Genomic DNA, 54,685 nt, shown 5'->3' on the forward strand with positions numbered 1-54,685 from the left:
TGTAGCGACACTCAAGCCGGTTAGCAGCGATAGCTTTGTGCCCAGACCTGCACGGCGAAAAAAGTTGATCATAAATTGCTCATTGCTAAAAAGGTAACGCTTTTCAACGGCAGAGCGGGGATAACATTTATTGGGTTTATGTAACAAAATGTTACAAGAATGTCTCGGGGTAGTAGCGGCAAGGATAATAGAATTGTAAATGTTAAAAAGCCACTCTTTTTTAGTGGCTTTTTATCGGCGCTTTTCAGGCGTAGAGAATGGCTTGTACCCGCCAGCGATCAACATGGCTGTCTTCCTGCATGGTTATGATGCGATACCACGACGCTCCCTGTTCATCTGCTTTAAGCGCGATCATGCGCTCTACATCCTGCGGACTCCCTGAGATATCACTCACGGAAATCAGTCCAATTTCATTCAAACCCGTCACACAATCAGCGCTGGCAAATTCGGCTGACTGAGCGGCAGTACTCACCAGACCGGCTGAGAGTAACAGTGAGGTCAAAGCAAGAGATCGTTTCATCGTCAGCTCCATTTTACGTGTCCCCGGTATCCGCCGGGCAATCCTTCGCTAATAAACTCGCTTCCATTGTCCCAGGCATGGAGTTTATTGTGGACAGGAAAACGTCTATGGACGCAAAGCAGTGTAAATGTCGTTTAAATACCGCGCGTTATTTACGGTATAAAATGGCCTGCGAGTACCATTGTCCCGTCACGATGGTTTCATCGATAAGGATAATGACGTAGTAATCTGCTTTCGCGGCGACGGCTTTTGCTTTGATGGCATCTTCCACATCTGCGGGAGAGCCTCGCTCAAGTGCGGTGACGGTACCCATCCGTTGTAATCCTTCCGTCTGATTACGACGAATTTCTTGTGGGTGGTCGGCAACCGGTGGTGCAGGCTGTGGCGTGCCTTCTAACGCGCTACATCCGCCCAACACCAGCATCAGCAATAAAGCAGCAAACCTTCGCATAACCATATCTCGTTTCCTGATAGCCATAGTGTAGAACTCTGTTGATTTAGGATTGGGGGAATGTTCCCAAATTGTTAGCTGTGGCGTAAATTTCGAATGAAAATTGTGCGAAAGCGTAATCCAGTTCTCAACATTTTAAATCACCCTTTAGCATGAGGCCCAATGATGATTGAACTTGAAATACGACAATTTGGCGACCATGAGAGTGTACATGCCGTTCCGGCGGGAAAACTGTCTCAGCCGTTGCCGGTTGTTATTTTTTATCATGGTTTTACCTCATCAAAGCTGGTCTACAGCTATTTTGCGGTTGCCCTGGCGCAGGCCGGTTTTCGGGTGGTAATGCCGGATGCACCGGATCACGGCGCACGCTTTACGGGAGATGAGCAGGCTCGTCAGGGGCAATTCTGGCCGATCCTGCATGGCAACCTCACTGAATTTGCCGCGCTACGGGATGGTTTGTATCAGGCCGGGCTGGTGGTGGATGAACGTCTTGCGGTGGCCGGGGCCTCGATGGGCGGGATGACCGCGCTGGGCATCATGGCGCGCCATCCGGAGGTGAAATGCGTGGCAAGCCTGATGGGCTCTGGCTACTTTACCTCGCTAGCCCCTACGCTGTTTCCCCCACAGCCATCTGCGTCCTTCGCGGAGATGGTTTCTCCGCTTGCCGACTGGGAGGTAACGACCAGGCTACCCCGGCTGGCCGATCGTCCGCTGCTGCTGTGGCACGGGGAAGAGGATGATGTGGTGCCCGCCGCGGAGACCTTCCGTTTGCAACAGGCATTGCGGCATGAAGAGCTGGACAAAAACCTGACCTGCCTGTGGGAGGCAGGGGTGAAACATCGCATTACGCCGGCTGCCCTCGATGCCACGGTGGCGTTTTTCCGTCAGCATCTTTAAACGCGCAGGATCTTCACCCCCTGATCTTCCAGTTTCTGGAGGATCTGTGGGTCAGCACTTTTACCGGTGATCACCAGGTCTATCTGCTCGGCGCGGCTGAATAACATCCCCGCGCGCTCCCCGACCTTGCTGCTGTCAACCAGCACCACCAGTTTGCCGACCACGTTCAGCATGTTCTGTTCCGCCATCGCCGTCAGCATATCGGTTTTATACAGCCCTTCGGCGGTAAGTCCTTTCCCGCTGGTAAACATCCAGTGCCCGGCATAGAGCGTGTTCTCGCTGTCCTGCGGACTTAAGGTAATGGACTGGCTCTTGTTGTACTGTCCGCCCATGATCACCACGCTTTCGTGCTCCTGATCGATGAGGTAGTTGGCCAGCGGCAGGTAGTTGGTAATGATCTGCACCGGCTTGCCGCACATTTCGCGACCCAGCAGAAAGGCAGTTGAGCCACAGTTAATCACCACGCTTTCACCGGGATTCACCAGCTGGGAGGCGGCCCGGGCAATACGCACTTTCTCGTCATGATTCTGTGCCTGATGAATGTTCATCGGAGACCAGCGCGGGCGTTGTTGGCTGATCCCTTCCGCACCGTTACGCACTTTTTTCAGCTTCCCGTTTTCATCAAGTTTATTAATATCCCGGCGCGCGGTGGCAGGGGAAACGCCCAGCCGGGCAATCACTTGTTCCACGGTAACAAACCCCGTCTGCGCCAGGAGTTCGAGTAAGATTTGATGCCGCTGTGCTTCTGTCATGAGCTATTCCGAAATAAATTGATGTTAAAAGATGATATTTGAAATAGCCTGAAATTACTAAGTAAATGATGGACTCGCCAGACGCAGCGCCTGGCGAGGGGGAAGCAATTACAGGAAAGATTTGAACGGCAGATCCGGCTCAATGGTGAAGCAGTCGTCAAAGCCGCGCGGGTAGTGATACTCAAAATTATCTTTATCCAGCGGCCAGGTAAACTTGCCGCCCACCTGCCAGATAAACGGCTTAAAGCCATATTTCAGTCGATCTTTTTTCATCTCCCACAGGACGCGGATCTCCTGCGGATCGGCCTGGAAGTTTGACCAGATATCGTGGTGGAACGGGATCACCACCTGAGTATTGAGGGCTTCTGCCATGCGCAGAATATCGGCGCTGGTCATTTTATCGGTGATGCCGCGTGGATTCTCGCCATAGGAACCCAGCGCCACGTCGATATGGTGCTCGTTGCCGTGTTTGGCATAGTAGTTGGAGTAGTGCGAGTCGCCGCTGTGGTACAGGGTACCGCCCGGGGTTTTAAACAGATAGTTTACCGCGCGCTCGTCCATGCCGTCTGGCAGCACACCGGCTGCCTTCTGATCTGCCGGCAGCGTAATCAGCGCCGTACGGTCAAACGCATCCAGCGCGTGGATTTCAATATCTTTGATTTTCACCACATCGCCCGGCTTCACCACGATGCAGCGATCCTGTGGCACGCCCCAGCCGATCCAGATATCCACGCAGGTTTGCGGGCCGATAAAGGGCACGTCTGGCGCACAGTTTTGCATTACGGCGGCGGCGACATTCACATCAATGTGATCGTTATGATCGTGGGTTGCCAGTACGGCATCGATCTGACGGATGGCGAACGGATCGAGGACAAACGGCGTGGTGCGCAGGTTCGGTTGCAGCTTTTGCACCCCCGCCATACGCTGCATCTGATGCCCTTTCTTCATTAGCGGATTACCGTGGCTTTGCTTGCCGGTCCCGCACCAGAAATCGACACAGACATTCGCGCCACCCTGGGATTTCAACCAGATCCCGGTACAGCCCAGCCACCACATGGCAAAGGTGCCTGGCGCAACCTGCTCCTGTTCAATCTCTTCATTCAGCCAGGTTCCCCATTCCGGGAAGGTGCTGAGGATCCATGATTCGCGGGTAATGGTGTTCACTTTACTCATTGTCAGACTCCCTCTTTCTCACAATTAATCATATGGTGATTTAATTTGATTGATATTGTCACCAATGAATCAGTAATGCAATGACCTGTTTACAGCAAAATGTCGCGTTGAAAGGACGTCTCTGACAAAACCGATCTATGATTTTAGCCGTTATATTTACGCATCTTTTTGAAATTAAATGATTTGTATTAAGTGGTGCTATTGGCGGCAAAGACATTGCTCTGTGTGGGGAAATAATTTGCGTGATGCGTCACAAATAATCAAATGCAATCTTGTGATGATTATTTGTGATTACTAGAGTGGTGGCCTGTTGTACGAGCACTACGCATCGTACTGCCTTTACCGGAGAGTGTTATGGAGATCCTCTACAGCGTCTTTACCGTCTTTTTTAATCAGGTCATGACCAATGCCCCGCTGCTGCTGGGTATCGTGACTTGCCTGGGTTATATCCTGCTGCGTAAAAGCGTGAGCGTGATAATCAAAGGCACCATTAAGACCATCATCGGTTTTATGCTGCTTCAGGCAGGTTCAGGTATTTTAACCAGCACCTTTAAGCCCGTTGTCGCCAAAATGTCCGAAGTTTATGGCATCAACGGCGCCATATCTGACACCTATGCTTCCATGATGGCCACCATCGAACGCATGGGCGATGCCTACAGTTGGGTGGGGTACGCCGTGCTGCTGGCGCTGGCGCTGAACATTATTTATGTCCTGCTGCGCCGTATTACAGGCATTCGCACCATCATGCTGACCGGCCACATCATGTTCCAGCAGGCCGGGCTGATTGCCGTTTTCTTCTATATCTGCGGCTACCCAATGTGGACCACCATCATCTGCACCGCAGTGCTGGTGTCGCTCTACTGGGGTATCACCTCCAACATGATGTTCAAGCCGACCCAGGAAGTGACTGACGGCTGCGGCTTTTCCATCGGCCACCAGCAGCAGTTCGCCTCATGGATTGCCTATAAAGTCGCACCTTACCTCGGCAAGAAAGAGGAGAGCGTGGAGGATCTCAAGCTGCCGGGCTGGCTGAATATTTTCCACGACAACATCGTCTCGACGGCGATTGTCATGACCATCTTCTTCGGCGCGATTCTGCTCTCGTTCGGTATCGACGTAATTCAGGCGATGGCGGGTAAAACCCACTGGACGATCTACATCCTGCAAACCGGTTTCTCTTTTGCGGTGGCGATTTTCATTATTACCCAGGGCGTGCGCATGTTCGTGGCCGAGCTCTCCGAAGCGTTCAACGGCATTTCGCAGCGTCTGATCCCTGGCGCGGTTCTGGCGATCGACTGTGCGGCGATTTATAGCTTTGCGCCGAATGCGGTGGTGTGGGGCTTTATGTGGGGCACCATCGGTCAGCTGATTGCGGTCGGTATTCTGGTGGGCTGCGGCTCTTCCATCCTCATCATTCCAGGCTTTATCCCGATGTTTTTCTCCAACGCCACCATTGGCGTGTTTGCTAACCACTTTGGCGGCTGGCGCGCGGCGCTCAAGATCTGTCTGGTGATGGGGATGATTGAAATCTTCGGCTGCGTGTGGGCGGTCAAGCTCACCGGCATGAGCGCCTGGATGGGGATGGCCGACTGGTCAATTCTGGCCCCGCCAATGATGCAGGGCTTCGCCTCCCTCGGCATCGTCTTTATGGCCGTCATTATTCTGATTGCCCTGGCGTATATGTTCTTCGCTGGCCGTTCGCTGCGGGCAGAAGAAGATGCGGAACAACAAACAGCAGAAGTTTCTGCTCACTAAGGAGTTTTGACTATGACCGTACGTATCCTGGCTGTGTGTGGCAATGGGCAAGGTAGCTCCATGATCATGAAGATGAAAGTGGACCAATTTTTAACCCAGTCAAACATTGACCACACGGTGAACAGCTGTGCGGTGGGTGAATACAAAAGTGAACTGAACGGCGCGGACATCATCATTGCCTCTACCCATATCGCCGGTGAAATCAGCGTCACAGGCAATAAATATGTGGTGGGGGTGCGCAACATGCTGTCGCCTGCGGACTTTGGCCCAAAACTGCTGGAAGTGATCAAAGAGCACTTTCCACAAGACGTGAAGTAAGGGGAGCCATATGAAACTCCGTGATTCGCTGGCTGAAAATGACTCAATCCTGTTACAGGCCGAGGCCAGCACCTGGCAGGAAGCGGTAAAGCTGAGCGTTGACCTGCTGGTTAAGGCTGATGTTGTTGAGCCGCGCTATTACCAGGCCATTCTCGATGGCGTTGAGCAGTTTGGGCCGTACTTTGTCATTGCCCCGGGGCTGGCGATGCCGCATGGCCGTCCGGAAGAGGGCGTTAAAAAAACCGGCTTCGCCCTGGTCACCCTGAAAACGCCGCTGGTGTTTAACCACGAAGATAACGATCCGGTCGATATCCTCATTACCATGGCGGCCGTCGATGCCAACACCCATCAGGAGGTGGGCATCATGCAGATCGTCAATCTGTTTGAAGATGAAGCCAACTTTGACCGATTACGCGCCTGCCGCACCGGGCAGGACGTCCTGGATTTAATCGATAACGCCACTGCGGCGGCACTTTAAGAGGGAACGGAAATGTCATTACCAATGTTGCAGGTCGCGCTGGATAACCAAACTCTGGCCCACGCTTACGAAACAACACGTCTGATCGCCGAAGAGGTGGACATCATCGAGGTGGGCACCATTCTGTGCGTGGGGGAAGGCGTTCGCGCCGTGCGCGATCTGAAAGCGCTCTATCCTCACAAAATTGTGCTGGCTGACGCCAAGATCGCAGATGCGGGCAAAATCCTGTCGCGGATGTGCTTCGAAGCTAACGCCGACTGGGTGACAGTGATCTGCTGTGCGGATATCAATACCGCCAAAGGGGCGCTGGACGTTGCTAAAGAGTTTAACGGCGACGTGCAGATCGAACTCACCGGTTTCTGGACCTGGAAGCAGGCGGAAGAGTGGCGCGATGCAGGCATTCAGCAGGTGGTCTATCACCGCAGCCGCGATGCGCAGGCCGCGGGAGTCGCCTGGGGTGATGCGGATATCAGTGCCGTTAAGCGCCTGGCGGAGATGGGCTTTAAGGTCACCGTCACCGGCGGCCTGGCGCTGGAGGATCTGCCGCTGTTCAAAGGTATCCCGATTCATGTCTTTATCGCCGGGCGCAGCATTCGTGATGCTGCTTCGCCGGTGGAAGCGGCGCGCCAGTTTAAACGTTCCATTGCCCAGCTGTGGGGATAAGGAGCGGTTATGTTAAGCAAGCAGGTGCCGCTAGGTATCTATGAAAAGGCACTCCCCGCCGGGGAGTGCTGGCTCGAGCGACTGAAACTGGCGCAATCGCTGGGTTTCGATTTCGTCGAAATGTCGGTGGATGAGACGGATGCGCGCCTTTCCCGTCTCGACTGGAGCCGCGAGCAGCGTCTGGCGCTGGTGAATGCGGTGGCCGAAACCGGCGTGCGCGTGTCCTCAATGTGCCTGAGTGCCCATCGTCGCTTTCCGCTGGGTAGTGAAGATGACGCCGTGCGCGCACAGGGGCTGGCGATCATGCGTAAAGCGATTCGCTTTGCCCAGGATGTAGGGATCCGCGTCATCCAGCTGGCAGGCTATGACGTTTACTACCAGCAGGCCAACAACGAAACGCGCCGTCGTTTCCGTGATGGTCTGAAAGAGAGCGTCGAGATGGCGAGCCGCGCCCAGGTGACGCTGGCGATGGAGATCATGGACTACCCGCTGATGAACTCCATCAGCAAGGCGCTGGGTTATGCTCACTACCTCAACAACCCGTGGTTCCAGCTCTATCCCGATATCGGCAACCTGTCCGCGTGGGATAACGACGTTCAGATGGAGCTACAGGCGGGTATTGGTCATATCGTGGCGGTACACGTCAAAGACACGCGGCCAGGCGTATTCAAAAACGTGCCGTTCGGCAGTGGCGTAGTGGATTTTGAGCGCTGTTTCCAGACGCTGAAAGAGAGTGGCTATTGCGGGCCCTGGCTGATTGAGATGTGGAGCGAAACCGCAGAAGACCCGCTGCAAGAGGTGGTCAAAGCCCGCGACTGGGTGCTGGAGCGGATGGCGCGGGCCGGGCTTACGGGGGGCGAAAATGCAGCAGCTTAAACAGCAGGCATTTGAGGCCAACATGGATTTGCCGCGTTACGCTCTGGTCACCTTTACCTGGGGAAACGTCAGCGCGATTGACCGGAGCCGTGGGCTGGTGGCGATCAAACCCAGCGGCGTGGCCTATGAGGCTATGCGTGTGGAAGACATGGTGGTGGTGGATCTCGACGGCAAGGTGGTGGAGGGCCAGTGGCGGCCTTCGTCCGATACCGCGACCCATCTGGCGCTGTACCGGCGTTACCCCTCCCTTGGCGGCGTGGTGCATACCCACTCCACCCACGCCACGGCCTGGGCGCAGGCGGGGCTGGCTATTCCGGCACTGGGCACTACCCATGCAGACTACTTTTTTGGCGAGATTCCCTGTACGCGGGCATTAACCGAAGAGGAGGTACAAGGGGAGTACGAACTCAATACCGGCAGGGTGATCGTTGAAACCCTGGGTGAGAGCGAACCGCTGCACAGGCCGGGGATAGTGGTCTATCAGCATGGCCCCTTCGCCTGGGGTAAAGATGCGCACGATGCCGTGCATAATGCCGTGGTGATGGAGGAGGTGGCGCGAATGGCGTGGATAGCTCGCGGCATCAACCCTCATCTGCAACCTATAGACAGCTACCTGATGGACAAGCACTTTATGCGCAAGCATGGCCCGAATGCTTATTACGGGCAAAAATAAAAAAAGCCCCCGGGCAGGGGGCTAATTAGACTATGACAATATTTTCGTTGTTGGCTTTCCTGGTGCTAGCGTCAAAGCATTACCGGTAGATATCTGCGCTGACGTGCATATTGCCGTTGCTGCCCGGTTCACGGGTGAGCATGACGTGATAGTAGCGGGCATCCCGCGCTTCGGCTTCTGCAGTAATGGCTTCTGTTGCTTCGCTTTCCGTAGCGAAGTTGTGGTTGATATAAATGACGCCCAGACTTTGCACATCATCCATATTCCTGGCCTGTCGGCCGTCAACCTGAATCGCTGCTGTCGCGTTTGCACTGAGCAAAAGCGCAGCCAGAATGGCAAGGTTTATCTTTTTCATGATATGCGCTCCACGACAAACTACGGTGCGACGATAATCACTTCGGGTTTTGTCCTCAGAAGGGGTCTGATTAAAGTGTAACCCCTTATCTGGCGGGCAATGGCGACCATTTCTGATGCTGTTGTTCAAAAAAGCGCCGCGATCGTCCGTGAGCTATGGTAAATCACCCACTTAGACGAGCTTTGCGCTTTGTGCGAATTATTTGTGCAATGCGCTTGAGTTTCCAGGGGGCCGCAAGTATTATGACGCGTCAATTTTTCAGCCGACCTTTAACACGTTCCTTGCCTCCCCGGGCCTCGGCTGACCCAGACAGGAGGCTGAATAATCCGTAAGGAGCAATTCGATGCGTCATTACGAAATCGTTTTTATGGTCCATCCTGACCAGAGCGAACAGGTTCCGGGTATGATCGAGCGCTACACTGGTGCAATCACTGCAGCAGAAGGCACGATCCACCGTCTGGAAGACTGGGGCCGCCGTCAGCTGGCTTATCCGATCAACAAACTGCACAAAGCTCACTACGTTCTGCTGAACGTTGAAGCACCGCAGGAAGCGATCGATGAGCTGGAAACTAACTTCCGCTTCAACGATGCCGTTATCCGCAGCATGGTTATGCGTACCAAAAACGCAGTGACCGAAGCATCTCCGATGGTTAAAGCGAAAGACGAGCGCCGTGAGCGTCGCGATGATTTCGCAAACGAAACCACAGATGATTCTGATGCTGGGGATTCTGAAGAGTAATTTCTGATGACCAACCGTCTGGTGTTGTCCGGTACCGTGTGCAGGACCCCCCTTCGTAAGGTCAGCCCATCAGGAATTCCTCACTGCCAGTTCGTGCTTGAGCATCGTTCAGTGCAGGAGGAAGCCGGGTTTCACCGGCAGGCGTGGTGCCAAATGCCCGTTATTATTAGCGGACACGAAAACCAGGCCATTACTCACAGTATAACGGTCGGTAGCGCAGTAACCGTTCAGGGGTTCATCTCTTGCCACAAGGCAAAGAACGGTCTGAGCAAAATGGTTCTGCATGCCGAGCAGATTGATTTGATAGATTCTGGAGACTAGCCATATGGCACGTTATTTCCGTCGTCGCAAGTTCTGCCGTTTCACCGCGGAAGGCGTTCAAGAGATCGACTATAAAGATATCGCAACGCTGAAAAACTACATCACCGAAAGCGGTAAGATTGTCCCAAGCCGTATCACCGGTACTCGTGCAAAATACCAGCGTCAGCTGGCTCGCGCTATCAAACGCGCTCGCTACCTGTCCCTGCTGCCGTACACTGATCGTCATCAGTAATCGGGCACGGTCCATTAATACGACTTTAAGAGGATAAGGTAATGCAAGTTATTCTGCTTGATAAAGTAGCAAACCTGGGCAGCCTGGGTGATCAGGTAAACGTTAAAGCGGGCTACGCTCGTAACTTCCTGGTTCCACAGGGTAAAGCTGTTCCTGCTACCAAGAAAAACGTAGAGTTTTTCGAAGCACGTCGTGCTGAACTGGAAGCCAAACTGGCTGACGTTCTGGCGGCTGCTAACGCTCGCGCTGAAGAAATCAACGCACTGGGCACTGTTACCATCGCGTCTAAAGCTGGCGACGAAGGTAAACTGTTCGGTTCCATCGGTACCCGCGACATCGCTGATGCAGTAACTGCAGCTGGCGTTAAAGTGGCTAAGAGCGAAGTTCGTCTGCCGAACGGCGTTCTGCGTACCACCGGTGAGCACGAAGTGGACTTCCAGGTTCACAGCGAAGTCTTCGCTAAACTGGTTGTTAACGTTGTTGCTGAGTAAGTAATTACTCGTCACTACGTCGAAGCGCCGGCCTTGTGCCGGCGTTTTGCTTTTTTAACGCGCCCTGTCCCACCTTTTGCCTTCCAGGGTAGCTATTCCTGCCGCGTTCTCTGATAATAAAATGAAACGCCATTTTATCTTCGAGATTTGCTATGGACTCCGTTCTGCCCACGCCGATTTTTGCCCGTAAAAACATCGTTTTCGCCAGCGCGACGCTGTGCTGTTTGTTATGGGGAAGCTCCTATCCCGCCATTAAAAGCGGCTACGAACTCTTTCAGATTGCGACCAACGATATTTCATCAAAAGTCGTCTTTGCGGGTTATCGCTTTGTGTTTGCCGGCCTGCTGTTGCTGCTGTTAGCTCTTGCCCAGCGCAAGCCAATTGGTCGACTCAGCCCCCGGCAGTTTGGACAGCTAACGGTACTGGGCCTGACGCAGACGGCTATCCAGTACACGTTCTTTTATATCGGTCTCGCTTACACGACGGGTGCCAAAGGATCGATCATGAACGCGACCGCCACCTTCTTTAGCGTCATGCTGGCGCACTTTATCTATCAGAACGACAAGATCAGCTACAACAAAGCCCTCGGTTGTATCCTCGGTTTTGCCGGGGTGATGATCGTGAACTTCAATAGCGGCCTGCAGGACTTCCACTTTGTCTGGAATGGAGACGGTTTTGTGGTGCTGGCGGCGTTTATCCTTTCAGCCGCCACGCTGTACGGCAAACGTATTTCTCAGACGGTCGACCCGATGGTGATGACCGGCTGGCAGCTGGCGATAGGCGGGGTGATGCTGGTTGTCGGAGGCTATATCACAGGCGGAACGCTGGCAGTACCCAGCGTCAAAGCGGCGGCCATCCTCGGTTATCTGACCCTGCTCTCCTCGGTGGCGTTTGCGCTGTGGAGTCTGCTGCTGAAATACAACCGCGTCAGTATGATTGCGCCATTCAACTTCTTAGTGCCGGTGGCAGGAACCGTCCTCTCTGCGATTTTCCTCGGGGAGAATATCCTTGAGATCAAATATGCCGTGGCGCTGGTGCTGGTCTGCTCGGGGATCTGGTGGGTCAACAAAGTGAGTGGAAAACAGGCCCGGTAAGCAACGCGCTACCGGGCGCACTGCTATTTAGCGCGGATAAAGCTGCCGTCAGACTGACGGGTAAACAGCACCTGCTGACCATTGCCGCTGTCAATGGTCAGCCCTGTCACCACGCCGCTCGCATTCTGGCGGATCTGCACCATCTGACCATTTTGCAGATTGCTCAGCGGCTTGCCCGCACCTTCAACCTGCGCCATCGCATAGACATCGGTCGGCGGCAGGTTGTGATCGCGGAACAGCTGCGCCATCGTTTTGCCCGGCTCTACGCGGTAGGAACGCCACTGCTGTTCGATACCCGGCACCGGCTGCGACTGCACGGGCGCGGCGGCCTGCTCCTGGGGCTGCTCTTCCTGAATCGGCTCCGGCTCAACCGGCGCCATCTGGCCCGGATCGTTAGAGGGGGAAACCAGCTGCGTCTGCATCGGTTGGCTATCGGGCTGCGGCTGCGTCTGCGAACGGAAATCCAGTTCGGCATCCCGGCGCACAGGCGCAGTCGCGCTGTCGTCAGCGCCTGGCAGCAGAAAACCAACAATAACCATCAGCGCACCGATGATAATGCCTCTGCGGTGCAGGGGCGGCAGCGGGTCCATGATGCGAAAGTTGTCTGGCGCATGCCAGATTTTCGTCAGGGTAGGTTTTAGTTCAAATGGCCCGGGCATGGCTCTCCTCCTGCTCCGCGTCTTTTTTCCTGTCCCGAGAAGTATAGTTTGCTAACTGCCTGATGAGCATTGCAAAGCCGGCTTCCGTGACACACATTCGGGAAAAATCCAGATAGTCTCTATTGTTTCCGTTTCATCGCAATTTGTCATCTTTCCATAAGACAAAGTTTTACCGGATGGAAGGTGGCTGTTATGCTGCCCGCTACTTTAAATGTGATGGAAGGAAATCCCATGACCACCCCGACTTTTGACACAATCGAAGCGCAGGCAAGCTACGGTATTGGTTTGCAGGTAGGACAGCAGCTGAGCGAATCAGGTCTGCAGGGTCTGTTACCGGAAGCGCTGGTGGCGGGTATCGCCGATGCGCTGGAAGGCAAGCACCCGGCGGTTCCGGTTGATGTGGTTCACCGCGCGCTGCGCGAAATCCACGAGCGTGCTGACTCCGTCCGTCGCGCACGTTTTGAAGAGATGGCAGCGGCAGGCGAGAAGTTCCTCGAAGAGAACCGTGAGCGCGAAGGCGTGAACAGCACCGAAACTGGCCTGCAGTTCCGCGTGATCAATCAGGGTGATGGCGCAATCCCGGCACGTACCGACCACGTTCGCGTGCACTACACCGGTAAACTGATCGACGGCACCGTGTTCGACAGCTCCGTTGCCCGCGGCGAACCGGCTGAATTCCCGGTAAACGGCGTGATCCCAGGCTGGATCGAAGCTCTGACCCTGATGCCGGTTGGCTCCAAATGGGAACTGACTATCCCTCAGAACCTGGCCTACGGCGAGCGTGGCGCAGGCGCATCCATTCCGCCATTCAGCACCCTGGTCTTTGAAGTCGAGCTGCTGGAAATTCTGTAATTCCGCGCACTTTCCTCTCCCCAGCAGGGGAGGGGAAATCAGTTAAAAAACCTATAGTTACGCGCCAATCAACAGATTATCTTGCAAATGACCGCATTAAGTGTATTTTTGTGAGCTGTTTTGCGTGGCTTGAGTGATATGACACTCATTTTCAACATATTGTTAACATAATATTTAAATCATAGTATTCATCCCGCCGATTCTTACCTAATATCGATGAGTCCTTAACCGGGCCGTCGCTTTTCGACGTAATAAAGGGCCAGAAGAGCCTAAACAACACAGGCAGTTACAACAGGAAAACATCACATGGTAGATCAGGTAAAAGTCGTTGCCGACGAAGAGGCACCGTCTGAACAGTCGCTACGGCGTAATCTCACAAACCGTCATATTCAGCTTATCGCCATCGGCGGGGCCATCGGCACCGGGCTGTTTATGGGGTCAGGTAAAACCATCAGCCTTGCCGGTCCGTCGATCATTTTTGTCTATATGATCATCGGCTTTATGCTCTTTTTCGTGATGCGGGCAATGGGAGAGCTGCTGCTCTCGAATCTTGAATACAAATCCTTCAGCGACTTTGCCTCCGACCTTCTCGGGCCGTGGGCGGGTTACTTTACCGGCTGGACCTACTGGTTTTGCTGGGTGGTCACCGGGATGGCCGACGTCGTCGCCATTACGGCCTATGCGCAGTTCTGGTTCCCCGGGCTGTCGGACTGGGTTGCCTCGCTGGCGGTAATTGTTCTGCTGCTGAGCCTTAACCTCGCCACCGTAAAAATGTTCGGTGAGATGGAGTTCTGGTTCGCGATGATCAAAATCGTCGCCATCGTTGGCCTGATTGTGGTCGGCCTGGTGATGGTGATGACCCACTTTACCTCCCCGAGCGGCGTTGAGGCCTCGTTCTCCCATCTGTGGAATGACGGCGGCTGGTTCCCGAAAGGGCTGAGCGGATTCTTTGCCGGCTTCCAGATTGCGGTCTTCGCCTTCGTGGGGATTGAGCTGGTAGGTACGACAGCTGCTGAAACCAAAGATCCTGAGAAGTCTCTGCCGCGGGCGATTAACTCGATTCCCGTGCGTATCATCATGTTCTACGTCTTCGCGCTGATCGTGATTATGTCGGTCACGCCGTGGAGTTCCGTTGTCCCAACCAAGAGCCCGTTCGTTGAGCTGTTTGTGCTGGTGGGTCTGCCGGCAGCGGCGAGCCTGATTAACTTCGTGGTGCTGACCTCCGCGGCCTCGTCGGCTAACAGCGGCGTGTTCTCCACCAGCCGTATGCTGTTCGGCCTGGCGCAGGAAGGCGTGGCGCCGAGCGCGTTCGCCAAGCTCTCAAAGCGTGCGGTACCGGCAAAAGGGCTGACCTTCTCCTGTATCTGCCTGCTGGGCGGCGTGGTGATGCTCTACGTGAACCCAAGCGTGATTGGCGCGTTCACCATGATCACCACGGTCTCGGCGATCCTGTTCATGTTCGTCTGGACCATCATACTGTGCTCGTACCTGGTGTACCGCAAACAGCGTCCGCACCTGCATGAAAAATCCATCTACAAGATGCCGCTTGGCAAGCTGATGTGCTGGGTCTGCATGGCGTTCTTCGTGTTTGTGCTGGTGCTGCTGACTCTGGAAGAGGATACCCGTCAGGCGCTGATCGTGACGCCGCTGTGGTTTATCGCGCTGGGGCTGGGCTGGCTATTTATTGGTAAGAAAAGAATGGCTGGCGTAAGGTAAAAGCAAAACGGCAACGTCGGTTGCCGTTTGTAGGCCCGGTAAGCGCTAGCGCCACCGGGCTTTTTTTATTCCCCGGCCAGCGCCCGCGGGAACAGCACGTTATTCTCGAGGCTGATGTGCTCCATCAGGTCGTCGATCATCTCGTTAATCCCGTTATACATGGCGCGCCAGGTGGTGCAGGCATCCGCCGGCGGGGTCACGTTGTTGGTGATGTGCTTGATCACCTCCACCAGTTCACCGGCGTCGTCATGCTCGCTTTCCATCACGCTGATAGGCCCCATCGCCTGGCTACCCATCCCCTGTTTGATCATCGGGAACAGGATCTGCTCCTCTTTCATCATGTGGCTGGAGAGCTCTTCGTGCAGCATGGTCAGGTTCTTCGCCAGACCGCGCGGGACAGAGGCTTTCTCCGCATGGACGCGCTCAACTTTGGTCGCCTGCAGGATCAGTTCCGGCAGCTGCTCACGGTGGCGGTCATGGTAGCGGACGATGATGTGATTGATGATTTCGCCCAGCGCCACGCTGCGCCAGTCTTTTTCCAGCGGCTGCTCAGCCAGTTTCGCCAGTTCAGCTTCGATGAGGTCCAGATCCAGTTCCTTACGCGATGCCGCCCGCGCCAGGGTTTGCTTACCGCCGCAGCAGTAATCCATATCGTATTTACGAAACAGCGCGGAAGCGCGTGGGATGGAGAGCGCCAGCTCGCCTAAAGGTTGGTCGCGGAAGGCCATGGTCGTTACCTCATCGTTATTTGATAAGATGCATTTTAAATACATCTTTAAGGTGAAGATATAACCCTTTAGGAGCAGTGGGTAAAAAGGCGGGTAATTCACAAAACTTTCTTATGGTTTAACTTGCTGAATGGATTTAATTATTTCCAAAAAATAGGGTGGTTAGACCACGAAACATTAAATAACACGCTTGCTCTGCCGATATGTCCTCAACAGACAATGTCCTGCACATAAGGTTAAGAATGTTTAAACGGATTAAAGTAATCACCCTGTTAGTCTCGGTACTGCTGGTGCTCGGGCTGATGCAAATCATCGCCGCGACGGTTTTTATCAATGCCCTGAACAATGATAAGCGCAATTTCACCGTCTCCCAGCTGTCAAGCCAGAACGTGGCAGAGTTTACCGACGCGTGGATCAGCCTGAACCAGGCGCGCGTTACCCTTAACCGCGGCATGCTTCGTCTGCAAAGCAGTACGGCGACCGAGATCAACGGCACGCAGCTGGGCGAGCTGGTCACCGCCGGGAAAGCGCGGCTGGCCGAAGCGCAGGGGCACTACGACAAATACTACGCCCTGCCGGAAACACCGGGCATGGATGAGAAGCTGGCCGATCGGCTGGAAGAGCAGTACCGCGCTTACCACACCACGCTGACGAACATGAACGCGCTGCTGGCCGAGGGCAAGCTGGACGATATGTTCAAGCAGAATGCCGAGCAGAAGCAGGTGGCGATGCAGGCTGTTTACCGCGAATGGCGTGAAGTGCAGGCGAAGCTGACCAGCGCGGGCATCACCGATAACGAGAATGACTACCAGCGTATCCTGTGGATCCTCTCGGCCATTATGGTGGTTGTGGTGGCGGTCATCGTTGCCAGCTGGATCGCCATGCGCAACGTGCTGCTGAAGCCGCTGCATGAGGTGATTGCACATATTCGCGCCATTGCCGCTGGCGACCTGACGCAACCGATCGATGCCCACGGCCAGAATGAGATGGCGCTGCTGGCGCATAACGTTCACGAGATGCAAAAGGCGCTGGCTAACACCGTGGGCGTGGTGCGTGATGGGGCGGATACCATTTTCACCGGCGCTGGTGAAATCTCCGCAGGCAGTAATGACCTCTCTTCCCGTACCGAGCAGCAGGCGGCCTCGCTGGAAGAGACCGCAGCCAGCATGGAGCAGCTGACCGCTACCGTGAAGCAGAACGCCGATAACGCCCGTCAGGCGTCACGCCTGGCGCTGGATGCCTCCACCACCGCGAAGAAAGGCGGCAACGTGGTTGAAGGCGTGGTGCGGACCATGGACGAGATCGCCACCAGCTCCAGCAAAATCGCCCAGATCACCAACGTGATCGATGGTATCGCCTTCCAGACCAACATTCTGGCGCTGAACGCGGCGGTAGAAGCGGCGCGTGCCGGTGAGCAGGGACGTGGGTTTGCAGTAGTGGCAGGAGAAGTGCGTACCCTGGCCCAGCGCAGCGCGCAGGCCGCGAAAGAGATCAAAGGCCTGATTGACGACTCTGGCGCGCGCGTCAGCGCGGGTTCCGCACTGGTGAATGAAGCCGGGGCGACGATGGCGGAAATCGTCAGCGCCGTCACCCGCGTGACTGACATCATGGGCGAAATCGCTTCCGCTTCGGATGAGCAGAGCCGCGGTATCGACCAGGTGGGTCAGGCGGTGGCCGAGATGGATCGCGTCACCCAGCAGAACGCCTCGCTGGTTGAGGAGTCTGCGGCAGCGGCGGCGGCGCTGGAAGAGCAGGCGGCGCGCCTGAACGAGGCGGTGGCGGTGTTTAAGATTGTTCACGGTCAGGCGGCCAAAGCGGCACCAGTGAAAACCTATACCGCAAAAGCGAAACCGGTGCTGGCCACAACGGATGCTAACTGGGAAACCTTCTGACAGACGCCGGGTGGCGCTAACGCTTACCCGGCCTACGAAACCTGCCGGGTGGCGGCTTCGCCTTACCCGGCCTACGAAACCTGCCGGGTGGCGGCTTCGCCTTACCCGGCCTACGAAACCTGCCGGGTGGCGGCTTCACCTTACCCGGCCTACGAAACCTACTGGGTGGCGGCTTCGCCTTACCCGGCCTGGGAAACCGTAGGCCCGGCAAGCGTAGCGCCGCCGGGCAATATCTACAGCTCCGAAGCCGGAACGACCAGGGGTTTTTCCGGCTTCGCGCTGACCGCGATCACCACTCCCACAACCAGCAACACAATCCCCGTGCCGGTTAACAGCGGCGGCAGACTCTGGCGCATCAGGAAGGTATACAGTAGTCCGGCCAGGGTTTCGAAAACGATCAACGGCCCCAGGATCACCGTCGGCAATTTCTGGCTGGCGACGTTCCAGCACAGAGCACCTACCCACGAGCAGCAGACGGCAATCGCCACCATCAGCCCGAGGAAGACCCAGGGACGCGGCCCCAGCGGCAGGGCGAAGTCCGGCTGCTGCACGTTCAGCCAGGCGCAGGCGGCGAGATAGCCCAGCAGCGATACCGGCAGCGTTACCAGCGCCTGCGCGGTAGCCCACATCATCGGATGTTTGTCAGGATTTTCCCGCAGCCAGCGGGCATTACGCAGGGCATACCATGCCCAGCAGACCACCGACACCGACGCCAGCAGGATCCCCGAGACATAGCGCCAGCCGCTGCCTCCGGCCACGCCGTGCCGCAGCTCGGCAATGTTGACGCAGGCCAGCCCCAGGGCAATGGCGATCAGCCCGGGCACCATCTTCGACCATGCCAGCTTGCCGTCGCGCTGGCTGTAGAGCAGATTGGCGAACACCGGGATCACCACCGGCAGCGTGCCGATGATCATCGTTGAGACGGGGGCCCCGGTACGCTGAATGGCGCTCGCCAGACAGATGTAATAGATGAGGTTGCCCATCATGGTCAGCGCCAGCGCGGTCAGCCAGTCGCGACCGGTAAGCTGGCGTAACCGCGCGCGGCCGAGCCAGGCGATCGGCAGGGCGATCAGCCCCAGCGCCAGGTAACGCCCCATCGACTGCAACGCCGCCGGGTACTCCGGCACAATCAACGGGCCGACAAAAATCAGCCCCCACATCAACCCTGCAAGCAGGGCATACAACACGCCGCTAACCATTTTTCTATCCATTTTCGCTGAACCTGCTGGCAGTGTAGAAAGGCAAAAGGGGGGCGTATTGTATGAGATTGCGCATTAGCGCTTCGCGACCTGTTTCTGGTAGCGCACGGGGGTGATGCCGTACCGACGCGTAAACGCCCGGGTCAGGTGCGACTGATCGGTCAGGCCCGTCGCGGCGGCCACTTCTGCCGCCGGGAGCCCTTGAGTAAGAAAGGCTTTGGCGCGCCACAGGCGGATCGCCATCAGCATCTGGTGGGGCGTGACGTGAAAATGGGCTTTAAACTGGCGCTGGAAATGATACGGGCTGAGCGACACCACCTGCGCCAGCTCATCGAGGGTCAGGGAGTGCATATAGTTGTCATGCAGATAGTCGCGCACGCGCTCGAAGCGATGCGTCCCTTCGTGCAGAACCGGGGCATGGCGCGCCAGCGGCTGGAAGGTATCAATCAGATCCAGCAGCATTCCCTTTTGCGCCAGCGGATCGTCGGTATGCCACAGGCCATAGATCAGCTGCCCGATCTGCTGCGAACGGCGGGGATCGTGGCGGGTAACCTCGCTGAACCACCAGTGGCGGATACCCGTCACCTCTTCCAGTAGATCCGGCTCGAGGTAGATCATGCGGTAGCGCCAGCCGTCGGCGGTTTCGGCCTCGCCGGTATGCAGCTCATCGGGATTCATGGTGACAACGGAATGGACGGGAGCGACGTACTGCGTCCCGCGATAGCGAAAGCGTTCGGCACCGGCTTCAATAGCGCCGATACCGAAGGCCTCGTGGGTGTGGGGCTCAAAGGCGTAGCGGGAGATATGGGCGTGATACAGCTCCACGCCCGGCAGCTGCGCCAGATGGCGGAAGCGCGCGCTGTCTCTCTCATCAAAGAACTGTTCGGGTACGCCTTGCACGGTGAGCCTCCTCGCGGGTCAGATCTCATTATCAGAGATGACCCGCAGGGATGCCACAATAATTAACCAGCTTTTAACAATTACAGGATGCCCTTCACGCTCTCGGCCAGGGGGGTAGTCGGACGGCCCAGCAGCGCGCGCAGAGTATGGCTGTCATCAAACAGACCGCCCTTCGAGGCACCAACGTCGGAGTCGGCCAGCATATCCGCCAGGCCCGCCGGCAAGCCCACGCCCTTCAGCGCGGCGGCAAAATCGGCTTCGCTCAGATTCTGGTACACCACGTTTTTCCCGCTCTGGCGGCTCAGTTCGGCAGCCAGTTCGCCTAACGTCCACGCCTGGTCGCCTGCCAGCTCATAGACTTTACCAGCATGACCCTCTTCGCTGATGACGCGGGCCGCAGCGGCGGCATAGTCGGCGCGGGTGGCAGAGGCGATTTTGCCTTCACCCGCAGAGCCGATGAACACGCCATGCTCCAGAGCCGGTGGGGCGCTGGCGAGGTAGTTTTCGGTATACCAGCCGTTACGCAGCAGGGCGTAAGGAATGCCGGAGGCTGCCAGCGCTTTTTCGGTGTCGACGTGTTCCACGTGCAGCCCCAGCGGGGAAGTGTCGGCATGCAGCAGGCTGGTGTAGGCGATAAATTTCACGCCCGCCGCCTTCGCCGCGTTAATCACGTTCTGATGCTGCGGCGCACGCTGGCCCACTTCGCTGGAGGAGATCAGCAGCAGTTTATCCACGCCCGCAAGCGCGGCAGTGAAGGCGGCCTGGTCGGTGTAATCGGCCTGACGGACGGTCACACCCTGCTGGCTCAGCGCGTCGGCCTTCGCCGGGTTACGCACAATGGCGACCAGCTGGCTGGCCGGAACGGTTTTCAGCAGCTGTTCAATAACGAGTTGGCCAAGCTGGCCGGTAGCGCCGGTAATCGCGATCATGATGAATATCCTTCGTCTCGTGTGAATGTTGTGGCACACTAACACTCAAGCTAACTTTTAGTAAGTACGTACAAAAAGGTAAGTATCAAATGACGAATCCAACCCTTAGCGAGCAACTGCGCGACGGCAATCTCTTTGCCGAGCAGTGCCCTTCCCGGGATGTGCTCAAGCATGTGACCAGCCGCTGGGGCGTGCTGATCCTGGTGGCGCTGCGTCAGGGGACGCACCGCTTTAGCGATCTGCGCCGCAAGATGGGCGGGGTGAGCGAGAAGATGCTGGCCCAGTCGCTGCAGGCCCTGGAGCAGGATGGGTTTATTAATCGCGTGTCGTACCCGGTGGTACCCCCGCACGTGGAGTACAGCCTGACGCCGCTGGGAGAGGAGGTGAGCGAGAAAGTAGCGGCGCTGGCCGACTGGATCGAGCTGAATTTACCCCAGGTGATGAGCAACCGGGACGAGCGTGCGGCGTGATGCCGGGTGGCGGCTGCGCCTTACCCGGCCTACAAAACGCACTTGCTGCTATTTGCTCAAATCTAATTGATAAATCGCGAATCCGATCTCATCGGTCGCGACCTGCTGCATCGGATACTGCGCTTTCTCTTTGATAAACGCCGCCGCTTTCTCTGATGGCGATGTCTCAAAGCGAACATCCAGCTTCACGTCGCTGTGGATCGGCGCCAGACGCCAGTTGTTATCCGCTGCCGGGTGGATTTCACCCGATTTTTTCGACTGCTCACCGATCCATGCCGCCAGCACCGAGCGGTTCTCGTCCGGTGAGGCGAAGGCGATATGGCTGTCGCCGGTCCCGGCAAACTTACCGCCGTAGGCGCGGTAGTTATTGGTCGCCACCAGGAAGGTCGCTTTTGGATCAATGGGTTTGCCGTTGAAGGTCAGGTTTTTGATACGCTCCGCCTGAGCATTCACCACCTGGCACTCGCCGTCATATTTCGCCGGCCGGGAGACATCAATCTGGTACTCCACGCCGTCGATCACGTCGAAGTTATAGGTGCGGAACCCGTCCCAGTTGATCAGCGACTGCGGCTGGGTGCTGTTCTTATCGATTTGGTTGAACTGTCCGGCCGAGCACTCCAGCCACTCCTTCACCTCCTGACCGGTGGCTTTGACCACCACCAGGGTGTTCGGATAGAGATACAGGTCGGCGGCGTTACGGAAGGTCAGCTGGCCTTTTTCCACTTCGACGTAGCTGGCCGGATCGTTCTTGCGCCCGCCCACCTTAAACGGCGCGGCGGCGGAGAGCACCGGCAGTTTCGCCAGGTCCGGATCGCCCTGAATATAGCGCTCCACGTAGGCTTTCTGCGCCATGTTCACCACCTGCACGGTGGGATCGTCCTGCACCAGCGACAGGTAGCTGTACATGTTGTCGGAAGACTTACCGATCGGCTTGCTGACAAACTCGCGGGTGGCGTCGTGGTCGTGCTTCAGCACCTCGACGATCTTTTTATCCTCGCCCACCAGCGCTTTTTTGGCCGCCAGATCGTAAATCGGTCGCGCTTCGGCCTTCGACTCAGTGACCTGCCATTTGCCGCCGTCATTATTCAGCACCAGATCGACCACCCCAAGGTGATCGCCCCACATGCCCGGCATCACTGCCGGCACGCCGTTGAGCGTCCCTTTGGCAATATCCGCCCCTTTGATGCTGGCGAAATCTTTGCCCGGGAATACCGCGTGAGCATGGCCGAAGAGAATGGCGTCGACGCCTTTCACTTCGCTGAGGTAGTAGACCGAGTTTTCCGCCATCGCCTGATACGGATCGGCAGAGAGACCGGAGTGGGCCACCACCACCACCAGATCGGCGCCTTTCTCGCGCATCTCCGGCACATACTTACGGGCGGTTTCGGTAATGTCGTTGACCGTCACTTTGCCGCTCAGGTTGGCCTTATCCCAGGTCATGATCTGCGGCGGCACAAAGCCGATATAGCCAATCTTCAGGGTCTGCGCTTTCCCGTCCTGGTCGACCACGGAAGTCTCTTTGATCAGATAAGGGGTGAACAGCGGCTTGTTGGTCTTAACGTCGATGATATTGGCGTTAACGTACGGGAATTTGGCCCCGGACAGCGCCATGTGCAGATAATCCAGCCCGTAGTTAAACTCATGGTTACCGAGGTTGCCCACCGCGTAATCCAGCGTGTTCAGCGCCTTGTAAACCGGGTGGATATCACCCTTTTTCAGACCTTTCGCCGCCATGTAATCGCCAAGCGGACTACCCTGAATTAAGTCCCCGTTATCGACCAGCACGCTGTTTTTCACTTCGCTGCGGGCGGCGTTAATCAGGCTGGCGGTGCGCACCAGGCCAAACTTTTCCGTCGGCGCATCTTTGTAGTAGTCGAAGTCCATCATATTGCTGTGCAGGTCGGTCGTTTCCAGAATGCGGAGATCGACCGTCGCTGCCTGTACGCTCGCTGCAATCAGCGTCGCCAGGAGCGTTGCGCTAAACTTAATCATCAGAGGAGTCCTTTTTTTGAACCAGGCCACAAAAGAATATGTATCTATATTTTTTTGCTTACATAATTGTGAATCCTGCCAGAAAAAAGAGCCCTGAAACCGGAATTGCTTCACAGATAGCGGATTTATTCACAATGCGATATAAATAAAACAAAGAGTTAAACCCACTGTGTTAACAAAGAGGTGGAGAATGTTAGATAAAATTTGTCAGCTCGCACAGGATGCGGGCGATGCCATCATGCAGGTCTATGATGGCAAGATCCCAATGGACGTGATCCAAAAAATCGATGACTCACCGGTGACCGCCGCCGATCTCGCGGCGCACGGGGTGATCCTGCAGGGTCTGCAGGCGCTGACGCCCGATATTCCGGTGCTGTCAGAAGAAGATCCTCAGCCCTGGGATGAGCGCCAGCACTGGCAGCGTTACTGGCTGGTCGATCCGCTGGATGGCACCAAGGAGTTCATCAAACGTAATGGTGAATTCACCGTGAACATTGCCCTGATTGAGAAAGGCAAAGCGGTGCTGGGGGTGGTCTATGCCCCGGTGCTGAAGGTGATGTACAGCGCCGCCGACGGCAAAGCGTGGAAAGAAGAGTGCGGCGTGCGTAAGCAGATTCAGGTGCGTGATGCCCGTCCGCCGCTGGTGGTGATCAGCCGTTCGCACTCGGATAACGAACTGCAGGAGTATCTGCATCAGCTGGGTGAGCATCAGACAACCTCGATTGGCTCCTCGCTGAAGTTCTGCCTGGTGGCAGAAGGGCAGGCGCAGCTCTATCCTCGTTTCGGGCCGACCAACGTCTGGGATACGGCGGCAGGCCACGCCGTTGCCGCCGCCGCGGGAGCGCACGTTCACGACTGGCAGGGCAAGCCGCTCGACTATACCCCGCGTGAATCCTTCCTCAATCCCGGCTTCCGGGTCTCGCTTTACTGACCGAGCAGCTTATGCAGCAGGGCAATCACCTGCTGCACCTCTTCCTGGGTCAGCGCCCCGTCTTTCGCCCACTGAACGCGGCCCTCTTTATCCAGTACGGCCGCCGCTGAACTCTCTTCTTCCAGCTGCCACGCGCCGCGTGCCGTACCGTTACTGTCGACGATGATCTGCGACCACGGATAAAGCTTTTTATTGCTCTCCAGGCTGCTGCGCACAAACATGCCGGAGCCCGGGATGGCATCGTCGGTGTTGACGATGGTGGTGGTCTGGTAACTATCTTTTGGTAAATGTGCCGACTTGATCGCTTCAATTAAGGTTGCGTTTTTCTCTTTTGCCGACGAGCGGCCGGCAATATGTAGCACAACTCGCACTTTGCCTGGGAGCTGCGCGCTATTCCATTTTTTGTAGCTAAACTCATTATTGTCGAGGATCAATTCTCCCCGGTCGGCAATGCCCACCGGCGGCACACGTTGTCCCTTCTCGAAATTATGTGCAGAAGCCATCAGTGGCAGCAACAGGCAGGCAGTTGCCAGGATGTTACGTAGGGTCATAGTGTTTCCTTATTTTTTTGGCAGGTGATCCGACCACTTGGTCATAGGTTTTAATCATAAGTGCGATCGCGGCGCTTTACCCGCAATCCCGGTGCCAGAGTGAGGGGGAACGCACATATCTGCACAAAAACGAAGGCATATACTGTTCGAAAGTGACCATTGCAAAGAATATTCTGATTATTTGTCATCAAAAGGTAAATAAACTTATGCAGACTGGGTGTCACCGTTTTTCTCGTCTATAGTCATTGGGCAACAAAATTTGCGCTCCAGAGAGTCGGCCCGATTGTGGCGCCGCAAGAGCGTATGATTCGCAGGAGATAATAGAATGAAAATTTTTCAACGCTACAATCCGCTTCAGGTGGCGAAATACGTAAAAATCCTGTTCCGTGGACGGTTGTATATCAAGGATGTTGGCGCTTTTGAATTTGATAAGGGCAAAATCCTTGTCCCAAAAGTGAAGGATAAACAGCACTTTTCTGTGATGTCCGAAGTCAACCGTCAGGTTATGCGTCTGCAAACTGAGATGGCTTAACCAACGTGCTATGCAGTAAAAAAAACGGCTCCCAGAGGGAGCCGTTGATGTTTCTGGCTTAGGCCGAAGCGTTCTCTTCGGCATCCGGCAGTTTCGGCACCAGCACGGTGGGCTTGTTGTCGATGCGCGTCACCAGCAGCTGGTCGATGCGGTAGTTGTCGATATCCACCACTTCGAACTTGTAGCCCGAGAACTTCACCGAGTCGGTGCGTTTCGGGATCTTACGCAGCATAAACATCATAAAGCCGCCAATGGTCTCGTAGTTGCCGGACTGCGGGAACTCGTCGATATCCAGCACGCGCATCACGTCGTCAATCGGCGTGCCGCCGTCCACCAGCCATGAGTTCTCATCGCGCGCCACAATCTGCTCTTCCAGACCCTGGCCCACCAGGTCACCCATCAGGGTGGTCATCACGTCATTGAGGGTAATGATCCCCACCACCAGCGCGTATTCGTTCATGATCACCGCGAAGTCTTCCCCGGCGGTTTTGAAACTTTCCAGCGCCTCGGAGAGCGTCAGGGTGTCCGGGACAATCAGCGTATTGCGGATCTGCACGCCGCTGTTCAGGGCCAGGCTCTGGTTCGCCAGCACGCGGTTCAGCAGGTCCTTGGAGTCGACATAGCCAATGATGTGATCGATATCTTCATTACAGACCAGGAACTTGGAGTGCGGATGTTCCGCCACCTTGGTCTTCAGGCTCTGCTCGTCTTCGTGCAGATCGAACCAGATCACGTTCTCGCGGCCGGTCATTGATGACGGCACGGTACGGGACTCCAGCTCAAACACGTTCTCGATCAGCTCATGCTCCTGCTTACGCAGCACCCCTGCCAGCGCACCGGCCTCGAACACGGCGTAAACGTCATCAGAGGTGATGTCGTCTTTACGCACCATCGGCAGCTTGAACAGGCGGAAAATGGTGTTCGCCAGGCCGTTAAAGAACCACACCAGCGGACGGAACACGAACAGGCAGAAGCGCATCGGGTTGATGATGCGCAAAGCCACGGCTTCGGGCGCAATCATACCGATGCGTTTCGGGGTCAAATCGGCAAACAGAATGAACAGGCCGGTCACCAGCGAGAAGGAGAGGATAAAGCTCAGCTGCTCGGAGAGTTCAGGGGAAAAGTACTTAGAGAACACGCTATGGAACACCGGGGAGAAGGCGGCATCGCCGACAATACCGCCCAGGATAGCGACCGCATTGAGGCCAATTTGCACCACGGTGAAGAACATCCCCGGGTTTTCCTGCATTTTCAGCACACGTTGAGCATTAATATCGCCATCATCGGCGAGAAGTTTGAGTTTAATTTTACGGGATGCGGCCAGGGAAATTTCTGAAATTGAGAAAAATGCACTGACGGCTATCAGACAAAGTATTACTAAAATACTGTTTAACATATCTTATCCGGCTTCTCGCCAGATCCTCGGAGGGAAGTTGGTCACACAGGGTTGTAGACATTTTGAACACCGGTCCGAAGCGGTAGGCCGGTTATTTCAGCGGCTAGTATAGCGTAACGAACTGTAAAGTCGCCAGAGATCACTTTTTGAGCCGGTTCTGCCCACAAACAGGCAGAACCGGTTTACTGTTATGCCAGCTGAGGCGGCAGGCAAACGCCAATACCACCTATACCGCAGTAGCCGTACGGATTTTTATGCAGATACTGCTGGTGATCGTCTTCTGCGTAGTAGAACGGCAGAGCGGTGGCGATCTCGGTCGTCACCTGACGGTCGTCGTTGGCGTCGCGCATCGCCTGCTGGAAGCGCGCCAGGCTGTCGCGGGCCGCCGCGTCCTGTTCCGGAGTGAGCGGATAGATCGCCGAGCGGTACTGGGTGCCGTGGTCATTACCCTGACGCATGCCCTGCGCCGGGTCGTGGTTTTCCCAGAACACCTGCAGCAGCTGTTCATAGCTGATGACGTTCGGGTCATACACCACCCGTACCGCCTCGGCATGGCCGGTCTGGCCGGAGCAGACTTCGCGGTAGGTTGGGTTAGGGGTATAGCCGCCGGTGTAGCCCGCCGCAGTGCTGTAGACCCCCGGCAGCGGCCAGAACAGGCGCTCCACGCCCCAGAAGCAGCCCATTGCGAACAGGGCGATCTCCATCCCGTCGGGAACATGGGTCATCGAGTGACCGTTCACGGCGTGCAGCGTGGCGACGGGCATAGGGGTGTTACGTCCCGGTAATGCATCCGCCTGAGCAACAAGGTGCTTTTTATCGAATAAACTCACGGTGTGACCTCCGGGTAGGTGATGTTTGGGTTAAGGTTGTCACGACGCGTTTAATTGAACACAATAAATGCGGTGAATGAGTCTAGATTTAAACATAAGAAATATTAGGTTGTTTAACCATTTTTCAACCCGTGAATTGGGTTTTGGGCTTTATGCCGTGATCTGCTGCGGAGCGGCACTTCATATGCTTCCAGGGGTGGAAACAAGGATATTCAGGAGAAAACGTGCCAAAAATCCGCCAGTTATGTTTAGTCAGTTTCTTGCTGACAAGCGGAGTCGCCGATGCGGCGAATGTTCGTTTGCAGGTTGAGGGGCTATCCGGCGCGCTGCAAAAAAACGTACGCGCACAGCTCTCCACGATCCAGAGCGACGAAGTGACGCCAGACCGTCGCTTCCGCGCCCGCGTGGATGACGCCATCCGCGGCGGTTTAAAAGCGCTCGGCTATTACGAACCCACCATCGACTTTGAGTTGCGTCCACCTCCGGCCAAAGGGCGGCAGGTGCTGATTGCCCGCGTCAAGCCGGGCGAGCCGGTGCTGATCGGCGGCACGGACGTGGTGCTGCGTGGCGGCGCGCGCACCGACCATGACTACCTTGATCTGCTGAATACGCGGCCGAAGAACGGCACCTTGCTCAATCACAGCGATTATGACGGCTTCAAAAAAGATCTCACTAAAGTGGCGCTGCGCAAAGGCTACTTCGACAGCCAGTTCAACAAAAGCCAGCTGGGCGTCTCTCTCGACCGGCATCAGGCGTTCTGGGACATCGATTACGACAGCGGGGAACGCTACCGCTTCGGCGATGTGACCTTCGAAGGCTCGCAAATCCGCGACGAGTACCTGCAGAACCTGATCCCCTTTAAAGAAGGCGACTATTACCAGTCGAAAGATCTGGCCGAGCTTAACCGCCGCCTCTCTGCTACCGGCTGGTTTAACTCGGTAGTGGTGGCCCCGGAGTTTGATAAAGCGCGCAAGACCAAAGTGCTGCCGCTGCATGGCGTGGTCTCGCCGCGCACCGAGAACACCATCGAGACCGGGGTCGGCTACTCCACCGACGTCGGTCCGCGGGTAAAAGCGACGTGGAAAAAGCCGTGGATGAACTCCTACGGCCACAGCCTGACCACCAACGCCAGTATCTCCGCGCCCGAGCAGCAGCTCGATTTCAGCTATAAAATGCCGCTGCTGAAAAACCCGCTTGAGCAGTATTACCTGGTGCAGGGCGGCTTTAAGCGTACCGATCTGAACGATACCGAAGCCGACTCCACGACCCTCGCCGTGTCACGCTACTGGGACCTCTCCAGCGGCTGGCAGCGCGCCATTAACCTTCGCTGGAGCCTCGATCACTTTACCCAGGCCAACGTCACCAACACCACTATGTTGCTCTATCCTGGGGTGATGATCAGCCGGACCCGCTCCCGCGGCGGGCTGATGCCGACCTGGGGCGACTCCCAGCGCTATTCGGTGGACTACTCCAATACCGCCTGGGGCTCGGATGTTGACTTTGTGGTGGTGCAGGCGCAGAACGCCTGGATCCGCACCCTCTATGACCGCCACCGTTTTGTGATGCGCGGCAATCTGGGCTGGATTGAAACCGGCGACTTCGAGAAAGTGCCGCCGGATCTGCGCTTCTTCGCCGGGGGCGATCGCAGCATTCGTGGCTATAAATACAAATCCATCGCGCCGAAAGATGACGACGGCAAGCTGATTGGGGCCTCGAAGCTGGCTACCGGCTCGCTGGAGTATCAGTACAACGTCACCGGAAAATGGTGGGGGGCGACCTTTATCGACAGCGGGGAAGCGGTGAGCGATATCCGCCGCAGCGACTTTAAAACTGGCGCGGGCGTCGGGGTGCGCTGGGAGTCACCGGTCGGGCCGATCAAGCTCGATTTCGCCGTGCCGGTGGGGGATAAAGATGAACACGGTTTACAGTTTTACATCGGTCTGGGGCCTGAATTATGAGTTTATGGAAGAAAGTCAGCCTCGGTGTTGTGCTGTTTATCCTGCTGCTGCTGTCCGCGGTGGCCTTTCTGGTGGGCACCACCAGCGGGCTGCATCTGCTGTTTAAGGCGGCTAACCGCTGGGTACCGGGGCTGGAGATTGGCCAGGTCACCGGCGGCTGGCGCGACCTGCATCTGAAAAACGTCCGCTATGATCAGCCGGGCGTGGCGGTCAACGCCGGGGATCTGCACCTGGCGGTGAAGCTCAGCTGTTTGCGCGACAGCAGCCTGTGCATCAACGATCTGTCGTTAAAGGATGTCTTCGTGACGATAGATTCAAAAAAAATGCCGGAAGCGGCGCCGCCCGCCGAAGAGGAGAGCGGGCCGCTGGATCTCTCGACGCCATACCCGATTACCCTTAGCCGGGTGGCGCTGAATAACGTCAACGTCAAAATCGACGACACCACCGTGTCGGTGATGGACTTCACCTCCGGCCTGCGCTGGCAGGAGAAGAACCTGACCCTGACCCCGACCGCTTTGCAGGGCCTGCTGATTGCCCTGCCGAAAGTGGCGGAGGTGGCGCAGGAAGAGATCGTCGAGCCAAAAATTCAGAATCCGCAGCCGGAAGAGAAGCCGCTGGGCGAAACGCTGAAAGATCTCTTCTCTAAACCTGTCCTGCCGGAGATGACCGACGTTCATCTGCCGCTGAACCTCAATATCGAAGAGTTTAAGGGCGAGCAGCTGCGCCTGACCGGCGATACCGATCTGACCGTCTTCAACATGCTGCTGAAGGTGAGCAGTATCGACGGCAACATGAAGCTCGACGCGCTGGATATCGACACCAACCAGGGGAGCGTCAACGCCACCGGCAATGCGCAGCTGCGGGATAACTGGCCGGTGGATATCACCCTCAACAGCAGCCTGAACATCGACCCGATCAAGGGCGAGAAGGTGAAGCTGAAGGTCGGCGGCGCCCTGCGCGAGCAGCTGGAGTTTGGCGTGAACCTCTCCGGCCCGGTGGATCTGGTGCTGCGCGGCCAGACCCGGCTTGCCGAGGCGGGCCTGCCGCTCAACCTGGAAGTGGTCAGCGAACAGCTCTACTGGCCCTTCACCGGCGAGAAGCAGTATCAGGCCGATGACGTAAAGCTGAAGCTCACCGGCAAAATGACCGACTACACCCTGTCGTTCCGCACCGCGGTGAAAGGGGAGGGGCTGCCTCCCGCCGGTATCACACTGGATGCGAAGGGGAACGAGCAGCAGATCAACCTCGATAAGCTGACGGTTGCGGCGCTGGAGGGGAAAACCGAGCTGACGGCGCTGCTCGACTGGCAGAAGGCGATCAGCTGGCGCGGGGAGCTGAAGCTCACCGGGATCAACACCGCCAAAGAGGTACCGGACTGGCCATCGAAGCTCAACGGACTGATTAAAACCCGCGGCAGCCTGTACGGCGGCAGCTGGCAGATGGACGTACCGGAGCTGAAGATCACCGGCAACGTGAAGCAGAACAAGGTGGATGTACATGGCTCGCTGAAGGGCAACAGCTACCTGCAGTGGATCATCCCGGGTCTGCACGTGGCGCTGGGCCGCAATACCGCCGACATCAAGGGCGAGCTGGGGGTGAAAGATCTGGATCTGGATGCCACCATCGACGCACCGAATCTTGATAATGCCCTGCCAGGGCTGGGCGGAACGGCGAAAGGGCTGGTTAAGGTGCGCGGCACGGTCGAGGCCCCGCAGCTGCTGGCCGATATCACCGCCAACGGCCTGCGCTGGCAGGAGCTCACCATCGCCCGCGTTCGCGTCGACGGCGATGTCAAATCCACCGACCAGATCGCCGGGCACCTGAACCTGCGCGTCGATCGTATTTCCCAGCCGGGCGTAAACCTCAGTCAGGTGACGCTGGAAGCCAAAGGTAGCGAGAAGCAGCACGATCTCCAGCTGCGCGTGCAGGGCGAGCCGGTCTCCGGCCAGCTGCACCTGGCCGGCAGTTTTGACCGTAAAGAGATGCGCTGGAAAGGCACCCTGGATAACACCCGCTTCGCCACCCCGGTGGGACCCTGGTCGTTAACCCGCTCCATTGCGCTGGATTACCGCAACGCGGAGCAGAAGATCAGCATCGGGCCGCACTGCTGGACCAACCCGAACGCCGAGCTGTGCGTGCCGCAAACCGTTGACGCAGGGGCCGAAGGACGGGCGGTGGTGAACCTCAACCGCTTTGACCTCGCGATGCTCAAGCCGTTTATGCCGGAGTCTACCCAGGCCAGCGGCGTGTTTAGCGGCAAGGCCGATGTCGCCTGGGATGCCACCAAACCAGGACTGCCGCAGGGCAACGTCACGCTCTCCGGGCGTAACGTGAAGGTGACGCAGGTGGTGAACGATGCGCCGCTGCCGCTGGCGTTTACTACCCTGAATCTGACCGCCGATCTGCATAACAACCGCGCCGAACTGGGCTGGCTCATCCGCCTCGCCAACAACGGCCAGTTTGACGGCCAGATCCAGGTGACCGATCCGCAGGGGCAGCGCAATCTGGGCGGCAACGTCAACATCCGCAATCTCAACCTGGCGATGGCGAACGCCATTTTCTCCCGCGGCGAGAAGGCGGCCGGGATGCTGAACGCCAACCTGCGGCTGGCCGGCAGCGCGCAAAGCCCGCAGCTGTTTGGTCAGATGCAGCTTAACGGGGTGGATATCGACGGCAACTTTATGCCGTTCGATATGCTGCCGAGCCAGCTGGCGATGAATTTCAACGGCATGAGCTCGACGCTGGCGGGGACCGTTCGCACCCAGCAGGGACAGATCAACCTCAGCGGCGATGCCGACTGGAGCCAGATCGACAACTGGCGTGCGCGGGTGGCGGCCAAGGGCAGCAAGGTGCGCATCACCGTGCCGCCGATGGTGCGGCTGGACGTCTCGCCGGACGTGGTCTTTGAGGCCACGCCGCAGCTGTTCACCCTCGACGGCCGGGTCGATGTCCCATGGGCGCGCATCGTAGTCCATGACCTGCCGGAGAGCGCGGTAGGCGTCTCCAGCGATGAGGTCATGCTCGATAACAATCTGCAGCCGGAGGAGACGCAGCGGGCCTCTATCCCGATCAACAGCAACCTGATCGTGCACGTCGGCAACAACGTGCGGCTGGATGCCTTTGGCCTGAAGGCGAGGCTGACCGGCGATCTGAAGGTCGCGCAGGATAAACAGGGGCTGGGTCTCAACGGGCAGATCACCATTCCGGAAGGGCGCTTCCACGCCTACGGCCAGGATCTGATTGTGCGTAAAGGCGAGCTGCTGTTCTCCGGTCCGCCGGATCAGCCGCTGCTGAATATCGAAGCGATCCGTAACCCGGAAGCCACCGAGAATGACGTGATTGCCGGGGTGCGCGTGACCGGCACCGCGGACGAACCGAAAGCGGAAATTTTCTCCGACCCGGCGATGTCCCAGCAGGAAGCGCTCTCATACCTGCTGCGCGGGCAAGGTCTGGACAGCAATCAGAGCGACAGTGCGGCGATGACCTCAATGTTAGTCGGCCTGGGGGTTGCACAAAGTGGTCAGGTTGTGGGTAAAATCGGGGAGACGTTTGGCGTAAGCAATCTGGCGCTGGACACCCAGGGAGTCGGTGACTCTTCCCAGGTGGTGGTCAGCGGCTATGTACTGCCGGGTCTGCAGGTGAAATATGGCGTGGGGATCTTTGACTCGCTGGCGACACTCACGTTACGCTATCGCCTGATGCCTAAGCTATATCTGGAAGCGGTGTCTGGCGTAGATCAGGCACTCGATTTGCTCTATCAGTTTGAGTTCTAGCAATGCGAATATTTGTCTACGGTAGTTTACGAACCAGGCAAGGCAACAGCCACTGGATGACCAACGCCCAGTTGCTGGGGGATTACAGTATCGAGAACTACCAGTTGTACAGCCTGGGCCACTATCCAGGCGCGGTTCCGGGGAACGGAGCAGTGCACGGTGAAGTGTATCGTATTGATAATGCCACGCTGGCCGAACTTGATGCCTTGCGCACAAGAGGCGGGGAATACGCTCGCCAGTTGATCCAGACACCTTACGGCAGTGCATGGATGTACGTGTACCAACGTTCGGTGGACGGCCTGACGCTGATTGAAAGCGGTAACTGGTTAGACAGAGACCAGTACTGAGATAAACAACGCCACCCTCGGGTGGCGTTGTTTTTTGTTATGCCCCTTCCTGGCGCAGCTTAAAGATCTGCACCGTCTCCAGCAGCTGTTCAGCCTGGCGATGCATCGCCTGCGCCGCCGCGGACGACTCCTGCGAAAGCGTAGCGTTTTGCTGCGTGGCGGCATCCATATGGGTGACGGCCACGTTCACCTGATCGATGCCGGTGCTCTGCTCGTGGCTGGCTAACGAGATCGCCTCAATCAGTTCACTCACCTTGCTGACGCTGTGCAGAATACCGGCCATGGCAACTCCGGCTTCTTTGACCTGACCATTACCCTCATCGATGCGGCTGACAGAGCGATCGATAAGGACGCGGATCTCTTTGGCGGCCGAGGCGGAACGCTGGGCCAGGGCGCGCACTTCAGCAGCCACCACCGCGAATCCACGGCCTTCGGTTCCCGCCCGGGCGGCTTCGACCGCGGCGTTCAGCGCAAGGATGTTAGTCTGGAAGGCGATACTGTCGATCATGCTGATAATGGTGTTGATCTCGCTGGAGAAATTATGGATCTCGCTCATGGTCTGCATGGCACGATCCACGGCCTCTTCCCCCTGACGCGCCACCAGACGGGCATTGCGGGCCAGATCGCTGGCGGTGCGTGAATGTTCCGCGTTGCTTTTGACCACCGAGGTCAGCTCTTCCATTGAGGCGGCGGTCTGCTCCAGGGCACTGGCCTGGGCTTCGTTACGGGAAGAGAGTTCATGGCTGCCGCTGGCAATCTGTGCCGAGGCGGTGGCGATGGTCTCGGTGCCGCTGCGTACCCCGGACACAATGCGGGTCAGGTTGATGTTCATCTCCTGCAGGGCATGCATCAGTTCGGCCGTCTCATCGCGACCGGCAACCGTAAAGCGGGACTGCAAATCCCCGGCGGCCACGGTACGGGCGATGCTGACCGCCTGGGCCAGGGGCCGGGTGATGCTGCGAATTAACCACCAGGTCACCAGCATTCCGGCGCCGAGAGTTAATGCCATCGTCAGCACCAGCATCCAGCGGGTCTGCTGATAGCGGGCCTGGTTCTGGTCAGCGATCTGCTGGTGAAGCACCTTTGCGTGCCGGAGGGTGTTTGCCACCACCTCGTCGATCATTCTGGTCGGTTCACGGTCAATGCCGGTGACCTGCCTATCCACGCGCTGGGCGCTGGTTACATCCCCCACCTGATAATCGGCCAGCGCTTTCAGGTACTGTTGCTCCAGCCCGGTGTGGATCTGACGGGTTGCCAGCACCTCGCGATTATCCATACCGATTTTGGGCAGCAGCTCGCTCAAATGGGTGAGCAGCGCCTGGGTGGCCTGGCTCTCGCGACTAAAGGCATTTTTGTATTTATCGAACGCCTCCTGTCCCTGGGCTCCGCGCAGCAGCGTGTTCTTCCACTCCTGCACCTGGATCTTGAACTGCACCTGGGCGCTACGCGCGGTATCGATGCTTTCGGTGATGGACTGCTCCATCGTCATAATCTGTTCTTGCTGCGTCAGGCTGTTGTTGTTAATCGCCAGCCCGCGCAGGCCGGTGAAGAGCGTTGCAAGCAGCAGCAGTGCGGCCAGCAGCCCCAGCCGCTGGCCAATGGTAAGGGTGTTGAGTTTCATCTGTAGCAGGTATTTCCCTGGTGAAATAAAGCGATCGTGATCACGTAACGAAGGTATCGACCGACGGCTGACAGACTTTAAGAGAGCGAAGGGGGATTAGGGCAGGAGAAACACGCTATCTAACTAATACTTCATGAGAAAACGTCTATGTGACAGTTTAGTGACAATTGACGGGCATAAAAAAGCCCCGACGTGTCGGGGCGTTTCGCAGGGTAAGAATTACTTCTTAGCGCGCTCGAAGGAGGCAACGATTTCCGCTTTAGCAGCTTCTGCGTTGTCCCAGCCTTCCACTTTCACCCATTTGCCTTTCTCGAGATCTTTGTAGTGCTCGAAGAAGTGGGCGATCTGCGCTTTCAGCAGTTCTGGCAGGTCGTTCACATCTTTAATGTGATCGTACTCTTTGCTCAGCTTAGTGTGCGGTACCGCAACCAGTTTCGCATCTTCACCGGCTTCGTCGGTCATCTTCAGCACGCCAACCGGACGGCAGCGGATCACGGAGCCCGGCTGCAGTGGGTATGGTGTTGGGACCAGCACGTCTACCGGGTCACCGTCCAGGGACAGGGTGTGGTTGATGTAACCGTAGTTGCACGGGTAGAACATCGCGGTAGACATGAAACGGTCAACGAACAGCGCGCCGGTGTCTTTGTCGATTTCGTATTTGATAGGATCAGCGTTCGCCGGGATTTCGATAACTACGTAGATGTCTTCCGGCAGTTCTTTACCCGCTGGGACGTTGAGTAAGCTCATGTCTGTGTCCTTTAAAATGATTGGTAATCAAGTGGCGAGTATTATAGCCAACTGGCGCCGAATGTCTTCGCCTGTTTTCGCCATTCCCTTCTCGCGGATGCCACTATCAGCCCTTTCTCATGACAAGATAATCCATAAACTCAGCCGCATTTTTAATGGCTCAATGAAAGCGATTACAAACTTGTGATTAACGTTTTATTCACTTCTCTGAAGTGTGATGTAACACACTCCGTTACATCTCGCATTGTCTATAGTCTGTTCGCAGAACACCTTTTACCCAACAATAAACTACCCTACGAGGACGTTCTTATGTGGAAGCGCTTACTTCTTGTCACAGCAGTTTCAGCAGCCATGTCGTCTATGGCGATGGCCGCCCCATTAACCGTAGGATTCGCACAAGTCGGCTCGGAATCAGGCTGGCGAGCGGCTGAAACCAACGTCGCGAAAAGCGAGGCCGAAAAGCGCGGCATCACGCTGAAAATCGCAGATGGTCAGCAAAAGCAGGAAAACCAGATCAAAGCGGTACGCTCTTTTATCGCCCAGGGCGTTGACGCCATCTTCATTGCGCCGGTCGTGGCAACAGGCTGGGAGCCGGTGTTGAAAGAAGCCAAAGATGCCGAAATTCCGGTGTTTCTGCTCGATCGTTCCATCGATGTAAAAGACAAATCTCTCTATATGACTACCGTTACCGCCGACAACGTCCTGGAAGGTAAATTAATCGGTGAGTGGCTGGTGAAACAGGTGGATGGCAAGCCGTGTAACGTGGTTGAGCTGCAGGGCACCGTCGGCGCCAGCGTGGCCATCGATCGTAAGAAAGGCTTTGCTGATGCCATCTCCAAAGCGTCAAACATCAAGATTATCCGCTCTCAGTCCGGCGACTTCACCCGCAGTAAAGGGAAAGAGGTTATGGAGAGCTTCATCAAAGCCGAGAACAACGGCAAAAACATCTGCATGGTTTACGCCCATAACGACGACATGGTGATCGGCGCCATTCAGGCCATTAAAGAAGCGGGTCTGAAACCGGGCACCGATATTTTGACCGGCTCCATCGACGGCGTGCCGGATATCTATAAGGCGATGATCGATAAAGAGGCCAACGCCAGCGTTGAGCTGACGCCAAACATGGCAGGCCCGGCCTTCGACGCGCTGGAAAAATTCAAGAAAGACGGCACCATGCCGGAGAAAGTCACCATTACCAAATCCACCCTCTACCTGCCTGATACCGCTAAAGAAGAGTTAGAGAAGAAGAAAAATATGGGCTACTAAGCTCCAGTGAAAATGCCGGGCGACGCTGCGCTTGCCCGGCCTACGATACGCTTTTTGTAGGCCGGATAAGCGTAGCGCCATCCGGCGTGATGCAGGGGGAACCATGACCACAAACCAACACCAGGAAATCCTCCGCACAGAAGGATTGAGCAAGTACTTTCCCGGCGTGAAAGCGCTGGATAGCGTCGATTTCAGCCTGCGCCGTGGCGAGATTATGGCGCTATTAGGCGAGAACGGCGCCGGGAAATCGACCCTGATTAAAGCCCTGACCGGGGTGTATCACGCCGATCGCGGCACCATCTGGCTGGAAGGCCAGGCCATTTCGCCCAAAAATACCGCCCATGCCCAGCAGCTGGGGATCGGGACGGTTTATCAGGAAGTGAACCTGCTGCCGAACATGTCGGTGGCCGATAACCTGTTTATCGGTCGCGAGCCACGACGCTTTGGCCTGCTGCGCCGCAAAGAGATGGAAGCTCGCGCCACGAAGCTAATGGAGTCCTACGGCTTTTCCCTCGACGTGCGCGAACCGCTGAACCGTTTTTCGGTGGCGATGCAGCAGATCGTCGCCATCTGCCGCGCCATCGATCTCTCCGCCAAAGTGCTGATCCTCGATGAACCCACCGCCAGCCTGGACACCCAGGAGGTGGAGATGCTCTTCACCCTGATGCGCCAGCTGCGCGACCAGGGGGTGAGCCTGATCTTCGTCACCCACTTCCTCGATCAGGTCTATGAGGTGAGCGACCGCATTACCGTGCTGCGTAACGGCAGCTTTGTCGGCTGCCGCGAAACCCGCGAGCTGCCGCAAATCGAGCTGGTGAAAATGATGCTCGGCCGCGAGCTGGAGACCAACGCCCTGCAGCGTGCGGGCCGGACGCTGCTCAGCGAGAAACCCATTGCGGCATTTAAGGATTACGGCAGGAAGGGAACTATTGCCCCCTTTAACCTGGAGGTACGTCCCGGCGAGATTGTCGGCCTGGCGGGGCTGTTAGGCTCCGGTCGTACCGAAACCGCCGAGGTGATCTTCGGCATTAAGCCTGCCGACACCGGCACTGCCCTGATTAAAGGCAAGCCCCAGGCGCTGCGCTCCCCGCATCAGGCCTCCAGCCTCGGGATCGGTTTCTGCCCGGAAGACAGGAAAACCGACGGGATTATTGCCGCGGCCTCGGTGCGCGAAAACATCATTCTGGCCCTGCAGGCCCAGCGCGGCTGGCTGCGGCCCATTCCGCGTAAAGAGCAGAACGCCATTGCCGAACGCTTTATTCGCCAGCTGGGCATCCGTACCCCGAGCGCGGAACAGCCGATCGAGTTTCTCTCCGGCGGCAACCAGCAGAAGGTGCTGCTGTCGCGCTGGCTGCTGACCAAACCGCAGTTCCTGATCCTCGACGAGCCGACGCGCGGTATCGACGTGGGGGCGCATGCGGAGATCATCCGCCTGATCGAAACCCTCTGCGCCGACGGCCTGGCGCTGCTGGTTATCTCGTCGGAGCTGGAGGAGCTGGTGGGCTACGCCGATCGCGTGATCATCATGCGTGACCGGCAACAGGTGGCCGAGATCCCGCTGGACGCGCTGTCCGTTCCGGCAATCATGAACGCCATTGCGGCATAAGGAGTACATCGTGATGTCACGTTCACTCTCTCAGACCGGCGAGCCGAAGCGCCGCTTCCGCTGGCCCACCGGTATGCCGCAAATCATTGCGCTGCTGCTGGTGCTGCTGGTGGATAGCCTCGTTTCACCGCATTTTTATCAGATTATCCTTCAGGATGGCCGCCTGTTCGGCAGCCCGATTGATATTTTAAACCGCGCCGCGCCGGTGGCTCTGCTGGCGATTGGTATGACCCTGGTGATCGCTACCGGCGGTATCGACCTGTCGGTCGGGGCGGTGATGGCTATCGCGGGTGCCACGGCAGCCTCGATGACCGTAGCCGGACACAGCCTGCCGGTGGTACTGCTGGTGACGCTGGGTACCGGTGTGCTGGCAGGGTTGTGGAACGGCATCCTGGTGGCGATCCTCAAAATACAGCCCTTCGTCGCCACCCTGATTTTAATGGTGGCCGGACGCGGGGTGGCGCAGCTGATCACCTCCGGGCAGATCGTCACCTTCAACGCCCCCAATCTGGCATGGATCGGCAGCGGCTCGCTGCTGTTCTTCCCGACGCCGGTGATCATCGTGGTGGTGACGCTGATTGCCTTCTGGCTGTTCACCCGCAAAACCGCCCTCGGGATGTTTATTGAAGCGGTGGGGATTAACATTCGCGCGGCGAAAAACGCCGGGGTCAGTACCCGCCTGATGGTGATGCTGACCTACGTCTTAAGCGGGGTGTGCGCCGCCATTGCCGGGATTATCGTCGCGGCGGATATTCGCGGGGCGGATGCCAACAACGCCGGCCTGTGGCTGGAGCTGGATGCGATCCTTGCGGTGGTGATCGGCGGCGGGTCGCTGATGGGCGGACGCTTTAACCTGCTGCTGTCGGTGATTGGCGCGCTGATTATCCAGGGGATGAACACCGGGATCCTGCTGTCCGGTTTCCCGCCGGAGCTCAATCAGGTAGTGAAAGCGGTAGTGGTGCTCTGCGTGCTGATCGTCCAGTCGCCGCGCTTTATCAGTCTAATTAAGGGGATGCGTGGCCATGATAAAACGTAATTTACCGTTAATGATCACCCTGGGCGTGTTCGTGCTGGGCTATCTCTACTGTCTGACGCAATTCCCCGGTTTTGCCTCGACGCGGGTGATCTGCAACATCCTGACCGATAACGCCTTCCTCGGGATCATCGCCGTCGGTATGACCTTCGTGATCCTCTCCGGCGGGATCGATCTCTCCGTGGGGTCGGTGATCGCCTTTACCGGCGTCTTCCTGGCGAAAGCGATCGGCTACTGGGGTATCTCTCCACTGCTGGCCTTCCCGCTGGTGCTGGCGATGGGCTGCGCCTTCGGGGCCTTTATGGGGTTGCTGATCGACGCCCTGAAGATCCCGGCATTCATTATCACCCTCGCCGGGATGTTCTTCCTGCGCGGGGTCAGCTATCTGGTGTCCGAGGAGTCAATCCCGATCAACCATCCGGTCTACGACACCCTCTCCAGCCTGGCGTGGAAAATTCCCGGCGGCGGGCGTCTGAGCATTCTCGGGCTGGTGATGCTGGGGGTGGTGGTGATTGGCATTTTCCTCGCCCACCGCACCCGCTTCGGCAATGAGGTGTATGCCATCGGCGGCAGCGCGACCTCTGCCAACCTGATGGGGATCTCCACCCGCAGCACCACCATTCGTATCTATATGCTCTCAACCGGGCTGGCGACGCTGGCGGGGATCGTCTTCTCCATCTATACCCAGGCGGGCTATGCCCTCGCGGGAGTGGGCGTGGAGCTGGACGCCATTGCCTCGGTGGTGATTGGCGGCACGCTGCTCAGCGGCGGGGTCGGTACGGTGCTGGGTACGCTGTTCGGGGTGGCGATCCAGGGGCTGATCCAGACCTATATCAACTTCGACGGCACCCTCAGCTCGTGGTGGACCAAGATTGCGATTGGCATCCTGCTGTTCATCTTTATCGCCCTGCAGCGTGGGCTGACGGTGCTGTGGGAGAACCGCCAGAGCTCGCCTGTAACACGGGTTAGTACAACAACTACAAACCAGTAACATACTGAATTTACTGTAAGTCTAAATCTTTTCCGGTAGCGGCCGATAACCTTTAATTCTGTCCAGATTTATCTCGCTACCGGAAATAACATCATGCTTAAAACGCTATCGATTCGTACCGGCTTGCTTTCGTTACTGGCCGTCATGACCCTCCTGCTGCTGCTCGTCAGCGGTATTGGCATTTATGCCCTCACGCAGAGTTCCGCTTCACTGCAGCGCATTAATCATCTTCAGGGCGAGCAGCTGGTGCAGCTCAATTCGGGCTATACCCTGATCCTGCGCGCGCGCAACGAGGCGGGGCAGGCCGTGCGCATGATGGAGGTGGGCCTGCTGGATGATGCCGCCAAATCGGTGAAGAACATCAATGACGAAATCACTCAGGCACAAACCACGCTGAAAAACGTGATCGATGGCGGGGTAAAGGATCCCGAAGGCGAGCAACTGCTGAAGAAGGTTGCGGCAAGCCTTGCGGCCTATAACGCCCAGGGGATCGTGCCGATGCAGAACGCGCTGAAAGAGCAGAGCGCCGATGCCTATTACGATCTGCTGGAGAACCACCTGGTGCCGGTGGCGCGTCAGTTCGATAACGACATGCAGGCTTTCCAGGCCTGGAGCGACAGCCGCGGTAAAGCCGAAGTGGCGGCGGTGCAGGCCAGCAAAGAGCGGGTGATGCTGCTGATTATCGTCGCCGCGCTGCTGACCGCGGGCATCATTGTGCTGGCCTGGCTGGCCCTGCGTCATATGCTGCTGAAGCCGCTCTCCACCTCTATCGCCCAGCTTGAGCACGTGGCGGCCGGCGATCTGACCCACGCCCTCAGCGCACCCGCCAGCCAGGAGTTTAACCGCCTGAATGCCGCCATCGAAGAGATGCGCCAGTCGCTGATGGGCTCGGTACTGCGCGTGCGCGATGCCAGTTCGCAGATCGATACCGGCAGCCGGGAGCTGACTGCCGGCAACATGCACCTGGCCCAGCGTACGGAGTCGACCGCTACCTCGCTGGAGCAGACCGCGGCCAGCATGGAAGAACTCACCGCCACGGTGAAACAGAACGCCCACAACGCCGAGCAGGCACACCAGGTGGCGAAGACGATGTCTGATACTGCCGATCGCGGCAGCGAAATGGTGTGCTACGTGATTGAGAAGATGCGCGACATCTCCGGCAGCGCCGACCGCATCGCCGATATTCTTAGCGTCATCGACGGCATAGCCTTCCAGACCAATATCCTGGCGCTGAACGCCTCGGTAGAAGCGGCCCGCGCGGGTGAGCAGGGTCGTGGTTTTGCGGTGGTGGCCGGTGAAGTGCGTATCCTTGCCAGCCGCAGCGCCGATGCGGCAAAAGAGATCCGCACCCTGATTAGCGATTCGCAGTCACACGTCAGTGAAGGCAGCGATCTGGCCCAGCAGGCGGGTGAAACCATGGATGAGATCGCCACCGAAGTGATGCGCATGACCCGCCTGATGCGTGAGATTGCCAACGCGTCGCACGAGCAGAGCCGGGGTATTGAGCAGGTGAATATTGCGGTCAATCAGATGGACGAAACCGCGCAACAAAACGCGGCTCTGGTCCAGCAGTCTTCCGCCGCGACGCGCTCGCTGGAAGAGCAATCACGCGAGCTTATCGAGGCGATGTCGTCGTTTAAACTGTCGACGCAACAGGCATAGCCTCATCGCGTTCCGGCGCCGCTGGCGTCGGGATGCTCTCTCCGGCGGACGGCGCGCTGGCGATATGGTCGTGGATCAAGCCCAGTAGCTTTTCCATCTCGGCGGTCAGATGCAGCGCATAGGGCGTTGGCTCAAGAAACAGGCCTTTGCGGGTAAACAGCGGCTCATTAAACAGCATCCCAAAGCGTTTCAGCGCCAGGCTCACGGCGGGTCTGGACATATCAAGACGTAAAGAGGCTTTGGCCATGCTCCCGCACCTGACGACTTCAATAAATACCGGAATCAGATTGAGGTCGATACCAGTGGATGAGCGAGAGAGATTTTTCATTTCTGCTGATTTCCGTTGAACACTATTTGAACGCCGTAATGATGACGGATTGAGTCGGTGGGTTACAGCAGCATTTTTATATAGTGTTATACCGACAAAGGTATAAATCCCTGGAAAAACAAAAGGGGCCGCCCGGCCCCTTTTGGTCAAACATACCGACAATAAAAAGGGGCCGTATGGCCCCTTTTGATCAAACGAATAAATCAGGCATCCGGGTATTCACGGATTAAGCGTTCGACGTCTTCCACCATATGATCGTTGCCGACGAAGAACGAACGGCGCTGGTGCAGACTCTCAGGAATGATATCCATAATCCGCTCTTTACCGTCGCTGGCTTTACCGCCCGCCTGCTCGGCGAGGAAGGCCATCGGGTTGCACTCGTACAGCAGACGCAGCTTGCCTTCCGGGTGGCTGGCGGTGCTTGGATAGAGGTAGATCCCGCCTTTCAGCAGGTTGCGGTGGAAATCTGCCACCAGGGAGCCGATATAGCGCGAAGTGTAAGGACGCTGGGTCGCTTTATCCTCTTCCTGGCAGAATTTGATGTATTTCTTCACGCCCGCCGGGAATTTAATGTAGTTCCCTTCGTTGATGGAGTAGGTGCTGCCTTTCTGCGGATAGCGCATGCGCTCCTGGCACAGGCAGAACACACCCAGTGAAGGATCGTAGGTAAAGGCATGCACGCCGCAGCCGGTGGTGTAGACCAGCATGGTGGAGGAGCCGTAAACCACATAGCCCGCCGCGACCTGCTTGTTGCCCGGCTGCAGGAAATCTTCTTCGGTTACCGGGGTGCCGACAGGGGTGACGCGGCGGTAAATGGAGAAAATCGTGCCGACAGAGACGTTAACGTCGATGTTGGAGGAGCCATCCAGCGGATCCATCAGAACGACATATTTTGCATGTTCACACCCTTCAAAGACGACGATTTCGTCTTCTTCTTCCGAGGCGATCCCCGCAACGATGTCGCGTGCGCGCAGTGCAGCTTTCAGTTTTTCGTTCGCGAACAGATCGAGTTTCTGTTGAACTTCGCCCTGCACGTTTTCAGCACCGCTGGCACCCAGGATATCGACCAGACCGGCCTTGTTGATATCGCGATGGATGATCTTGGCGCCCAGCTTTATTGCCGACAACAAAGCAGTGAGCTCACCGGTAGCATGCGAGAACTCGTGCTGCTTTTCGACAATAAATTCACCTAACGTTTTCATAACACCTTCCCTGCATTGGATGTTGAGTAAAGTTGTTGATGCCCAACAATCTTAACAAACTTTCAAATCTTCGCGCAGAGGTGAATCGCGCCAGCTGAGTACAGATTTTCCTGAAATGCGTTTCTCTGCTGCTGACATATGCGTAAAATGTGCGCCACATTGAAGAAGGATAGTGACGTATGCGCATTCATATATTGGGGATTTGTGGCACTTTCATGGGCGGCCTGGCTATGCTGGCGCGCGCTCTTGGCCATGAGGTGACAGGTTCGGACGCCAATGTGTATCCGCCGATGAGCACGCTGCTGGAAAACCAGGGCATCTCACTTATTGAGGGTTACGACGCCAGCCAGCTCGATCCGCAGCCGGATCTGGTGATCATCGGTAACGCCATGACCCGTGGCAACCCCTGCGTAGAAGCCGTGCTGGAAAAGAATATTCCCTACATGTCGGGCCCGCAGTGGCTGCACGACTTTGTGCTGCGCGATCGCTGGGTTGTGGCCGTTGCCGGTACTCATGGCAAAACCACCACCGCCGGGATGGCGACCTGGATCCTTGAGGCCTGCGGCTACAAGCCGGGCTTCGTGATCGGTGGCGTACCGGGGAATTTCGAGGTTTCTGCCCGCCTGGGCGACAGTCCGTTCTTTGTCATTGAGGCGGATGAATATGACTGCGCCTTCTTTGACAAGCGCTCTAAATTTGTCCACTACTGCCCACGGACGCTGATCCTCAATAACCTTGAGTTCGATCACGCGGACATCTTTGACGACCTGAAAGCGATTCAGAAGCAGTTCCACCACCTGGTGCGCATCGTGCCGGGTCAGGGACGTATTATCCTGCCGGAAAACGACATCAACCTGAAGCAGACCCTGGCGATGGGATGCTGGAGCGAGCAGGAGCTGGTGGGCGAGCAGGGCCACTGGCAGGCGAAAAAGCTCACCAACGATGCCTCCCAGTGGGAAGTTCTGCTGGATGGCGAAAAAGTTGGGGAAGTGCACTGGGCGCTGGTGGGAGAACACAACATGCATAACGGCCTGATGGCGATTGCCGCGGCCCGTCATGTGGGCGTGCTGCCTGCCGATGCGGCTCATGCGCTGGGATCGTTTATCAACGCCCGTCGCCGCCTGGAACTGCGCGGCGAAGCGAATGGCGTGACGGTGTATGACGATTTTGCCCATCACCCGACGGCGATCCTTGCGACGCTGGCGGCGCTGCGCGGCAAAGTGGGCGGCACGGCACGCATTCTGGCCGTCCTGGAACCGCGCTCCAACACCATGAAAATGGGCGTCTGCAAAGATGACCTGGCCCCGTCTTTAGGCCGTGCCGATGAAGTCTTCCTCCTGCAGCCGCAGCATATTCCCTGGCAGGTAGCGGAAGTGGCTGAAGCCTGTATCCAGCCTGCGCACTGGAGTGCCGATGTGGATACGTTAGCGGAGATGGTGGTGAAGACCGCGCAGCCGGGGGATCACATTCTGGTGATGAGCAACGGCGGGTTTGGTGGCATCCATCAGAAGCTGCTGGACGGTCTGGCGAAGAAAGCGGAAGTCGCAGAGTAATAAAAAAGCCCGGTGGCGCTAACGCTTACCGGGCCTGCAATTCGCACGTTTTTGTTTGCCGGATAAGGCGTTTACGCCGCCATCCGGCAAACAGCATGCACGATATTAACCTTCGGCTTCTGCCAGTTCGCGCAGATACTGGAAGATCAGACGCGCAGACTTCGGCGGCTTATTCCCTTCTTTCTCTTTCTTCGCATTACGGATAAGCGTTCGCAGCTGCTGGCGATCGGCGTCCGGCCACAGGTTCAGTACCTCCGCCAGGGCGTCATCGCCATTATCAATCAAGCGATCGCGGATCTGCTCCAGCTTATGGAACAGGGCAACCTGCTGGTTGTGGCGGTTTTTCAGCTTGTCCAGCGCCTGGCGAATGGGTTCTACATCGCGCTGGCGCAGCATTTTACCAATCAACTGAAGCTGGCGACGGCGGCCCTCTTTCTTGATGCGTTGTGCCAGTTCGATGGCGGCACGCAGATCGGGGTCGAGCGGGATTTTATCCAGCGCGTTTTTGCCCAGCTCTACCATTTCCGCACCAAGCTGTTTTAACTCTTCGGCGTCGCGTTTAATTTCACTTTTACTGACCCAGATGATCTCATCATCTTCGTCTTCGATGTCATCACCGGGAACGTCGTCGAGCCAGTCTTCGGGCTGCTTAGTCATGTCAGGCTCCTTAAAAAAAGAGGCTAATCTTACCAGTTTAGGCGCGTACTGAGAAACGGTTCTCTGATAGACTTCAGCTAACTACACCTTACATTATGGCATTTACGATGAAAGTGATCTCACAAGTTGCAGCGCAGCGTAAAGCACTGGAAGAGGCCGTCTCCATGGCTCTGGAGCTGGCGTCAGCGAAATCCGACGGGGCAGAAGTCGCCGTCAGTAAAACCACTGGTCTGAGCGTCAGCACCCGCTATGGCGAGGTGGAAACCGTTGAATTTAATAGCGATGGCGCGTTAGGGATTACTGTTTATCACCAGAACCGTAAAGGCAGTGCCTCCTCCACCGACCTTAGCCCGGACGCCATAGCGCGTACCGTGCAGGCGGCGCTGGATATCGCCGCCTACACCTCGCCGGATCCTTACGCAGGCGTCGCAGACCGCGAATTGCTGGCTTTTGAGGCCCCGGATCTGGATCTGTTCCACCCGGCAGAAGTGACCCCTGACGAAGCCATTGAGTTCGCGGCTCGTGCGGAACAAGCCTCCCTTAACGCCGATAAGCGCATCACCAACACCGAAGGCGGCAGCTTTAACAGCCACTACGGCATCAAAGTTTTTGGCAACAGCCACGGTATGCTGCAGGGCTACAGCTCCACCCGTCACTCGCTCTCCAGCTGCGTCATCGCCGAAGAGAATGGCGACATGGAGCGCGATTACGCCTACACCATTGGCCGCGCGCTGGGCGATCTTCAGTCGCCGGAGTGGGTTGGGATGGAGTGCGCAAAACGCACATTGTCCCGCCTCGCTCCACGAAAACTGTCTACCATGAAAGCACCGGTGATCTTTGCCAATGAAGTGGCGACCGGGCTGTTCGGGCATCTGGTGGGCGCCATTGCCGGTGGGGCGGTATACCGTAAGTCGACCTTCCTGCTCGACGCGCTGGGCACGCAGATCCTGCCAGAATGGCTGACCATTGAAGAGCATCCGCACCTGCTGAAAGGGCTGGCCTCCACGCCGTTCGACAGCGAAGGCGTGCGCACGGAGCGTCGCGATATCATCAAAGACGGTATCCTGACCCAGTGGCTGCTGACCAGCTACTCCGCGCGCAAACTGGGGCTGCAAAGCACCGGCCATGCGGGCGGCATCCACAACTGGCGGATCCCTGGCCGCGGCCTGAGCTTTGAGCAGATGTTGAAAGAGATGGGCACCGGGCTGGTAGTGACCGAGTTGATGGGCCAGGGCGTCAGCGGCGTCACCGGCGACTACTCGCGCGGGGCGTCCGGTTTCTGGGTCGAGAACGGTGAAATTCAGTATCCGGTGAGCGAAATTACCATCGCCGGCAACTTAAAGGATATGTGGCGCAATATCGTGACGGTGGGTAACGATATTGAAACCCGCAGCAATATCCAGTGCGGATCGGTGCTGTTACCGGAGATGAAGATCGCCGGTCAGTAATACCCGTCATACTTCACGGTGCAGATGCGTTGGCTGCGTGCGCTCACCCCGGTCACTTACTTATGTAAGCTCCCGGGGATTCACGCGCTTGCCGCCTTCCTGCAACGCGAATTATTTAGGGTATTAGTCTTTTTTTAATAATAAAAAAGGAAGTGAGCAATGCGTAAAAACCTGTTAGCCATCCTCGCAGCCTCAACGCTGGTATTGAGTTCGTCGGTGTTTGCCGACCTGGAAGACAATATGGACACCCTCAGCGAAAACCTGAAGGTGGTGCAGAAAACGGACAATGCGGCGGAGATGAAAGGCGCCCTGACCAAAATGCGCGCTGCTGCGGTAGATGCGCAAAAAGAGACCCCGCCGAAGCTGGAAGGCAAAGCGGAAGACAGCGCCGAGATGAAAGATTACCGTCACGGTCTGGAGACGCTGGTCGGGCAGATTGACGGCGCGCTGAAGCTGGCCAACGAAGGCAAAGTGAAAGAGGCGCAGGCGGCAGCCGACGGGTTTGTCACCACGCGCAATACTTATCACAAAAAATACCGTTAATGGGTGCCTGAGCCGCACGTCCTCTCCCCGTGTTGCGGAGGCGTACTAAACGCCTCCGCATGTTTGCTCCCTACGATCCGGAGCGACAGTCCATTTGCGCAATCACTTCAAGCGAACCGTTTCGAAAACGGATCTCGCACAGTGTCTTCCGCGTCACCAGCGTTAAGATGATTATTGTCAAAGAAATAATCATCAAAACCCCGATACTGGGATCTCTGCGTTTCATGGATGCCTCCTTGCTTTTTAAGCGGGTAAGGCAACGAACTTCACGTGTTCGGACGTGTCGTTTCGGGCCCCATCCCTGATTTTTTGTCAGGTGGGGCTTTCCACTTCCCGTCCCATGCAAGAGACGGTCAGTCTCAAGCACCCACGGCCACTCTACCCAATCCGCATAAGAAAACCTTATCCAGCTCACATTTCTACGAGTCTGCTCGTAAACTTTTTCACTTCCACAACCCGGCTTTACCCGCTCAGGAGCGTGATATTCATCACGTTAGACCAGCGAAAAATCATCATTCAGCGCAATTATGTGGCACAGATCACTGGCGCCGCTCTCCTTTCCACTTCGAAGTGGAAAACAACTCGCTACAAACCCATAACAGCGGGCGTTAGTTTTATCCCAGAGCCAATAACGGGGTAAGACGAGTGATTAACGGAACGGTAATAAACGACACTGGAGACCAGGCGGCGCAAACTGAACAGCTGGCCGACACCATGCTCAAGCAGACCTTCACGCTGCTTAGTCATCACCACATTATCCCCAATGCCGTTCAGGAGCAGATGCTGACCTCCCACGTTCGCGCCATGGCGCACCGGTCGGTGACCGGCGAGCCGCTGCCGGAGGTCGAGGCTGACCTGTTCGACGAAATTTCACCTGAATCAATGCGGCTTGCCCGCGAAGTCGTGGCGCAGTTTGGCAACCTTCCTGATGAAGAAGCCTGGCTGCTCTCCGTCCACTTTGAAGTCGCAAAAGACAACCTTTAAGGAGCACATCATGGAACAAATTACAGTCGTTATCGGCGATCGCCTGGGTAAAGGTCAGAAGGTTGCAGCAGGCGTTGAAAAAGCGGGTGGCCGCGCAGTGGTGGTACCAGGCGTGGCGGCGGACATGAAGCTGGGTGACGTGATGAAGGCGGAAAACGCCACCTTCGGCATCTCCTTCTGCGGCAGCGGCGGCGCGGGTGCCATCACCGCTCAGACCAAATATGGCTACAAAGCCAAGTACGGCATGCGTTCCGTGGAAGAGGGCGTTACCGCCATCAACGAAGGCTGCAACGTGCTGGGCTTTGGCTTTATGGATAAAGAAGAGCTGGGCGAGCGTCTGGTGCAGGCCTGGCAGAAGAAGCACGGCGCATAAGCATGAAAGAACAGTTCACCACCACGGTGAGAGTGAAAGGCAAGGGTGACGCCAAAGCGCGCGCCTTTGCCGACGCGCTGAACCACGTTCAGGCCGCGGTGATGAAAGCATCGCCGCATATCTTACTGCGTATTGAGCCACAGGATGTGCAGGTTGTTCAGGCGCAAGAAGCGGTGCGTAAAGAGGCGTTTCTGTTCTTCTTTTTGCGCCGGGAAAGACGCACCTACAGCGTGGAGCTGGACGTGACCGTCAACGTGACTGCCATCAATCTGGACCAGGTGGACTTTGTCACGCAACGCTGATTCTTACTAATAGGGCAGACTAATGTTCCTGATAATTTTAATAAAATCGCTCATCATCGGCGGCCTGGTTGGCGTCGGCGTGGGCGCCGGGGCTGCACGCATGTTTCATGCGCCTACCACACAGGGTATGGGCGCGTTTCGTACGTTGGGGGAGCTGAACTCCTGTGAGGGAGACCCAGCGTCTCACTTCTCCTTTGGGTTAGGCTTCTTCTTCAACGCCTGGGCTTCGTCGGTTGCGGCGGGCTCCTTCACCCAGGACGTTGACCACCGCATCATCCCGAACTGGGGTGCCGCGGCGCTGATGATCAAAAACCGCAACGTCGGCGAGACGCTGCACGATCCCCGCAAAATGGCGATCGCCTGCGGCGTGATCGGCATGATTGTCGTCACCTTCCTGAACCTCACCGCGTCGTCCGTTCCTGCTGCGCTTCAGGTGACCGCCGTGAAGGTGCTGGTACCTGCCGCTAACCTGCTGGTGAACACCGTAATGCCGGTGATCTTCTGGCTGGCGGCTATCGATGCGGGTAAAAAATCGGGCTTCTGGGCCACCGTCTTTGGCGGCGCGGCGCAGCTGATTATGGGTAACGCCGTACCGGGCCTGGTGCTGGGGATCCTGATCGGTAAAGGCGTGGAAGAGAGCGGCTGGAACCACGTCACCAAAGTGATGATGGTCGCCATCGTCGCGCTGTTCGTGCTGAGCGGCTTCTTCCGCGGCTTCGACATGAAGATGATTGAATCCTTCCATCTGACCGTGCCGAACTGGCTCGACATGATCCACAACTCGCTCAGCGGCAAGTAACAGGAGCCTCTAAATGGAACAGAATAAAGGTTTTTGGTATGCCGACTGGTCGTTCCCGATCTTCGTTGGCCTGCTCTCCTCCGGCGTGTTCGCCGGGACGCACATGTACTACCTCTACGGTATCGGCGCTTTTAACGAAGTGGCCTTCGTGGCGATGCTGAAAGCGGGTATCGATACCGGTGCCTACGGCGCGGTGGCGGCGTTCGGCGCCAGCTTCCTGTTTGCTCGTATTATCGAAGGCTCCCTGGTGGGGATCCTCGATATCGGCGGGGCGATCCAGACCGGGGTGGGCCTCGGCGTTCCGGCGCTCTTGCTGGGGGCGGGCATCATGTTCCCGGTGACCAACTTTATCGCCTCGCTGGCGACCGGCCTGATTATTGGTCTGGCGATTGGTTACATCATCATCCTGGCGCGCAAGTTCACCATCAATCAGAGCAACTCCACCTACGGGGCTGACGTGATGATGGGCGCGGGTAACGCCTCCGGCCGCTTCCTCGGGCCGTTGATTATCCTCAGCGCGATGACCGCGTCGATTCCTATCGGCATCGGTTCCCTGTTAGGCGCCCTGCTGTTCTACATCTGGCAGAAGCCGATTACCGGTGGCGCCATCCTCGGCGCGATGCTGTTGGGCTGGCTGTTCCCGGTCGCCCTTTAATACCCGCGGGCGCTCAGGCGCCCGCCTTATCAGGAGAACCCCATGTTTGATTTACTCCTGCGCCGCGCGCGCCTCACCGACGATACCCTGACCGATATCGCCATTCAGGACGGGAAGATCGCAGCGGTGGGCGACATCGCCGCGCCTGCCCAAAAAACGGTGGAGCTGAACGGCGAAGTGTTTGTCAGCGCAGGCTGGATTGACTCCCACGTCCACTGCTACCCGAACTCCCCGATTTACCACGACGAGCCGGACAGCGTGGGCATTGCCACCGGCGTCACCTCGGTAGTGGACGCCGGCAGCACCGGGGCGGATGACGTGGACGACTTCTACGCCATCACCCGTAAGGCCTCCACCGAGGTATTTGCCCTGCTGAACATCTCCCGCGTGGGGCTGATTGCCCAGAACGAACTGGCCAACATGGCCAACATCGACGCAGACGCGGTGAAGCAGGCGTTACAACGCCACCCGAATTTTATCGTCGGCCTGAAAGCGCGCATGAGCAGCAGCGTGGTCGGTGAGAACGGCATTACGCCGCTGGAGCGCGCCAAAACTATCCAGAAAGAGAACGGCGATCTGCCGCTGATGGTACACATCGGCAACAACCCGCCGAATCTCGACGAAATCGCCGATCTGCTGAGTTCCGGCGACATCATCACCCACTGCTACAACGGCAAACCGAACCGCATTCTGACCCCCTCCGGGGAACTGCGCGCCTCCGTCACCAACGCCCTGAAGCGCGGCGTGCGTCTGGACGTCGGCCACGGCACCGCGAGCTTCAGCTTTGAGGTGGCGAAACGCGCCATCGCGATGGGCATTCTGCCGCACACCATCAGCTCGGACATCTACTGCCGCAACCGCATTAACGGCCCGGTAGGCTCGCTTTCGAGCGTGATGTCGAAGTTTCTCGCCATCGGCATGTCGCTGCCGCAGGTGATCGAGTGCGTGACCGCCAACGCCGCCGACGGCCTGCGCCTGGCCCATAAAGGCCGCATTCAGGCAGGTCTCGACGCCGACCTGACGCTGTTTACGATTAAACGCCAGCCAACCGTGCTGACGGATGCGGAAAACGACAGCCTGCAGGCTGAACACATTCTGGTGCCGCTTGCCGCGATCCGCGCGGGCAAGGGCTACATGACCGAACAAGGGAGCACGGAACATGCCTTCAATTTTTGAGAAATACAATTTAAAACAAGTGATTAACACCTCCGGGCGTATGACGGCGCTCGGCGTCTCAACCCCGCGCCCGGAAGTGGTGCAGGCGGCGATGGACGGCATGAACCAGTACTTCGAGATGAAGGATCTGGTCAACAAAACCGGTGAGTACATCGCGAAGCTGCTGGATGTGGAAGGGGCGACCGTCGTCTCCTGCGCCTCGGCGGGCATCGCCCAGTCGGTGGCGGCGGTGCTGGTGAAAGAGAGCGACTGGCTGCTGGAGAACCTGCACGTCACCCCGATTGAGAACAACGAGATTGTCCTGCCGAAAGGCCACAACGTTAACTTTGGCGCCCCGGTGGGCACCATGGTGGCGCTGGGCGGCGGCAGGCTGGTGGAAGCCGGTTACGCCAACGAATGCTCCGCCGATCAGCTGGCGGCAGCGATCACCCCGCGCACTGCGGCAATCCTCTATATCAAATCCCACCACTGCGTGCAGAAGAGCATGCTCAGCGTGGAGCAGGCGGCAGTGGTGGCGCGTAAACACGACCTGCCGCTGATCGTCGACGCGGCGGCAGAAGAAGATCTGCACGCTTACTACCGCTCCGGCGCGGACCTGGTGATCTACAGCGGCGCGAAGGCCATCGAAGGGCCAACCAGCGGCCTGGTGATCGGCAGAACCCAGTACGTCGAGTGGGTCAAGCGTCAGACGGCAGGCATTGGCCGCGCCATGAAGGTGGGTAAAGAGGGCATTCTGGGCCTGACCTGCGCCATCGAACACTACCTGACGGCAGCCAAAGAGAGTGGGGCCGAGATGGTGGCGAAGATGACGCCGTTTATCGACGCGCTCAACACCCTGAACGGCGTCACCGCGCGCGTGGTCTGGGACAGCGCGGGTCGCGATATCGCCCGCACCGAGATTAAGTTCGACGAAGCCACTACCGGCGTCGGCACCGGCGACCTGGTGCATGCCCTGAAGCAGGGCGAATACGCTATCTACTTCCGTGGCTACAAAGCTAACGAAGGGATTATCGAAGCCGACGTGCGCAGCGTCAGCGCAGACCAACTGAATATCGTCTATCGCCGCATCAGCGAAGTATTAGGCCAGGAGAAAAAGGCATGAAACTGACCCCCAATTTTTACCGCGACCGCGTGTGTCTGAACGTGCTGGCCGGATCCAAAGCCAACGCCAGCGCCATCTATGAAGCGGCAGAAGGCCATGTGCTGGTGGGCGTGCTCTCCAAAAACTACCCGGACGTGGACAGCGCCGTGGCGGACATGCGCGAGTACGCCGCCCTGATCGATAACGCCCTCTCCGTGGGCCTGGGGGCGGGGGATCCGAACCAGTCGGCGATGGTGAGCGAAATCTCCCGCCAGGTGCAGCCGCAGCACGTCAACCAGGTCTTCACCGGCGTGGCCACCAGCCGCGCGCTGCTGGGGCAGAGCGAGTCCGTGGTTAACGGCCTGGTCTCCCCGACCGGCACCGTCGGGATGGTGAAAATCTCCACCGGCCCGCTGAGCAGCGCGGCACCGGACGGCATCGTGCCGGTGGAAACGGCGATTGCCCTGCTGAAGGATTTCGGCGGCAGCTCGATCAAATACTTCCCGATGGGCGGTCTGAAGTGCCGTGACGAATACAAAGCGGTGGCGGAAGCCTGCGCCCGTCACGACTTCTGGCTGGAGCCGACCGGGGGAATCGATCTGGAGAACTATGAAGCGATCCTGCAGATCGCTCTGGATGCGGGCGTGAGCAAGATCATTCCGCATATCTACAGCTCGATCATCGACAAAGCCAGCGGCGACACGCGCCCGGAAGATGTGCGTACGCTGCTGGAAATGACGAAGAAGCTGGTGAAGTAAAACTATCCCTCACCCTAACCCTCTCCACAGGGAGAGGGAATAACGATCAGGAGCCACCATGCACACCCGTAACCTGCTTGTCGCTTCACTCTCTCTACTTGCTACCGCCGCTGTCGCCCAGACGCAATATGCCTGGGTGGGGACCTACAATCCGAACGGTGAAGGGCTGTATCGCTTTACCCTCGACCCGCAATCCGGCGCGCTCGGCAACAAAACGCTGGTGAGCAAGCTGCCGAACGCCGCGCAGTTGGCCGCTTCACACGACGGCAAAACGATCTATCTGGCCAGCGAAGTGGAGCAGGGCGTGGTGCAGGCGCTGCGGGTGGGCGAAAACGGCGAGCTGAGTGAGCTGAATCAGGTGGCGTCCGGCGGTGCGGGCCCGGTGTATCTCTCCCTGACGCCAAACGGCCAGCACCTGCTGGTGGCCAACTACGTCAGCGGATCCATTGCGGTGCTG

Annotated in this window: 59 protein-coding genes (2 of these 59 cut by a window edge); 38 read left to right on the plus strand and 21 right to left on the minus strand. The window is 57.3% G+C overall.

Going from position 1 to position 54,685, the window contains the following annotated elements:
- The 3 genes from ACP4QI_RS01850 to bsmA form a co-directional block, all read right to left on the minus strand.
- Positions 1-72: the 5' end (the start) of a methyl-accepting chemotaxis protein gene (locus tag ACP4QI_RS01850; RefSeq protein ID WP_426495431.1), read on the minus strand. The gene continues 1,854 nt to the left of window position 1, outside the view; the window shows 72 of its 1,926 coding nt (coding positions 1-72); it begins with the start codon at positions 70-72; the stop codon falls past the left edge of the window.
- A 172-nt stretch (positions 73-244) separates the two neighbouring features.
- A complete protein-coding gene (gene yjfN, locus ACP4QI_RS01855; RefSeq protein ID WP_142487965.1) occupies positions 245-532 on the minus strand; it encodes a DUF1471 family protease activator YjfN in 288 nt (95 codons plus the stop codon).
- A 136-nt stretch (positions 533-668) separates the two neighbouring features.
- The gene (gene bsmA / locus ACP4QI_RS01860; protein ID WP_156262755.1) at positions 669-998 is read right to left on the minus strand and encodes a biofilm peroxide resistance protein BsmA; all 330 of its coding nucleotides are present in this window, start codon (positions 996-998) and stop codon (positions 669-671) included.
- A 138-nt stretch (positions 999-1,136) separates the two neighbouring features.
- Here bsmA and yjfP point away from each other — a divergent pair, with 138 nt between their 5' ends.
- On the plus strand, positions 1,137-1,868 hold the full coding sequence (gene yjfP, locus ACP4QI_RS01865) for an esterase (protein ID WP_426495584.1): 732 nt from the start codon (positions 1,137-1,139) through the stop codon (positions 1,866-1,868).
- Here the strand turns inward: yjfP and ulaR are convergent.
- Complete coding sequence (ulaR, locus tag ACP4QI_RS01870) at positions 1,865-2,620, minus strand: HTH-type transcriptional regulator UlaR (protein WP_426495432.1); 756 nt, start codon at positions 2,618-2,620, stop codon at positions 1,865-1,867. The two genes, yjfP and ulaR, sit on opposite strands and share 4 nt — an antisense overlap.
- Before the next feature lie 108 nt (positions 2,621-2,728).
- Positions 2,729-3,793 (minus strand): L-ascorbate 6-phosphate lactonase, encoded by a 1,065-nt coding sequence (ulaG, locus tag ACP4QI_RS01875; RefSeq protein WP_142487968.1) that lies wholly within the window; start codon positions 3,791-3,793, stop codon positions 2,729-2,731.
- 354 nt (positions 3,794-4,147) lie between these two features.
- Here ulaG and ulaA point away from each other — a divergent pair, with 354 nt between their 5' ends.
- The 6 genes from ulaA to ACP4QI_RS01905 are packed head-to-tail and all read left to right on the plus strand — an operon-like array spanning position 4,148 to position 8,556.
- Complete coding sequence (ulaA, locus tag ACP4QI_RS01880) at positions 4,148-5,548, plus strand: PTS ascorbate transporter subunit IIC (RefSeq protein ID WP_426495433.1); 1,401 nt, start codon at positions 4,148-4,150, stop codon at positions 5,546-5,548.
- 12 nt (positions 5,549-5,560) lie between these two features.
- Positions 5,561-5,866, plus strand: a complete 306-nt coding sequence (gene ulaB, locus ACP4QI_RS01885; RefSeq protein ID WP_108476136.1) for a PTS ascorbate transporter subunit IIB — start codon at positions 5,561-5,563, stop codon at positions 5,864-5,866.
- Between the two features lie 10 nt (positions 5,867-5,876).
- Positions 5,877-6,344, plus strand: coding sequence for a PTS ascorbate transporter subunit IIA (gene ulaC, locus ACP4QI_RS01890; protein WP_142487970.1), 468 nt, complete (start codon positions 5,877-5,879; stop codon positions 6,342-6,344).
- Between the two features lie 12 nt (positions 6,345-6,356).
- The gene (locus tag ACP4QI_RS01895) at positions 6,357-7,007 is read left to right on the plus strand and encodes a 3-keto-L-gulonate-6-phosphate decarboxylase UlaD (RefSeq protein WP_142487971.1); all 651 of its coding nucleotides are present in this window, start codon (positions 6,357-6,359) and stop codon (positions 7,005-7,007) included.
- A gap of 9 nt (positions 7,008-7,016) precedes the next feature.
- On the plus strand, positions 7,017-7,883 hold the full coding sequence (locus ACP4QI_RS01900) for an L-ribulose-5-phosphate 3-epimerase (RefSeq protein ID WP_426495434.1): 867 nt from the start codon (positions 7,017-7,019) through the stop codon (positions 7,881-7,883).
- Positions 7,870-8,556: an L-ribulose-5-phosphate 4-epimerase gene (locus tag ACP4QI_RS01905; RefSeq protein WP_285130461.1), complete on the plus strand. Its 687-nt coding sequence runs from the start codon at positions 7,870-7,872 to the stop codon at positions 8,554-8,556. The genes ACP4QI_RS01900 and ACP4QI_RS01905 overlap by 14 nt, the downstream gene beginning before the upstream one ends.
- 79 nt (positions 8,557-8,635) lie before the next feature.
- Here the strand turns inward: ACP4QI_RS01905 and yjfY are convergent, their stop codons facing one another.
- Complete coding sequence (gene yjfY, locus ACP4QI_RS01910; protein WP_142487974.1) at positions 8,636-8,911, minus strand: DUF1471 family protein YjfY; 276 nt, start codon at positions 8,909-8,911, stop codon at positions 8,636-8,638.
- Positions 8,912-9,254: 343 nt separating this feature from the next.
- Here yjfY and rpsF point away from each other — a divergent pair, with 343 nt between their 5' ends.
- From rpsF to ACP4QI_RS01935, 5 genes are all read left to right on the plus strand, one after another.
- Positions 9,255-9,650: a 30S ribosomal protein S6 gene (rpsF, locus tag ACP4QI_RS01915; protein WP_426495435.1), complete on the plus strand. Its 396-nt coding sequence runs from the start codon at positions 9,255-9,257 to the stop codon at positions 9,648-9,650.
- A gap of 6 nt (positions 9,651-9,656) precedes the next feature.
- Entirely contained in the window at positions 9,657-9,971 is a 315-nt protein-coding gene (gene priB, locus ACP4QI_RS01920; protein ID WP_006178996.1) for a primosomal replication protein N, read from the plus strand.
- 4 nt (positions 9,972-9,975) lie between these two features.
- Positions 9,976-10,203 carry a 30S ribosomal protein S18 gene (gene rpsR / locus ACP4QI_RS01925; RefSeq protein WP_000135199.1) on the plus strand — a complete coding sequence of 76 codons (228 nt, stop codon included), beginning with the start codon at positions 9,976-9,978 and terminating at the stop codon, positions 10,201-10,203.
- A gap of 41 nt (positions 10,204-10,244) precedes the next feature.
- Entirely contained in the window at positions 10,245-10,694 is a 450-nt protein-coding gene (gene rplI, locus ACP4QI_RS01930) for a 50S ribosomal protein L9 (protein WP_142487975.1), read from the plus strand.
- 152 nt (positions 10,695-10,846) lie between these two features.
- Positions 10,847-11,788, plus strand: a complete 942-nt coding sequence (locus ACP4QI_RS01935) for a DMT family transporter (RefSeq protein WP_142487976.1) — start codon at positions 10,847-10,849, stop codon at positions 11,786-11,788.
- Positions 11,789-11,811: 23 nt separating this feature from the next.
- Here ACP4QI_RS01935 and ACP4QI_RS01940 read toward each other — a convergent pair whose 3' ends face one another.
- Positions 11,812-12,447, minus strand: coding sequence for an OapA family protein (locus ACP4QI_RS01940; protein WP_142487977.1), 636 nt, complete (start codon positions 12,445-12,447; stop codon positions 11,812-11,814).
- Positions 12,448-12,678: 231 nt separating this feature from the next.
- Here ACP4QI_RS01940 and fklB point away from each other — a divergent pair, with 231 nt between their 5' ends.
- Together fklB and cycA are read left to right on the plus strand one after the other, a co-directional pair.
- Entirely contained in the window at positions 12,679-13,299 is a 621-nt protein-coding gene (fklB, locus tag ACP4QI_RS01945) for an FKBP-type peptidyl-prolyl cis-trans isomerase (RefSeq protein ID WP_032616205.1), read from the plus strand.
- A gap of 306 nt (positions 13,300-13,605) precedes the next feature.
- Positions 13,606-15,015 carry a D-serine/D-alanine/glycine transporter gene (gene cycA, locus ACP4QI_RS01950; protein ID WP_142487979.1) on the plus strand — a complete coding sequence of 470 codons (1,410 nt, stop codon included), beginning with the start codon at positions 13,606-13,608 and terminating at the stop codon, positions 15,013-15,015.
- Positions 15,016-15,080: 65 nt separating this feature from the next.
- Here cycA and ytfE read toward each other — a convergent pair whose 3' ends face one another.
- Positions 15,081-15,743: an iron-sulfur cluster repair protein YtfE gene (gene ytfE / locus ACP4QI_RS01955; RefSeq protein ID WP_106994067.1), complete on the minus strand. Its 663-nt coding sequence runs from the start codon at positions 15,741-15,743 to the stop codon at positions 15,081-15,083.
- Positions 15,744-15,985: 242 nt separating this feature from the next.
- Here ytfE and ACP4QI_RS01960 point away from each other — a divergent pair, with 242 nt between their 5' ends.
- Positions 15,986-17,635, plus strand: coding sequence for a methyl-accepting chemotaxis protein (locus tag ACP4QI_RS01960; RefSeq protein ID WP_426495436.1), 1,650 nt, complete (start codon positions 15,986-15,988; stop codon positions 17,633-17,635).
- A gap of 233 nt (positions 17,636-17,868) precedes the next feature.
- Here ACP4QI_RS01960 and ACP4QI_RS01965 read toward each other — a convergent pair whose 3' ends face one another.
- The 3 genes from ACP4QI_RS01965 to ACP4QI_RS01975 form a co-directional block, all read right to left on the minus strand.
- Positions 17,869-18,834: a DMT family transporter gene (locus ACP4QI_RS01965; protein WP_231313863.1), complete on the minus strand. Its 966-nt coding sequence runs from the start codon at positions 18,832-18,834 to the stop codon at positions 17,869-17,871.
- A 75-nt stretch (positions 18,835-18,909) separates the two neighbouring features.
- A complete protein-coding gene (locus ACP4QI_RS01970) occupies positions 18,910-19,734 on the minus strand; it encodes an AraC family transcriptional regulator (protein WP_142487981.1) in 825 nt (274 codons plus the stop codon).
- Positions 19,735-19,814: 80 nt separating this feature from the next.
- Positions 19,815-20,663: an SDR family oxidoreductase gene (locus tag ACP4QI_RS01975; protein ID WP_426495437.1), complete on the minus strand. Its 849-nt coding sequence runs from the start codon at positions 20,661-20,663 to the stop codon at positions 19,815-19,817.
- An 89-nt stretch (positions 20,664-20,752) separates the two neighbouring features.
- Between ACP4QI_RS01975 and ACP4QI_RS01980 the strand changes: the two genes are divergently transcribed.
- Positions 20,753-21,133, plus strand: coding sequence for a winged helix-turn-helix transcriptional regulator (locus ACP4QI_RS01980; protein ID WP_197090553.1), 381 nt, complete (start codon positions 20,753-20,755; stop codon positions 21,131-21,133).
- A 48-nt stretch (positions 21,134-21,181) separates the two neighbouring features.
- Here the strand turns inward: ACP4QI_RS01980 and ACP4QI_RS01985 are convergent, their stop codons facing one another.
- Positions 21,182-23,125, minus strand: coding sequence for a bifunctional 2',3'-cyclic-nucleotide 2'-phosphodiesterase/3'-nucleotidase (locus ACP4QI_RS01985; protein WP_426495438.1), 1,944 nt, complete (start codon positions 23,123-23,125; stop codon positions 21,182-21,184).
- 190 nt (positions 23,126-23,315) lie between these two features.
- On the opposite strand from ACP4QI_RS01985, the gene cysQ reads away from it, so the two are divergent.
- The gene (gene cysQ, locus ACP4QI_RS01990) at positions 23,316-24,056 is read left to right on the plus strand and encodes a 3'(2'),5'-bisphosphate nucleotidase CysQ (protein ID WP_426495439.1); all 741 of its coding nucleotides are present in this window, start codon (positions 23,316-23,318) and stop codon (positions 24,054-24,056) included.
- Here cysQ and ACP4QI_RS01995 read toward each other — a convergent pair.
- On the minus strand, positions 24,050-24,607 hold the full coding sequence (locus ACP4QI_RS01995) for a YtfJ family protein (protein ID WP_142487986.1): 558 nt from the start codon (positions 24,605-24,607) through the stop codon (positions 24,050-24,052). The genes cysQ and ACP4QI_RS01995 overlap by 7 nt on opposite strands.
- 325 nt (positions 24,608-24,932) lie before the next feature.
- Here ACP4QI_RS01995 and ACP4QI_RS02000 point away from each other — a divergent pair, with 325 nt between their 5' ends.
- Positions 24,933-25,139: a DUF1107 domain-containing protein gene (locus ACP4QI_RS02000; protein WP_032616223.1), complete on the plus strand. Its 207-nt coding sequence runs from the start codon at positions 24,933-24,935 to the stop codon at positions 25,137-25,139.
- Positions 25,140-25,197: 58 nt separating this feature from the next.
- Here the strand turns inward: ACP4QI_RS02000 and ACP4QI_RS02005 are convergent, their stop codons facing one another.
- Together ACP4QI_RS02005 and msrA are read right to left on the minus strand one after the other, a co-directional pair.
- Entirely contained in the window at positions 25,198-26,535 is a 1,338-nt protein-coding gene (locus ACP4QI_RS02005; RefSeq protein ID WP_142487987.1) for a hemolysin family protein, read from the minus strand.
- A gap of 188 nt (positions 26,536-26,723) precedes the next feature.
- Positions 26,724-27,365 carry a peptide-methionine (S)-S-oxide reductase MsrA gene (msrA, locus tag ACP4QI_RS02010; protein ID WP_142487988.1) on the minus strand — a complete coding sequence of 214 codons (642 nt, stop codon included), beginning with the start codon at positions 27,363-27,365 and terminating at the stop codon, positions 26,724-26,726.
- Between the two features lie 224 nt (positions 27,366-27,589).
- Here msrA and tamA point away from each other — a divergent pair, with 224 nt between their 5' ends.
- The 3 genes from tamA to ACP4QI_RS02025 are packed head-to-tail and all read left to right on the plus strand — an operon-like array spanning position 27,590 to position 33,443.
- Positions 27,590-29,323, plus strand: a complete 1,734-nt coding sequence (gene tamA, locus ACP4QI_RS02015; RefSeq protein WP_426495440.1) for an autotransporter assembly complex protein TamA — start codon at positions 27,590-27,592, stop codon at positions 29,321-29,323.
- On the plus strand, positions 29,320-33,096 hold the full coding sequence (tamB, locus tag ACP4QI_RS02020) for an autotransporter assembly complex protein TamB (protein ID WP_426495441.1): 3,777 nt from the start codon (positions 29,320-29,322) through the stop codon (positions 33,094-33,096). Before tamA ends, tamB begins: the two co-directional genes overlap by 4 nt.
- A gap of 2 nt (positions 33,097-33,098) precedes the next feature.
- Entirely contained in the window at positions 33,099-33,443 is a 345-nt protein-coding gene (locus ACP4QI_RS02025) for a gamma-glutamylcyclotransferase family protein (RefSeq protein WP_142487991.1), read from the plus strand.
- Positions 33,444-33,480: 37 nt separating this feature from the next.
- Here the strand turns inward: ACP4QI_RS02025 and ACP4QI_RS02030 are convergent, their stop codons facing one another.
- Positions 33,481-35,064 carry a methyl-accepting chemotaxis protein gene (locus tag ACP4QI_RS02030; RefSeq protein WP_426495442.1) on the minus strand — a complete coding sequence of 528 codons (1,584 nt, stop codon included), beginning with the start codon at positions 35,062-35,064 and terminating at the stop codon, positions 33,481-33,483.
- 219 nt (positions 35,065-35,283) lie between these two features.
- Positions 35,284-35,811 (minus strand): inorganic diphosphatase, encoded by a 528-nt coding sequence (ppa, locus tag ACP4QI_RS02035; protein WP_103178006.1) that lies wholly within the window; start codon positions 35,809-35,811, stop codon positions 35,284-35,286.
- A gap of 309 nt (positions 35,812-36,120) precedes the next feature.
- Between ppa and ytfQ the strand changes: the two genes are divergently transcribed.
- From ytfQ to ACP4QI_RS02060, 5 genes are all read left to right on the plus strand, one after another.
- Positions 36,121-37,077, plus strand: coding sequence for a galactofuranose ABC transporter substrate-binding protein YtfQ (ytfQ, locus tag ACP4QI_RS02040; protein WP_032616231.1), 957 nt, complete (start codon positions 36,121-36,123; stop codon positions 37,075-37,077).
- A 103-nt stretch (positions 37,078-37,180) separates the two neighbouring features.
- Complete coding sequence (ytfR, locus tag ACP4QI_RS02045) at positions 37,181-38,683, plus strand: galactofuranose ABC transporter, ATP-binding protein YtfR (protein ID WP_426495443.1); 1,503 nt, start codon at positions 37,181-37,183, stop codon at positions 38,681-38,683.
- A 10-nt stretch (positions 38,684-38,693) separates the two neighbouring features.
- Positions 38,694-39,719, plus strand: a complete 1,026-nt coding sequence (ytfT, locus tag ACP4QI_RS02050; protein WP_142487994.1) for a galactofuranose ABC transporter, ATP-binding protein YtfT — start codon at positions 38,694-38,696, stop codon at positions 39,717-39,719.
- Positions 39,706-40,707, plus strand: coding sequence for a galactofuranose ABC transporter, permease protein YjfF (yjfF, locus tag ACP4QI_RS02055; protein ID WP_156262770.1), 1,002 nt, complete (start codon positions 39,706-39,708; stop codon positions 40,705-40,707). The genes ytfT and yjfF overlap by 14 nt, the downstream gene beginning before the upstream one ends.
- 93 nt (positions 40,708-40,800) lie before the next feature.
- The gene (locus ACP4QI_RS02060; protein ID WP_142487996.1) at positions 40,801-42,369 is read left to right on the plus strand and encodes a methyl-accepting chemotaxis protein; all 1,569 of its coding nucleotides are present in this window, start codon (positions 40,801-40,803) and stop codon (positions 42,367-42,369) included.
- On the opposite strand, the gene ACP4QI_RS02065 is transcribed toward ACP4QI_RS02060, so the two are convergent.
- Positions 42,344-42,697 carry a LysR family transcriptional regulator gene (locus ACP4QI_RS02065; protein ID WP_426495444.1) on the minus strand — a complete coding sequence of 118 codons (354 nt, stop codon included), beginning with the start codon at positions 42,695-42,697 and terminating at the stop codon, positions 42,344-42,346. The two genes, ACP4QI_RS02060 and ACP4QI_RS02065, sit on opposite strands and share 26 nt — an antisense overlap.
- A gap of 203 nt (positions 42,698-42,900) precedes the next feature.
- Entirely contained in the window at positions 42,901-43,899 is a 999-nt protein-coding gene (gene fbp, locus ACP4QI_RS02070) for a class 1 fructose-bisphosphatase (protein WP_032616238.1), read from the minus strand.
- A gap of 179 nt (positions 43,900-44,078) precedes the next feature.
- On the opposite strand from fbp, the gene mpl reads away from it, so the two are divergent.
- Positions 44,079-45,452 (plus strand): UDP-N-acetylmuramate:L-alanyl-gamma-D-glutamyl-meso-diaminopimelate ligase, encoded by a 1,374-nt coding sequence (gene mpl, locus ACP4QI_RS02075; protein ID WP_142487998.1) that lies wholly within the window; start codon positions 44,079-44,081, stop codon positions 45,450-45,452.
- Positions 45,453-45,557: 105 nt separating this feature from the next.
- Here the strand turns inward: mpl and yjgA are convergent, their stop codons facing one another.
- Positions 45,558-46,109, minus strand: a complete 552-nt coding sequence (gene yjgA / locus ACP4QI_RS02080; RefSeq protein WP_142487999.1) for a ribosome biogenesis factor YjgA — start codon at positions 46,107-46,109, stop codon at positions 45,558-45,560.
- A gap of 95 nt (positions 46,110-46,204) precedes the next feature.
- On the opposite strand from yjgA, the gene pmbA reads away from it, so the two are divergent.
- Both pmbA and cybC read left to right on the plus strand, forming a co-directional pair.
- Positions 46,205-47,557 (plus strand): metalloprotease PmbA, encoded by a 1,353-nt coding sequence (pmbA, locus tag ACP4QI_RS02085; protein WP_142488000.1) that lies wholly within the window; start codon positions 46,205-46,207, stop codon positions 47,555-47,557.
- 159 nt (positions 47,558-47,716) lie between these two features.
- The gene (gene cybC, locus ACP4QI_RS02090; RefSeq protein ID WP_142488001.1) at positions 47,717-48,100 is read left to right on the plus strand and encodes a cytochrome b562; all 384 of its coding nucleotides are present in this window, start codon (positions 47,717-47,719) and stop codon (positions 48,098-48,100) included.
- A 70-nt stretch (positions 48,101-48,170) separates the two neighbouring features.
- Here cybC and ACP4QI_RS02095 read toward each other — a convergent pair whose 3' ends face one another.
- Positions 48,171-48,326, minus strand: a complete 156-nt coding sequence (locus ACP4QI_RS02095) for a Hok/Gef family protein (RefSeq protein WP_142488002.1) — start codon at positions 48,324-48,326, stop codon at positions 48,171-48,173.
- Between the two features lie 419 nt (positions 48,327-48,745).
- Between ACP4QI_RS02095 and ACP4QI_RS02100 the strand changes: the two genes are divergently transcribed.
- The 9 genes in view from ACP4QI_RS02100 to ACP4QI_RS02140 are tightly spaced (at most 58 nt apart) and all read left to right on the plus strand, a layout consistent with a single transcriptional unit that may run on beyond the window.
- A complete protein-coding gene (locus ACP4QI_RS02100) occupies positions 48,746-49,084 on the plus strand; it encodes a glycine dehydrogenase (protein WP_106994092.1) in 339 nt (112 codons plus the stop codon).
- Between the two features lie 10 nt (positions 49,085-49,094).
- Entirely contained in the window at positions 49,095-49,457 is a 363-nt protein-coding gene (locus tag ACP4QI_RS02105; RefSeq protein WP_002437459.1) for an SFCGS family glycine-rich protein, read from the plus strand.
- Positions 49,458-49,459: 2 nt separating this feature from the next.
- On the plus strand, positions 49,460-49,759 hold the full coding sequence (locus ACP4QI_RS02110) for a DUF4312 family protein (protein ID WP_006810338.1): 300 nt from the start codon (positions 49,460-49,462) through the stop codon (positions 49,757-49,759).
- 22 nt (positions 49,760-49,781) lie between these two features.
- Positions 49,782-50,558 (plus strand): DUF4311 domain-containing protein, encoded by a 777-nt coding sequence (locus ACP4QI_RS02115; protein WP_142488004.1) that lies wholly within the window; start codon positions 49,782-49,784, stop codon positions 50,556-50,558.
- Positions 50,559-50,571: 13 nt separating this feature from the next.
- Positions 50,572-51,213, plus strand: a complete 642-nt coding sequence (locus tag ACP4QI_RS02120) for a DUF4310 family protein (RefSeq protein ID WP_142488005.1) — start codon at positions 50,572-50,574, stop codon at positions 51,211-51,213.
- Between the two features lie 42 nt (positions 51,214-51,255).
- The gene (locus ACP4QI_RS02125) at positions 51,256-52,389 is read left to right on the plus strand and encodes an amidohydrolase/deacetylase family metallohydrolase (RefSeq protein WP_426495445.1); all 1,134 of its coding nucleotides are present in this window, start codon (positions 51,256-51,258) and stop codon (positions 52,387-52,389) included.
- Complete coding sequence (locus tag ACP4QI_RS02130; protein ID WP_285127523.1) at positions 52,373-53,491, plus strand: DgaE family pyridoxal phosphate-dependent ammonia lyase; 1,119 nt, start codon at positions 52,373-52,375, stop codon at positions 53,489-53,491. Before ACP4QI_RS02125 ends, ACP4QI_RS02130 begins: the two co-directional genes overlap by 17 nt.
- A complete protein-coding gene (gene dagF, locus ACP4QI_RS02135; RefSeq protein ID WP_156262776.1) occupies positions 53,488-54,228 on the plus strand; it encodes a 2-dehydro-3-deoxy-phosphogluconate aldolase in 741 nt (246 codons plus the stop codon). The genes ACP4QI_RS02130 and dagF overlap by 4 nt, the downstream gene beginning before the upstream one ends.
- A 58-nt stretch (positions 54,229-54,286) precedes the next feature.
- Positions 54,287-54,685, plus strand: partial view of a lactonase family protein gene (locus tag ACP4QI_RS02140; protein ID WP_426495446.1) — the 5' end (the start) only. It continues 738 nt past the right edge of the window; 399 of the gene's 1,137 nt are visible here — the first part of the coding sequence; it begins with the start codon at positions 54,287-54,289; its stop codon lies off the right edge, out of view.

This window comes from Leclercia sp. TB492, assembly GCF_049974505.2.
GTDB lineage: Bacteria > Pseudomonadota > Gammaproteobacteria > Enterobacterales > Enterobacteriaceae > Enterobacter > Enterobacter adecarboxylatus_C.

Excerpts from the sequence above, each read along its gene's own strand:
- ACP4QI_RS01905 (WP_285130461.1), top strand. The coding sequence starts at position 7,870 with ATGCAGCAGCTTAAACAGCAGGCATTTGAGGCCAACATGGATTTGCCG.
- ACP4QI_RS02065 (WP_426495444.1), bottom strand. The coding sequence starts at position 42,697 with ATGAAAAATCTCTCTCGCTCATCCACTGGTATCGACCTCAATCTGATT.
- ACP4QI_RS01995 (WP_142487986.1), bottom strand. The coding sequence starts at position 24,607 with ATGACCCTACGTAACATCCTGGCAACTGCCTGCCTGTTGCTGCCACTG.
- yjgA (WP_142487999.1), bottom strand. The coding sequence starts at position 46,109 with ATGACTAAGCAGCCCGAAGACTGGCTCGACGACGTTCCCGGTGATGAC.
- ACP4QI_RS01985 (WP_426495438.1), bottom strand. The coding sequence starts at position 23,125 with ATGATTAAGTTTAGCGCAACGCTCCTGGCGACGCTGATTGCAGCGAGC.
- ACP4QI_RS01965 (WP_231313863.1), bottom strand. The coding sequence starts at position 18,834 with ATGGTTAGCGGCGTGTTGTATGCCCTGCTTGCAGGGTTGATGTGGGGG.
- ACP4QI_RS02025 (WP_142487991.1), top strand. The coding sequence starts at position 33,099 with ATGCGAATATTTGTCTACGGTAGTTTACGAACCAGGCAAGGCAACAGC.
- ACP4QI_RS02105 (WP_002437459.1), top strand. The coding sequence starts at position 49,095 with ATGGAACAAATTACAGTCGTTATCGGCGATCGCCTGGGTAAAGGTCAG.
- cycA (WP_142487979.1), top strand. The coding sequence starts at position 13,606 with ATGGTAGATCAGGTAAAAGTCGTTGCCGACGAAGAGGCACCGTCTGAA.
- cybC (WP_142488001.1), top strand. The coding sequence starts at position 47,717 with ATGCGTAAAAACCTGTTAGCCATCCTCGCAGCCTCAACGCTGGTATTG.
- ppa (WP_103178006.1), bottom strand. The coding sequence starts at position 35,811 with ATGAGCTTACTCAACGTCCCAGCGGGTAAAGAACTGCCGGAAGACATC.
- rpsF (WP_426495435.1), top strand. The coding sequence starts at position 9,255 with ATGCGTCATTACGAAATCGTTTTTATGGTCCATCCTGACCAGAGCGAA.
- pmbA (WP_142488000.1), top strand. The coding sequence starts at position 46,205 with ATGGCATTTACGATGAAAGTGATCTCACAAGTTGCAGCGCAGCGTAAA.
- ulaC (WP_142487970.1), top strand. The coding sequence starts at position 5,877 with ATGAAACTCCGTGATTCGCTGGCTGAAAATGACTCAATCCTGTTACAG.
- ACP4QI_RS01975 (WP_426495437.1), bottom strand. The coding sequence starts at position 20,663 with ATGATCGCGATTACCGGCGCTACCGGCCAGCTTGGCCAACTCGTTATT.
- ACP4QI_RS02115 (WP_142488004.1), top strand. The coding sequence starts at position 49,782 with ATGTTCCTGATAATTTTAATAAAATCGCTCATCATCGGCGGCCTGGTT.
- ACP4QI_RS02095 (WP_142488002.1), bottom strand. The coding sequence starts at position 48,326 with ATGAAACGCAGAGATCCCAGTATCGGGGTTTTGATGATTATTTCTTTG.
- ACP4QI_RS02030 (WP_426495442.1), bottom strand. The coding sequence starts at position 35,064 with ATGAAACTCAACACCCTTACCATTGGCCAGCGGCTGGGGCTGCTGGCC.
- ACP4QI_RS02120 (WP_142488005.1), top strand. The coding sequence starts at position 50,572 with ATGGAACAGAATAAAGGTTTTTGGTATGCCGACTGGTCGTTCCCGATC.
- yjfF (WP_156262770.1), top strand. The coding sequence starts at position 39,706 with ATGATAAAACGTAATTTACCGTTAATGATCACCCTGGGCGTGTTCGTG.
- ACP4QI_RS01935 (WP_142487976.1), top strand. The coding sequence starts at position 10,847 with ATGGACTCCGTTCTGCCCACGCCGATTTTTGCCCGTAAAAACATCGTT.
- fklB (WP_032616205.1), top strand. The coding sequence starts at position 12,679 with ATGACCACCCCGACTTTTGACACAATCGAAGCGCAGGCAAGCTACGGT.
- mpl (WP_142487998.1), top strand. The coding sequence starts at position 44,079 with ATGCGCATTCATATATTGGGGATTTGTGGCACTTTCATGGGCGGCCTG.
- yjfY (WP_142487974.1), bottom strand. The coding sequence starts at position 8,911 with ATGAAAAAGATAAACCTTGCCATTCTGGCTGCGCTTTTGCTCAGTGCA.
- rpsR (WP_000135199.1), top strand. The coding sequence starts at position 9,976 with ATGGCACGTTATTTCCGTCGTCGCAAGTTCTGCCGTTTCACCGCGGAA.
- ACP4QI_RS02060 (WP_142487996.1), top strand. The coding sequence starts at position 40,801 with ATGCTTAAAACGCTATCGATTCGTACCGGCTTGCTTTCGTTACTGGCC.
- ACP4QI_RS02130 (WP_285127523.1), top strand. The coding sequence starts at position 52,373 with ATGCCTTCAATTTTTGAGAAATACAATTTAAAACAAGTGATTAACACC.
- yjfP (WP_426495584.1), top strand. The coding sequence starts at position 1,137 with ATGATTGAACTTGAAATACGACAATTTGGCGACCATGAGAGTGTACAT.
- fbp (WP_032616238.1), bottom strand. The coding sequence starts at position 43,899 with ATGAAAACGTTAGGTGAATTTATTGTCGAAAAGCAGCACGAGTTCTCG.
- ACP4QI_RS02110 (WP_006810338.1), top strand. The coding sequence starts at position 49,460 with ATGAAAGAACAGTTCACCACCACGGTGAGAGTGAAAGGCAAGGGTGAC.
- bsmA (WP_156262755.1), bottom strand. The coding sequence starts at position 998 with ATGGCTATCAGGAAACGAGATATGGTTATGCGAAGGTTTGCTGCTTTA.
- ACP4QI_RS01895 (WP_142487971.1), top strand. The coding sequence starts at position 6,357 with ATGTCATTACCAATGTTGCAGGTCGCGCTGGATAACCAAACTCTGGCC.
- ACP4QI_RS01960 (WP_426495436.1), top strand. The coding sequence starts at position 15,986 with ATGTTTAAACGGATTAAAGTAATCACCCTGTTAGTCTCGGTACTGCTG.
- ulaG (WP_142487968.1), bottom strand. The coding sequence starts at position 3,793 with ATGAGTAAAGTGAACACCATTACCCGCGAATCATGGATCCTCAGCACC.
- ytfE (WP_106994067.1), bottom strand. The coding sequence starts at position 15,743 with ATGGCCTTCCGCGACCAACCTTTAGGCGAGCTGGCGCTCTCCATCCCA.
- tamB (WP_426495441.1), top strand. The coding sequence starts at position 29,320 with ATGAGTTTATGGAAGAAAGTCAGCCTCGGTGTTGTGCTGTTTATCCTG.
- ulaR (WP_426495432.1), bottom strand. The coding sequence starts at position 2,620 with ATGACAGAAGCACAGCGGCATCAAATCTTACTCGAACTCCTGGCGCAG.
- ytfQ (WP_032616231.1), top strand. The coding sequence starts at position 36,121 with ATGTGGAAGCGCTTACTTCTTGTCACAGCAGTTTCAGCAGCCATGTCG.
- priB (WP_006178996.1), top strand. The coding sequence starts at position 9,657 with ATGACCAACCGTCTGGTGTTGTCCGGTACCGTGTGCAGGACCCCCCTT.
- ACP4QI_RS01940 (WP_142487977.1), bottom strand. The coding sequence starts at position 12,447 with ATGCCCGGGCCATTTGAACTAAAACCTACCCTGACGAAAATCTGGCAT.
- ACP4QI_RS01900 (WP_426495434.1), top strand. The coding sequence starts at position 7,017 with ATGTTAAGCAAGCAGGTGCCGCTAGGTATCTATGAAAAGGCACTCCCC.
- ytfR (WP_426495443.1), top strand. The coding sequence starts at position 37,181 with ATGACCACAAACCAACACCAGGAAATCCTCCGCACAGAAGGATTGAGC.
- ACP4QI_RS02000 (WP_032616223.1), top strand. The coding sequence starts at position 24,933 with ATGAAAATTTTTCAACGCTACAATCCGCTTCAGGTGGCGAAATACGTA.
- ulaB (WP_108476136.1), top strand. The coding sequence starts at position 5,561 with ATGACCGTACGTATCCTGGCTGTGTGTGGCAATGGGCAAGGTAGCTCC.
- ACP4QI_RS01980 (WP_197090553.1), top strand. The coding sequence starts at position 20,753 with ATGACGAATCCAACCCTTAGCGAGCAACTGCGCGACGGCAATCTCTTT.
- ACP4QI_RS02125 (WP_426495445.1), top strand. The coding sequence starts at position 51,256 with ATGTTTGATTTACTCCTGCGCCGCGCGCGCCTCACCGACGATACCCTG.
- ulaA (WP_426495433.1), top strand. The coding sequence starts at position 4,148 with ATGGAGATCCTCTACAGCGTCTTTACCGTCTTTTTTAATCAGGTCATG.
- cysQ (WP_426495439.1), top strand. The coding sequence starts at position 23,316 with ATGTTAGATAAAATTTGTCAGCTCGCACAGGATGCGGGCGATGCCATC.
- yjfN (WP_142487965.1), bottom strand. The coding sequence starts at position 532 with ATGGAGCTGACGATGAAACGATCTCTTGCTTTGACCTCACTGTTACTC.
- ACP4QI_RS02005 (WP_142487987.1), bottom strand. The coding sequence starts at position 26,535 with ATGTTAAACAGTATTTTAGTAATACTTTGTCTGATAGCCGTCAGTGCA.
- dagF (WP_156262776.1), top strand. The coding sequence starts at position 53,488 with ATGAAACTGACCCCCAATTTTTACCGCGACCGCGTGTGTCTGAACGTG.
- rplI (WP_142487975.1), top strand. The coding sequence starts at position 10,245 with ATGCAAGTTATTCTGCTTGATAAAGTAGCAAACCTGGGCAGCCTGGGT.